This window comes from Kitasatospora sp. NPDC058444, from assembly GCF_042721415.1.
Taxonomy (GTDB): Bacteria; Actinomycetota; Actinomycetes; order Streptomycetales; family Streptomycetaceae; genus Kitasatospora.
In genome coordinates this window covers 1-56309 of record NZ_JBHXLL010000018.1, presented here as the reverse complement: position 1 = coordinate 56309, position 56309 = coordinate 1, and the positions used below count along the sequence as shown (strand labels likewise).

The window sequence follows — 56309 nt, the reverse complement described above, 5'->3', positions numbered from 1 at the left end:
CTGGTCGGGCCTGTACGCGGCGGCGACCAGGAGCGTCACCCAGGGCTCGATGATCGTCTTCGCCTGAATCCGCTGCCCTCCGCTGCCCTCCGCTGTCCTCCGCTGTCCTCCGGTCGTCCTCCGGTTGTCTATCGCAGCGGCCCCTCCGGCGGCCGCTGGCGCGGCATGGTGGGCCGGGTGCCCGGCGGCGGCAGCACCCGCACCTGGGCGCCCACCCCGGGCTCGCTGCGCCCGCCCCAGGCCCCGCCGGACTGGGTGGGCAGCTGGGTCATCGAGGCGCGGAACTCCAGCATCCACTCGGAGGTCTCGGAGCGGACCATGTCCGAGACGTCCTCGCAGAACCGGCGCAGCACGCCCAGGCAGCGCTCGGCGGCCTCGCCCGCGGTGCCCTCGGTCGGGCCGAGCACCTCGCGCACGCACTCCGACGCCCAGTCGAACTGGAAGGCCTCCAGACGGCGTTGCAGGGCCTGCCCGGTGGAGACGTCCCGCATCCAGCCGGAGGTGAGGCCGAAGACCCGGTCGGTGGCCAGGCAGGCGGCGGAGAGCGCGAAGCCGACGTAGCCCCAGCCGGTGCCGTGCGCGAAGGCGCCCGCCAGGCCGACCAGCGGGGCGGTCACCCCGCCCACCGCGAAGCCGGCCGCGCCGAACCGCAGCAGGCGGGCCCAGCGGCGCTTCCAGACCCGGTCCCGGCGGTACCACTCGATCGCCTCTACCGCCCGCTCCTCGGACCAGCGGTAGAGCTCCTCCAGCCGTTCGGCGGGCTCGCCCCAGTCCCCGAGCGGGAACTGGCGGGTGCTCAGATCGGTCCGCTGGCGGGTGGAGGCGCGTCGGACGACGGCGGCGACGGGCTGGTCCTCCTCACCGATCTCCTTGCCCCAGGCACTCTCCTCGGGCTGCATTTCCGGCTGGCTCACCTGTGGGGCTCCCTGTGGCGGGCGGACTGCTGGCTCTGTCGGCGCAACGGCTGACGCGGTGTCCGCCGGTGGTTCTCCAACAGCACTTCTTACCGCCAAATGGCTGACCGTGGGGGCGCTTCTCCGGTGATCGTTACCGGTTTCGGCCAACGGAACCCGAGGTGGGCGGGTTGCGGGGGGCGGCGAGATTTCACCCGTCCGAGCGAGGGTCCGGTGACCCGACGTCGTGACCCGACCACCCACCGCCGAACCGGCCCCCTCGGACTTGGAGGATCCTCCGGCGCGCCCGGCCCGCGGAGCCCTCCTCCTGGAGGATCAGACGGGACCGGAGAGCGGCCGGAACAGGCCACCGACTACGCTGCCAGGCGTGAAGGTCCTCGTCATCGGCGGCGGCGCCCGCGAACACGCCCTGTGCCGCTCCCTGTCCCAAGATCCCGCAGTGACCGAACTGCACTGTGCCCCGGGCAACGCCGGGATCGCGCAGGTCGCCACGGTCCACCCGGTCGACCAGCTGGACGGTGCGCAGGTCGCCGCGCTGGCCGGCCGGCTCGACGCCGACCTGGTCGTGGTCGGTCCGGAGGCCCCGCTGGTGGCCGGCGTCGCGGACGCCGTGCGCGCGGCCGGCGTCCCGGTGTTCGGCCCGTCCGCGGCGGCCGCCGAACTGGAGGGCTCGAAGGCCTTCGCCAAGGACGTGATGGCCGCGGCCGGCGTCCCCACCGCCCGTTCCTACGTCTGCACCACCGCCGCCGAGGCCGCCGAGGCGCTGGACGCCTTCGGTGCCCCGTACGTGGTCAAGGACGACGGCCTGGCCGCCGGCAAGGGCGTCGTGGTCACCTCCGACCGCGAGGCCGCGCTGGCGCACGCCGCCGGCTGCGAGCGCGTGGTCATCGAGGAGTACCTGGACGGCCCCGAGGTGTCGCTGTTCGCGATCACCGACGGCACCACCGTCGTCCCGCTCCAGCCCGCCCAGGACTTCAAGCGCGCCCTGGACGGCGACGAGGGCCCGAACACCGGCGGCATGGGCGCCTACTCGCCGCTGCCGTGGGCGCCCGCCGGGCTGGTCGAGGAGGTCCTGGAGACCGTCCTCCAGCCGACCGTGGACGAGCTGCGCCGCCGCGGCACCGAGTTCTCCGGCCTGCTGTACGCGGGCCTGGCGCTCACCTCGCGCGGCACCCGGGTGATCGAGTTCAACGCCCGCTTCGGCGACCCGGAGACCCAGGTCGTGCTGGCCCGGCTGCGCACCCCGCTGGCGGGCGTGCTGCTGGCCTCCGCCACCGGCACCCTGGACCAGCTGGAGCCGCTGCGCTGGGACGAGGGCGCGGCCGTCACCGTGGTCGTCGCCTCCGAGGGCTACCCGGCCGCCCCGCGCACCGGTGACCCGATCGAGGGCCTGGCCGAGGCGGAGGCGGACGGCACCGCGTTCGTGCTGCACGCCGGGACGAAGGCGGACGAGGACGGCCGGGTGCTGAGCGCCGGCGGCCGCGTCCTGTCGGTCACCGCGACCGGCGCCGACCTGGCCGAGGCGCGCGAGCTCGCGTACGCCGCGGTGGACCGGATCTCCCTCAAGGGCGGCCACCACCGCACCGACATCGCGCTGAAGGCGGCCACCGCCTGAGACCCGGCGCCCGCGCCGTCCGCGGCCCCCGTGCGAACCGTTCGCACGGGGGCCGCGGTGCGTGCGGAGGCGGGCGGCCCCACGCCGGCGGCCGGCCCCACGCCGACGGCCGGCCCCACGCCGACGGCCGGACCCGCACCGCCGGCGGGCGGAGCCAGCAGGGGCGAGCGGCACTCGAACACCTGAGCCCACCGGTCAACCCCAAGGGCGCAGCGTTCCCGGCGTTTCGGGGCCGGACCGGCCGCGCGGGCGGACACACCGTTCGGCCGACGGATTCCAGCCCATCGGGTGACAGCACCCGCATCCGGCTGACGCAACCGGCCGCGCGGCCTTATGGTGCGCTGGATCGCGGTGCGCGGAGCCCGCGCGCCGGGGTCGCCGCCGGGTAGCGGTGCTCCCACGGGGGGATGCTGGACGGCGTCCGGCCGGGCGGTCGTCGGGGTGCCGCACCGGACCGGTCGCCGGCGTCCGGGCGGCGTCACCGGAACGACCGGGCGGCGTCACCGGGACGAGTGGAAACCGGGGCGATCCGGAACACCCACCCGGACCGGGGCGTCGAAAATGTCAGTAGCGCCACGCAGCATGCACTACCGGGGATCGGACGCCTCCGCTTCCCGGTCGGAACTGATCGTTTCGAGTCGGCTCAGGGCCCGAAGCCGGGCGTTTGAGGGCTCCGAAGGGGGTGTCGCACCGTATGGCCGCAGTCGACATCGCGCGCGCTCACGCCCAGGCGGTCCTGCGGATCCGAGGCCTCGCCCGGGCCGCCGCCGCCGTGCCCGCCGCCCTGGCGGTGGTCCTGCTCGCGGGCCGGTTCACCGGCCGGATCGGCGCGCCCGGGGCCGCCGACGCGGCGGGCTGGGACGCCGCCCGCTGGGCGGTCTGCGCGGTCGCCGCGCTGACCCTGGCGGTGGCCGGGCTGACCGCCCGGGCCCTGCGCCGGACCGACCCGCCCCGGACCCCGGCCGTCCCGCTGGACCGCGCCGAGGCCCCCGAGCTGTACCGGCTGATCGGCGAGCTGGCGGAGCGGCTGGACGTGCCCGCGCCCTCCGCCGTCGCCCTCACCCCGGACTGCGACAGCTGGCTGGAGGACGTCCCGCCGGCCCGGCGGACGGCTCCGCTGCGCCCGGATCCCGGCGCGCCCGCCCCCGTCCTGGTGATCGGCTCGCCCTTCCTGTGGTGGATGCGGGCCGGCGAACTGCGGGCCCTGCTCGCCCCCGTGGTGGCCGGGACGGCCGCCTCCGCCGACCCGGAGATCGCCGCGGCCCGGCGCTTCCTGCGCAGCCTGGACGCCTGTCTGGACTCCGGCGGCGGCGTCGCCCCCGGCCTCGGCGGCGGCACCCTGGCCGTCCCGCCCCGGCCGCCCCGGCGCGGTCCGGCCGGGCTCGCCGACCGGGTCGTGCGCAGGGTCGTCCGCCGCCTGCTCGGCGCCTGCCGGGGCCACTCCGCCGAACTGGAGCGCTCGGTCGCGAGCTGGGCCTCCGAGCAGGCCAGGACGGTCGACTACGGCCTGCGGATCGCCGCCCAGGAGCAGGTCGGCCTGGCCTACGCGGGTTGGGACCGGCTGCTCACCCGGGTGGCGCTGCCCGCCTGGCGGCTCGGCCGCCACCCGGCCCACCTCAACGCCGGCGTGGTCTCGGCGCTCACCGAGCTGTCCCGGCGCGACCGGCTGGCCGACGGCTACGGCAGCCGGCTGGGCGACCGCCCCGCCTGCGACCTGCTGGAGGAGCCCGGCGCCGTCGACCGGGCGGTCTCCCGGCTCGCCGCCGAACTGTTCTTCGGCGACCCGGCGGCCGGCAGCTGGCACGAGCTGGAGTGGGCCGACTACCCGCGCGAGGTGGTGGACGCCGGCTGGCGCTCGGGCGCCGCCACCCTGCAGACCGCCCTGGACCGGCTCGCCCCGCAGTCCCGCCCCGGCGCCCCGACCCTCACCCGGCTGCTGGGCCGGCTCGCCGAGGGCGACGGGGAGCTGCTGGCCGCCGCGCTGGCCGCCCAGCTGGCCCGCACCACCACCCCGGCCCCGCTGCTCGACCCCGACCGCAGCGGCCGCGACCTGCTGGTCGACCACGTCACCGCGATGGTCTGCTGCGCCGCCGTGGACACCGCCGGCGGAGCCCCCGGCCTGGACTGGCTGGACGGCCCGGTGCTGCTGCTCGGCGGGGTGCGCCGCACCGACCTGGCCGGTCCGGTCGCCCAGGCCGTCGAGCAGGGCCAGGACGGACCGCTGCGCGCCTGGCTGGACGCCGCCGACGTCCGTCTGGAGAAACCCGTCCGCCTCTGACGTCCCAGGAGTCACAGGAGGGCGCACGCAACCCGCGCACGCGCCCCCAAAAGGACCGGCCGCCGGGCGTCTTCGCAGGCCGGAGGCCCCAGCCGGGAGGCGCGCGAGATTCCCCGCACCAATCGCTACCGGAGGGTGACGCAGCGCCAGCAGTCTGTGGTGTATTAGACCGCACGCACATCCGGGGGGCACGTGCCAACCGGGCGGAAGTGCACCTGGGAGGGGCGCGTGGGGACCGAACTCAACCGCCGCTGGGAGTCGGGGACGCACGCCTACAGCGTCTCCGACCCCTTCGGCCAGGGCCCGCTGCCCTGGCTGCGCAGCCCGGACCAGTACCTGGCCGGGGTGGAGGGCGCCGTGCCCTGGTACGTCTCGGTGGACGCGCCAGGCCAGCAGGCGCTGACGGCCGGGGTCCGCAGGAAGCCGTCGGTCGGCACCCCCCAGGGCGCCAACGACGTGGACCAGCAGATCAAGGGCTTCGCCTCGGCCGGGGTGGTCCGCCCCGGCGGCTCGGTGGACTTCCGGGTCACCGTGAACCCGCCCCGCGAGTTCACCGTGAACATCTTCCGGATCGGCCACTACGGCGGCGACGGCGCCCGCCACATGACCTCCAGCCCGCTGATCTCCGGCCTCGCCCAGCCCGCCCCGCTGGTGGTCGACCGGACGGTCTCCTGCCACCACTGGTGGCACTCCTGGCGGCAGCAGATCCCGGCCCACTGGAAGCCCGGCGCGTACGTCGCCGTGCTGACCACCGCGGACATGCTGCACCGCAGCCACATCCCCTTCACCGTCCGGGACTTCGACGACCGGGCGCGCACCGCCGAGCTGCTCCTGGTGCTCCCGGACGTGACCTGGCAGGCGTACAACCTGTTCCCCGAGGACGGCCGCACCGGCGCCAGCCTCTACCACGCCTGGGACGGCCGGGGCTGCCTGGTCGGCGAGCCGGAGGCGGCCGTCACCGTCTCCTTCGACCGCCCGCACGCCACCGCCGGACTGCCGCTGCACGTCGGCCACGCGTACGACTTCATCCGCTGGGCCGAGCGCTTCGGCTACGACCTCTCCTACGCCACCGCCACCGACCTGCACGCCGGCCTGGTGGATCCGTTCCGGCACCGGGCGCTGGTCTTCCCCGGCCACGACGAGTACTGGTCCGAGCCGATGCGCAGAGCCGTCGAGCGGGCCCGGGACGGCGGCACCTCGCTGGTGTTCCTCTCCGCCAACACCATGTACTGGCGGGTCGAGCTGACCGCCGCGGCCTCCGGCGAGCCCAACCGGCTGCTCAACTGCCGCAAGCGGCAGAAGGTCCGCCTGGGCAGCCCGGCGGCCGGGGCGGCCGGCGCGGCCAGCGCGCTGTGGCGGGACGCGGGGGAGCCCGAGCAGCACCTGCTCGGGGTGCAGTACTCGGGGCGGGTCGCCGCGCCCGTCCCGCTGGTCGCCCGGCACACCGCGCACTGGCTCTGGGACGGCACCGGCCTCCAGGAGGGCGACGAGCTGCCCGGGCTGGTCGCCGGCGAGGCCGACCGCTACTACCCGAAGGTGGCCCTGCCCGAGCACGTCGAGCGGGTGCTGCTGGCGCACTCGCCGTACCAGGACCCGGCCGGCCGCACCCGCTACCAGGAGACCTCGCTGTACCGGGCGCCCAGCGGCGCGTACGTCTTCGCGGCCGGCACCTTCGCCTGGTCGCCCGCGCTGGGGCGCCCGGGGCTGACCGACGAGCGGATCCAGCGGGCCACCGCCAACCTGCTGGACCGGCTCTGCAAGAACTGAGGTGCGGCGGCCGGAGAACCCGCGTTCGGCGGGCCGTGAAAGACTGCGGGGGCAGTGACCTCCCCTTTCGCCGTGCCCCACGCCCGCGAACGACCCCTGAGGACTGAACACCTTGAGCGGATTTGTCACCAAGCCCGAGCCGGTCCAGGTACCCGGCCTGGTCCACCTGCACACCGGCAAGGTGCGCGACCTCTACCGCAACGAGTCGGGCGAACTGGTCATGGTGGCCAGCGACCGGACGTCCGCCCACGACTGGGTGCTGCCGAACGAGATCCCGGACAAGGGCCGCATCCTCACCCAGCTGTCGCTGTGGTGGTTCGAGCGGATCGCCGACATCGTCCCCAACCACGTGATCTCCACCGAGGTCCCGGCCGGTGCCCCGGCCGACTGGAAGGGCCGCACGCTGGTCTGCCGCAGCCTGGAGATGGTCCCGGTCGAGGCGGTCGCCCGCGGCTACCTGGCCGGCTCCGGCCTGGCCGAGTACCAGGAGAGCCGCACGGTCTGCGGCATCGCGCTGCCGGAGGGCCTGGAGAACAGCTCCGAGCTGCCCGCCCCGATCTACACCCCGGCGCTCAAGGCCGAGGTCGGCGAGCACGACGAGAACGTCTCCTACGAGGAGACCGCCCGCCGGATCGGCGCCGACCTCGCCGCCCGGCTGCGCCGCACCACCCTGGACGTCTACGCCCGGGCCCGGGACATCGCCCGCGAGCGCGGCATCATCCTGGCCGACACCAAGTTCGAGTTCGGCCTGCTGGACGGCGAGCTGGTGATCGGCGACGAGGTGCTCACCCCGGACTCCTCCCGCTACTGGCCCGCCGACGCGTACGCCCCGGGCCGCTCGCAGTCGTCCTTCGACAAGCAGCTGATCCGCGACTGGCTGGTCTCCCCGGACTCCGGCTGGGACCGCCACAGCGAGCAGCCGCCGCCGGCGCTGCCGACCGAGATCGTCGAGCGGACCCGCGCCAAGTACATCGAGGTGTACGAGCGGCTGACCGGTACCACCTGGGCCTGAGCCCGGGACGACCGCCCGCGGGCACGGCCTCAGATCCAGCCGTGCTCGCGGGCGATCCGCACCGCCGCGTGGCGGTTCTCCGCGCCCAGCTTGGTGGCCGCCGAGGACAGGTAGTTGCGCACGGTGCCCGGCGAGAGCGAGGCCCGCTCGGCGATCCCGGCGATCGAGGTGCCGTCCGCGGCCAGCTCCAGGACGTCCGTCTCGCGCGGGGTCAGCGGGGTCTCCCCGGCGCTGATCGCGTCCGCCGCCAGCTCCGGGTCCACGTACCGGCCGCCGGAGCGCACGGTGCGGATGATGCCGGCCAGGTCCGCCGCCGAGACGGTCTTCGGCAGGAAGCCGCGCACCCCGACCTCCAGCGCCCGCTTCAGGTAGCCCGGGCGGCCGTGGCCGGTGACGATCATGCAGCGGCAGTCCGGCAGCAGCAGGCGCAGCCGGTCGGCCACCTCGATGCCGTCCCGGCCCGGCATCTGGAGGTCCAGCACCGCGACGTCCGGGCGGTGCGCCGCCGCCATCGCCAGCGCCTCCGTGCCGGAGCCGGCCTGGGCGACCACCTCGATGTCGTCCTCCAGCGAGAGCAGCGCGGCCAGCGCGCCCCGGATCAGGTGCTCGTCGTCGGCGAGCAGGACGCGGACGGGCGCGGCGTTCTCGGTCATCGGGCGGTCTTTCTTCCTCAGCGGGGCGAGCGGGGCAGCGGGACGGTGGCGAGCATCCGGAAGACGCCCGCCCCGGCGGGTGGCACGGTCAGTTCGCCGTCGTGGGCGGCGAGCCGCTCGCGCAGTCCGCGCAGCCCGGTGCCGCTGCCCTGGGACGGGAACGGGACGTCGGGCACCCCGTCATTCTCCAGCTCCAGCACGGCCCGTCCGTCCTCGGTCCGCAGCCTGATCAGGCAGCGGCCGGCCTCGCTGTGCCGCAGCACGTTGGTGGTGGCCTCGCGGATCACCCAGCCGAGCACCGACTGGACCGGGACCGGCAGCTCTTCGGCGTGCTCGCCGAGGTCGATCTCGCAGGCGACGTCGGCCGAGCGCAGCACCGCGCGGGCCCCGATCGCCTCGGCGTGGAGGTCGGTGGTGCGGTAGCCGCGGACGACGTCCCGGACCTCGCGCTGTGACTCCTGGGCGATCCGCTGTACCTCGGCCATCTGGTCGGCGGCCTCCTCGCGGCCCCGGCGGGCGAGCTGGACGGCGAGCTCGCTCTTCAGCGCGATGGTGGTGAGGTTGCGGCCCATCACGTCGTGCAGGTCGCGGGAGAAGCGCAGCCGTTCCTCGGCGACGGCCAGCCGGGACTGCGCCTCACGGGCCGCGTCCAGCTCCCAGACCACCGAGGTCAGCCAGGCGAAGCTGCGGCAGGTCCCGCCGAGGACGGGCAGCATGACCAGGGCGCCGATCAGCAGGCCGGCGGTGCCGGCGGCGCCGTACCCGGCCAGCACCATCGCCGGGGCCACCAGCAGGAGCCCGCCGAGGGCGGCCAGCGCCGACCGGGCGATCGACAGCCCGATGGACGCCGGACCGAAGGCGATGGCGAGCAGCAGCACCGAGACCGTGGGGGTGAACGCGGTTCCGCCGGCGCCGTCCGCCGCACCGGCGTCCGGCCCGAGCAGCAGGACGGCCCAGGAGCCGGCCACCGCGAAGGCGCCGTTGACGGCCAACCAGCGCAGGTGTTCGGTGGGCCGCTTCAGGTAGTGGTCGAGCGAGGTGCGGCAGGCCCGCAGGCCCAGAAGCGTCGAGGCGAGGGAGACCAGCAGGGAGATCCGGACGGCTCCGACGGAGCCCGGCAGGTCGGCCCGGGCCCCGGCCGAGAGCAGCGTGATCGGGAGCAGCAGCAGCGGCAGCGTGTAGAGCGACCAGCGGAAGTAGAGCTCGGTGCGCTGGGGTTTGCTCAGGCTCGTCCAGCTGCGAAGCGGTGACCGCATTCTCAATTCTTCCGCCCCCAGTTCGACCACGATCGTGCTTTCTGCCTTCATATCAGAGGTGAACCCGGGGACGGTCCTTCGGATTGCCGTTCGTTACTGACCCGTCAGGTTCAGCGGCGCGGCTCCCACCGGAAGTAGCGCACCGCGCCCCAGACCGCCAGGCCGAGCCAGATCGTCCCGGTGACCAGGTGCGAGCCGGCGGCGCCCCAGGAGCCGGCGAAGTCGGTCGCGGCGGCCGAGCCGTCGGTGCCGAACCAGCCGACGCGGATCAGCTGGAAGGCCGGGGTGGTCGGCAGCAGGCGGCAGATGTTCGCCAGCTGCTCGGGCATGACGTCCAGCGGGACGAACAGGCCGGAGCCGAACTGCATCACCAGCATGACCGGCAGGGTGGTGATGCCCGCGCTCTCCACGGTCTTGGTGAAGGCGCTGGACAGCGCGGCCAGGGAGATCATGGTGGCCAGCGCCAGCAGCAGGCCGACCAGCATCAGCAGCGGGTTGACCGGTACGGCCAGGTGCAGCGCGATGCTGCCGCCGATCCCGATCAGGGCGGCCATCAGCAGGGCGAGGGTGAGCGAGGGGACGGCGGTGCCGAGCAGGATCTCGATGTCCCGGGCCTCGCCGGTGCGCAGCCGCTTGAGGACCAGCTCACCGCGCCGACCGACGTACGCGGCGGTCAGGTTGTAGTACACGACGAAGGCCAGCACCATCCCGACCGAGCCGTAGACCAGCAGCGAGTCGACGTCCAGGCCGGGGTTGGACTCGGCCTGCTTCGACAGCGTGCTCTGGAGGACCACGACCAGGAACAGCGGCAGCACCAGGGCGGTGAACAGGGCCGTGCGGTTGCGCAGCAGCAGGGTGGCCTCGGCCCGGCCGAGGGCGAGCAGCCGGCGGACGGTGGTGCTCTGCGGACCAGTGGCGGCGGCGGTGGCGGTGGTGGTCATCGGGCGGATCCGATCAGGCGGCGGCGGGCGGGGCGGGAGGCGGCGGGAGCCTGCGGGGGGTTCTGGTGGGCGGCCTCGGAGGCGATCGCGAGGAAGGCCTCCTCCAGCGAGGCGCTGCGGGCGTCCAGGGCGCCGAGCGCGATCCCGTGGTGCCGGGCCCAGCCGAGCAGGTCGGTGAGGGTGTCCTGGAGCCCGAGGGTCTGCACGGTGACCTTGCGGCCGTCGAGGGAGAGCTCGGCCCCGGCCAGGACGGGCAGCGCGGCCCCGTCGAACTCGGGAAGCTCGAAGCTGATCCGGGCCGGCCGGCCGGCGATCACCTCGGCGACGGTGCCGGAGGTGACGACCCGGCCGCCGTGCATGATGGCCAGCCGGTCGGCGAGCTCCTCGGCCTCCTCCAGGTAGTGCGTGGTGAGCAGCACCGTGGTGCCCTGGGCGCGCAGCTCGCGGACCAGCTGCCAGACGGCGGCGCGCGCCTCGGGGTCGAGGCCGGTGCTGGGCTCGTCCAGGAAGAGCACCTCGGGGCGGCCGAGCAGGGCCATCGCGAGGTCCAGCCGGCGCTTCTCGCCGCCGGACAGCTGCTTGACCCGGACGTTCGCGCGGTGGCCGAGGCCGACCAGTTCCAGCGCCTCCGCCACCGGGCGGGCGCCGCTGGTCATTCCGGCCCAGACGCGGCCGGTCTCGGCGGCGGTGAGCTCGCCGGCGAAGCCGCCCTCCTGGAGCATGATGCCGATCCGCGGGCGGACGGCGGCGCGCTCCCTGAAGGGGTCCCGGCCGAGCACCCGGACGGTGCCGTCGCTGGGCGCGGCCAGGCCCTCGATGACCTCCATGGTGGAGGTCTTGCCGGCCCCGTTGGTGCCGAGCAGGGCGAACAGCTCGCCGCGGCGGACGGTCAGGTCGACGCCGCGCACGGCGTGGTACCCGGTGGTGCCCCCGCCGTAGTGGCGGTGCAGGTCGGTGACCTCGATCACGTCTTCGCTGGGGCGGGAGGCCCGGCTCGTTTCCATGCCTCAAGCCTCCCGGCGACCGGGCCGCGCGGGCAGTGCGCGCCGTCATGACATCGCGGTGCGGATGCACGGGTCGGCGATGACAAATGTCATGGGCCGATATGCCGAGGGGCCGATATGCGGGAGGCACCGACATGTCGGAGGGACGGACAAGCCGGAAGGACGGACAAGCCGGAAGGGGCGGCATGGCAGGGGAATGCCGAAGGGCCCCCTCTTCCGAGGGGGCCCTTCGTATCGGAGCGGACGACGAGATTCGAACTCGCGACCCTCACCTTGGCAAGGTGATGCTCTACCAACTGAGCCACGTCCGCAGGTCAAACTATTGAGTTGTGCTGTGCTCGCGCACTGCGAGCGGACGACGAGATTCGAACTCGCGACCCTCACCTTGGCAAGGTGATGCTCTACCAACTGAGCCACGTCCGCACGGTGCCTGGTGGGGCACCCGCCGCCTCTTCGGATCTCTCCGTTGCGGCGACGAGGAATACTCTACAGCATCTTTCGGGGTGGTCGCCCCACCCTTTCGGTCCGGGCGGGCGGGGCGACCTGGGAGCGGACTCCCGCGGGGCTCAGTTCGCCTCGGCGAACGCCTCGTACACATGCTTGGGGATGCGGCCGCGGGCCGGCAGCTCCATCCCGCGGGACAGGGCCCAGGCGCGGACGGCGGCCGGGTCCGGGGTCAGGGCGGTGCGGCGGAAGGACTTTCCGGTGCGGCTCTGGCGGCGGCCGGCGGCGACGAACGGAGCGAGGGCCTCCCGCAGCTTTTCCGCGTTGTCCACGGACAGGTCGATCTCGTACGACTTCCCGTCGACGCCGAAGTGGACGGTTTCCGCGGCGGCGCCGCCGTCCAGGTCGTCGGAGAGCGTGACAACTACACGCTGTGCCATGGGTGTCAATCCTCTCGGGCAATTCGGCCGCCGGTCCGAGGGGGTACCGGGGCCTGATGTGCACCAACTCGCGCAAGCGCGAACGGGCGGGCCGGGTGGCTCGCCTGATACGCAGCACTTGCCGCGACAGGTGGCCCTATTCTGCACCCGAAGGGGGCAGAAATCGAAGAGTCCGGCATTCTTTTCCGGATATTCACGTCTCTTCGCGGGACTCCTTGATACCGGCGTGCGGGACGGGCGGATCTGTCCCCAAGTGCCGTATTCGGGTGTTCTCCGGCCGGTGCCGTTCCGAGTGCCGAATCCGTGGAAACCGGGCGGCCCGGGCGGCGGGGGAGGGGCCCGGATCCCTTGCGGCGTAAGGGTCTCGGGTCTACGCGCGTCGCTATCCCCGGCCAGCAATCCTGCCCGAAACCACCGGTAGTCTGGAGTTCCCCCGCCTCACCGAAGACACCACCGGGAGTGCCAGTGGCACGCGTCGTAGTCGACGTCATGCTCAAGCCGGAGATCCTCGACCCCCAGGGACAGGCGGTGCAGCGTGCACTGCCCCGCCTCGGATTCACCGGGATCGCCGACGTCCGCCAGGGCAAGCGTTTCGAGCTGGATGTGGAGGGCCCGGTCGACGACGCGGCGCTCGCCCGTATCCGCGAAGCCGCCGAGACCTTTCTCGCCAACACCGTGATCGAGGACTTCACCGTCCGGGTCGAGGAGGAGGGCAAGTGACCACCCGCGTCGGCGTCGTCACTTTCCCCGGCTCCCTCGACGACCGCGACGCCCAGCGGGCGGTCCGCCTCGCAGGCGCCGAGCCGGTCGCCCTCTGGCACCGTGACAAGGATCTCCACCAGGTCGACGCCGTCGTCCTGCCCGGCGGATTCAGTTACGGCGACTATCTGCGCTGCGGTGCGATCTCGCGCTTCTCGCCGGTGATGGAGTCCGTCATCGAGCAGGCGAAGCTCGGAATGCCGGTGCTCGGTATCTGCAACGGCTTCCAGGTGCTCTGCGAATCGCACCTGCTGCCCGGTGCGCTCACCCGGAACGACTCGCTGCACTTCATCTGCCGTGACCAGAAGCTGCGGATCGAGAACGCCGGCACCGCCTGGACCCGGGATTACTCGGCGGGCCAGGAAATCGTCGTCCCGCTGAAGAACGGCGAGGGCCGCTTCGTCGCCGAGGAGCGGGTGCTGGACGAGCTGGAGGCGGAGGGCCGGGTCGTCGCCCGTTACCTGGACGTCAACCCGAACGGTTCGTACCGCGACATCGCCGGCATCACCAACGCCGCCGGCAATGTCGTCGGCCTGATGCCGCACCCGGAGCACGCCGTGGAGCCGCTCACCGGTCCGACCACCGAGGGCCTGGGCTTCTTCACTTCCGTCCTGAAGCAGCTGGTGAACGCCTGATGAGCCTCGACACCGTCAAGAACGCCGAGCAGACCCCGGACGCCGCCCAGCCCTGGGCCGAACTCGGCCTCAAGGAGGACGAGTACGCGCGCGTCCGGGAGATCCTCGGCCGCCGCCCGACCGGCGCCGAACTCGCCATGTACTCGGTCATGTGGTCGGAGCACTGTTCGTACAAGAGCAGCAAGGTCCACCTGAAGCAGTTCGGCGAGAAGAAGCCGGATTCGGACGCGATGCTCGTCGGCATCGGCGAGAACGCCGGCGTCGTCGACGTCGGCCAGGGTTACGCGGTCACCTTCAAGGTCGAGTCGCACAACCACCCCTCGTACATCGAGCCCTACCAGGGTGCGGCCACCGGCATCGGCGGCATCGTGCGCGACATCCTGGCGATGGGCGCCCGCCCGGTCGCCGTGATGGACCCGCTGCGCTTCGGTGCGGCCGACCACCCGGACACCCGGCGCGTGCTGCCCGGCATCGTCGCGGGCATCGGCGGCTACGGCAACTGCCTGGGCCTGCCGAACATCGGCGGCGAGGTCGTCTTCGACTCCTGCTACCAGGGCAACCCGCTGGTCAACGCGCTGTGCGTGGGCGTCATGAAGCACGAGGACATCCACCTCGCGCAGGCCTCCGGCGCCGGCAACAAGGTCATCCTGTACGGAGCCCGCACCGGCGGCGACGGCATCGGCGGCGTCTCGGTGCTCGCCTCCGAGACCTTCGACGACACCAAGCCGGCCAAGCGCCCGGCCGTCCAGGTCGGCGACCCGTTCCAGGAGAAGCTCCTGATCGAGTGCACCCTGGAGATCTTCCGGGAGAAGCTCGTCAAGGGCATCCAGGACCTCGGCGGCGCCGGTCTGTCCTGCGCCACCAGCGAGCTGGCCTCGGCCGGCTCCGGCGGCATGCGGATCGAGCTCGACACCGTGCACCTGCGCGACCACACGCTCTCGCCGGAGGAGATCCTCATGAGCGAGTCGCAGGAGCGCATGTGCGCGATCGTGGAGCCCGACAAGGTCGACCGCTTCCTGGAGATCTGCGAGAAGTGGGACGTCATCGCCAACGTCATCGGTGAGGTGACCGACGGCGAGCGCCTGGAGATCTTCTGGCACGGCGAGCTCGTGGTGGACGTCCCGCCGCGCACCGTCGCCCACGAGGGCCCGACCTACCAGCGCCCGTACGCCCGCCCGAGCTGGCAGGACGCGCTGCAGGCCGACGCCCCGACCGCCGAGCGGCTGGCCCGCCCGACCACCGGCGAGGGCCTCAAGGCCGACCTGCTGAAGGTCGCGAGCCACCCGAACCAGGCCTCCAAGTCCTGGATCACCGACCAGTACGACCGCTACGTGCTCGGCAACACCGTGCTCTCGCACGGCGAGGACTCGGGCATGATCCGGATCGACGACGAGACCAACCTCGGCGTCTCGGTCGCCACCGACGGCAACGGCCGCTTCGCCAAGCTGGACCCGTACACCGGTGCCCAGCTGGCCCTGGTCGAGGCGTACCGCAACGTCGCGGCCGGCGGTGCCAAGCCGCTCGCCGTCTCCGACTGCCTCAACTTCGGCTCCCCCGAGGACCCGGACGTGATGTGGCAGTTCGCCGAGGCCACCCGCGGCCTGGCCGACGCCTGCCTGGTGCTCGGCACCCCGGTCACCGGCGGAAACGTCTCGCTGTACAACCAGACCGGCGAGGTCGCCATCCACCCGACCCCGGTGGTCGCGGTGCTCGGCGTCATCGACGACGTCACCCGGCGCACCCCGGTCGCCTTCGCCGAGGAGGGGCAGCTGCTCTACCTGCTCGGCGACACGGCGGACGAGCTCGGCGGCTCGGCCTGGTCGCAGGCCGTCCACGACCACCTCGGCGGCCTGCCGCCCAAGGTGGACCTGGAGCGCGAGCGGCTGCTCGGCGAGATCCTGATCGCCGCCTCGCGCGACGGCATGATCGACGCCGCGCACGACCTGTCCGACGGCGGTCTCGGCCAGGCGCTGGTGGAGAGCTGCCTCAAGGGCGGCCACGGCGCGCGGGTCATCGTTCCCGAGGGCATGGACCCGTTCGTCTTCCTGTTCTCGGAGTCGGCCGGCCGCGCCGTCGTGGCGGTGCCGCGCAGCGAGGAGCTCCGGTTCAACGACATGTGCACCGCGCGTGGCCTGCCGGCCACCCGGATCGGTGTCGTGGACGGCGAAAGCGTGGATGTCCAGGGCCAGTTCAGCGTCTCGCTGGCGGAGCTGAAGGACGCCCACACCGGTGTCATCGAGGCCCTGCTGGGCTGACGCACGATTCAGGAGGGGCGGGCGGTTCTCTGGTGAACTACCCGCCCCTCGGCGTATGTTGACGCCCATGTCTGCCAAGTCCCGTACGTATCAGCCGCAAAAGGTGAGCGCCGCGCTGGTGGCGCAGAGCGAGGCGGTGCGCGACGTCGTGCACCGACTGACGGAGTCCGATCTGGAGCGGCCGACCCGGCTCGGCTCCTGGCGGGTGCGAGAGCTGGTGACCCACGTGAGCCTGGCGCTGAGCCAGCTGCTGCCCGTGCTGGACGCGCCGGAGGTGGACGGGCCGACGCTGCCGCTGGCCGAGTACGCGGCGCTGGCCGGGACGATGGCCGAGTTCGTCGACACCGTGACCACCGAGAAGGCGGCGAGCGGGTTCGCCGGCCCGGCCGCGGAGCTGGCCGCCACGTTCGACCAGTCGCTGGACGCCGTACGGGGCGTGCTCGACAAGCTGGCCGACGCGGAACCGGACCGGCGGGTCACCTTCCTGACCGGCCATCCGATGCTCCTGACCGACTACCTGGTCAGCCGGCTGGTCGAGACCGTGGTGCACGCCGACGACCTGGCCGACGCGCTCGGTCTGGACGCCTTCCCGCACGACCCGCAGGCCCTCGCCGCCGTCTCCCGGATGCTGGCCGACGCCCTCGCCGGGCAGGTGCCCGGCGGCGCCGTCGAGCTGCGGGTGCCGCCGTACGCGGTGGTCCAGGCCGTACCGGGGCCGAAGCACACCCGGGGCACCCCGCCCAACGTCGTGGAGACCGACCCGCTGACCTGGATCCGGCTGGCCACCGGCCGGGCCGACTGGGCGGCGGCGGTGGAGGCGGCCGAGGTGTCGGCCTCGGGCGAGCGCAGCGATCTGCGGGAGTACCTGCCGGTGCTGCGGTAGCACCCTGGGCGAAGCCGCCCGGCCGGGGTCTCGGTGCTGCTGTCCCGAGGTCCCGGCCGGCGGTGTCGCCGTCTGCGCCGGCGCGGTCCACGGGACGGCGCGGTGCTGCGGGGCGCCGTGGTGCTACGGGACGGACGGGCCGCCGATGTAGCCGCCCTGCGCCGAGTACGGCCAGGCGTTGGGCGTGCAGCCCTTGAGGCCGTAGATCTGCTGCATCATCGCGGGGGCGGGCTTGCCCTCGCCCGGGCAGCCCTCGTGCCCGTGGCCGATCCGGTGGCCCACCTCGTGGTTGACGATCAGCGCCCGGTACTCCTCCAGCGGTCCGCTGAACTGCGGTGAACCGGTGTTCCAGCGCTTGGAGTTGACGAGCACCTGGTTGCCGACGTTGCAGTTGACCTCGCCGTGGGTGTCCAGGCCGGAGGCGCCGCAGATCCGGTCCACGGTGGCCGGTGAGGCGATCTTCACGGCGAAGTCGTACGGGCCGTCGGTGACCAGCTGGAAGCCGTTCTTGCGGTCGCTGGTCCAGCCGCGCTTGTCGCCGAGGATGGCGTGGATCTGCGCGGCGGCGGTCGGGGCGTCGATGCCGATGCCGTCCTCGACCTCGACCCGGTAGCGGCGCACGTTGCCGCGCCCGACCGGGTTGGCGGTGGCCGGCGCGACGGTGAAGGTGCCCGCGCCCTTGGTGGGGCCGGGGTCCGGCGCGGCCGGTGTCGACGGCTGTGCGGGCGGCGGGGTGTCGGCCTTCGCGGGAGCCGGGGGCGGGGCCTGCTGCGGTGTCGGCGCCGCCGTGGCGGCCTGCTCGGCCGGCGGGGCGACCCTCGCCTGGGTGGTCGGGGCGGCGGCCGGGGTCCCCGAGGGGCGGTTCAGCATGACCGCCGTGGCGCCCAGCACCAGCACGGAGACCACCAGTGCCGTGAGCATGACAGGACCGGGTCCGCGGCGCGGTCGGCGGCGTCGGCGACCGCCCTTCCGGGGCGGTGCGGTGCGCCGGCCGACGGATCGGGCTGCGGACATGATCTTCACACTGTCAGGCGAACGGGTGAATGTCCACACGCCTCGGCGGCGACTCGGGGTGCCGCGGAGCGGGGCCCGTCCGGGACGGCGGTTGACCCCTGCGTCTCGGGTGGCAGACTTCAGGGCATGGCGATTCACAGGAATCTTCTCGACGGTCCCGAACCCACCCTCCTCCCGGAGGAGGAGCGGCCCTACCGGATGCTGGCGGAGGAGTCGGCCTCCCCCACCCAGGTCGCGGCCGAGTTCCCGGTCTTCTGCCTGGCCTGGGCCATGCTCGCCGACGACGCCTACGCGGCCGGCCGGTACGTCGAGTCGTACGCCTACGCCCGTACCGGCTACCACCGTGGCCTGGACGCGCTGCGGCGCAACGGATGGAAGGGCCACGGCCCGGTGCCGTGGGAGCACCGCGGCAACCGCGGCTTCCTGCGCTGCCTGGCGGCGCTCGCCCGGGCGGCCGGCGCGATCAAGGAGACCGAGGAGGAGACCCGCTGCTGGCAGTTCCTGAAGGACAGCAGCGCGGAGGCGTACGCGGAGCTCAAGCAGTAGACATCCCCCCCGACACACGGGTGCCCCCGGCGGTCTCCGCCGGGGGCACCCGTGTGTCACGCGCGGGGCGCGCGGCTCACGTCATGGGGCGCGGGCCTCACTTCAGGCGCTTGCCCGCCGAACGCAGCTGCTCGGCGGCCTCGACCACGCGGGCGGCCATGCCGGCCTCGGCCAGCTTGCCCCAGGTGCGCGGGTCGTAGGTGTTCTTCTTGCCGACCTCGCCGTCGACCTTCAGCACGCCGTCGTAGTTGGCGAACATGTGGCCGGCCACCGGGCGGGTGAAGGCGTACTGGGTGTCGGTGTCCAGGTTCATCTTCACGACGCCGTTCTCCAGCGCGGTGGCGATCTCCTCGGCGGTCGAGCCCGAGCCGCCGTGGAAGACGAAGTCGAACGGGTCGGTCTTGCCGTACTGCTTGCCGATCGCGTCCTGGAGCTCGCGCAGCAGCTCCGGCTTCAGCACGACGTTGCCCGGCTTGTACACGCCGTGCACGTTGCCGAAGGAGGCGGCCAGCAGGTAGCGGCCCTGCTCGCCCAGGCCCAGCGCCTCGGCGGTGCGCACGGCGTCGTTGACGGTGGTGTACAGCTCGTCGTTGATCTCGTGGGTGACGCCGTCCTCCTCGCCACCGGTCGGGGTGATCTCGACCTCGAGGATGATCTTGGCGGCGGCGGCCTGGGCCAGCAGCTCCTGGGCGATGGCCAGGTTGTCGGACAGGGTCTCGGCCGAGCCGTCCCACATGTGCGACTGGAACAGCGGGTTCTCGCCCCGGGCCACGCGCTCGGCGGAGACGGCCAGCAGCGGGCGGACGTAGCCGTCCAGCTTGTCCTTCGGGCAGTGGTCGGTGTGCAGCGCGACGGTGATGTCGTACTTGGCGGCGACGATGTGGGCGAACTCGGCGAGCGCGACGGCGCCGGTCACCATGTCCTTGTTGTGCTGGCCGCCCAGGAACTCCGCGCCACCGGTCGAGATCTGGATGATGCCGTCGCTCTCGGCCTCGGCGAAACCGCGCAGCGCGGCGTGCAGGGTCTGCGACGACGTGACGTTGATGGCCGGGTAGGCGAACTTGCCCGCCTTGGCCCGGTCCAGCATCTCGTTGTAGACCTCGGGAGTTGCGATGGGCATGCGATCCGCTCCTGTCGGGTTGCGGCGTACGGACGGTGCTGTCCGACGCTGTGTACGCCTTCGTGACGACTCCGTGCCGGCCCGCCGTCGCGCGGCGTTGCGGTTGGCTCTCCGGCACCAAGGTTCGCGGCGACCTCCGCGGTACGGCCATGAGGGTGGTGTACCGCCGCGGACCGGACGCCTGTGCCATCTTCCCAGACTCGTGCCCGCAGGTCAGCAGGAGCCCGCCATGCGGACCGTCGCACGGCACGGGCGCACGGCGGTCGCGGGCGGCTCCGGCGGGGGCCGGGAGCGGCCCCCGCCGGGCACCGCCGGCACGGGTACGCCCGCTTCGCCGGCAAGGTGCGCCCGCTATCCTGCGCCCGTGGACTACAACCAGCTGGCCGTCAACCTGCTCGACGCCAAATCCCTGATCTCGTCCCTCGGCGCCATCGGGCTGATCGCGATCATCTTCGCGGAGACCGGCCTGCTGGTCGGCTTCTTCTTCCCGGGCGACTCGCTGCTGATCCTCGCGGGCGTCGCCGCCTCGAACGCCGCCTCCTCGGTGCTCGGCGACGGCGCCAAGCTGCCGATCGGCGTCCTGCTGATCGGCGCCCCGATCGCGGCGATCGCCGGCGCCCAGCTCGGGCACCTGATCGGCGCCAAGGTCGGGCCGAAGATGTTCGACAAGCCCGATTCGAAGATCTTCCGCCGCGAGTACGTGGTGAAGGCGGAGGAGTACTTCAACAAGTTCGGCTCCGGCAAGGCCGTGGTGCTGGCCCGCTTCATGCCGATCGTCCGCACCTTCCTGAACCCGGTCGCCGGCACCCTGGAGATGCCCGCCCGGACGTTCTTCCTCTGGAACGTGGTCGGCGGCGTGCTGTGGACCGAGTCCATGCTGCTGATCGGCTACTTCTTCGGTGACGCGCTCGCCCCGGTGATCGACAAGTACCTGATCCCGGCGATCCTGCTGATCGTCCTGCTGTCGATCTCGCCGATCCTGGTCGAGGTCATGCGCGAGCGGAAGAAGAAGAAGGCCGGCGGCGCCGAGGCCGTCGACGAGGTCCAGACCGGCAGCGGCCGGCACCGTCGGGGCTGAGCGCCTGAGCGCCTGAGCGCCTGAGCGCCTGAGCGCCTGAGCGCCTGAGCGCCTGAGCGTTTGAGCGCCCGGCGCACGCGGACACGGCGAGGGCCGGTGCTGTTTCACGTGAAACAGCACCGGCCCTCGGTCGTTCGTCGTGCCGGACGGGATCCGTACCGGACGGGATCAGAGACCCAGGTCGTCCAGGGTGTACGCGGTCACGTACTCCAGGCCCTGGGCCTCGACGGCGGCCGCGCCGCCGCGCTCCACGATCACCGCGACGCCGACCACCTCGGCGCCCGCCTCGCGCAGCGCCTCCACGGCGGTCAGCACCGAGCCGCCGGTGGTGGAGGTGTCCTCGACGGCCAGCACCCGGCGGCCCTTGACCTCCGGGCCCTCGATCCGGCGCTGGAGGCCGTGCGCCTTGCCCGTCTTGCGGACGACGAAGGCGTCCAGCTGCTGCCCGCGCGCGGCGGCGGCGTGCAGCATCGAGGCGGCCACCGGGTCGGCACCCAGGGTCAGACCGCCGACGGCGTCGTAGTCCAGGTGCGAGGTCGCGTCCAGCATCACCCGGCCGACCAGCGGGGCGGCCACGCCGTCCAGCGTGATCCGGCGCAGGTCGACGTAGTAGTCGGCCTCCTTGCCGGAGGAGAGGGTGACCTTGCCGTGCACGACGGCCTTGTCCTTGATCTGTGCCAGCAGGGCGTCGCGGTCGTTGCTCATGAGCGTTCAGTCTAGGGCCTGGAGCTCCCGGCGGCGCCCCGGGCTCAGCGCCGGCGCAGCGCCCTGACCAGCACCACGGCACCACCCAGCAGCGCCACCGAGCCGCCGATCACCCACGGCACCGCGCTGCGGCCGTCGATGCCCGGCACCACGATCCCGCCGGCCTCGCCGCCCCAGCGGGACGCCGCCCGGGCCCGCGCGCTGCGGGCGGGCAGCGCCGGGGCGTACGGACCGCGCGGCGGGGCGTGGTCCACCTCCTCGGCGGACCGGCCGACGATGCTGCGGCGCACCGGGCCGCTCAGCACCGGCTCCTCCTCGTACGCGAAGAGCGGCTCGGCGGGGAGCTCCTCGGCGACGCCGTCCTGCTCGGCGGAGCCGTCCGCGGCCTCGCCGTCGACGTCGTCCTCCTCGTCCTCGTCGTCGGCGGAGCCGATGGGCAGGCCGAAGCGCTCGGCGTCGGCGTCGGAGAAGGCGATCAGGTCGGAGAGGTCGTCGTCCAGGTCGTCGCCGGGCTGGTCCTGGCGGTCCTCGATGAAGACCACACCGGCGTCGGCCCCGGTCCCGGCGTCGGCGGGCTCGGCCGACTCGGCGTCCGCCTCCTGGTCCTGCTCCGCCTCCTGGTCCTGGGGCTGCTCGCCCTCCGGGGTGACCAGCGCGGTGGCGAACCGTTCCAGCAGCCGGCGGCCGGTGGCGTCGAGGGTCTCCTCGTCGAACTCGGTCAGCCGGCCGGTGGCGCTGAGGTCACCGGTGAAGCGGATCACCGCGGTGCCGTCCTCGGCGCCGTCCGCGACGCTGACCCGGACGGTGGCGGTCACCTCGCCCCTGCCCCGGGCCTCCTCGCCCTCGGCGAGCACGGTCAGCACGCCCTCCCGGCCCTCGATCAGCGACAGCACGCCCTTGTACGTGATCGTGGAGCCGCCGATCCGCAGCTTCAGCCGGCCGCCGATCTCCTCGGCCGCACCGGCCCCGACCGCGGCCGGCTCGGTGCTCAGCCCCGGCACACTCCGCGCCAGCAGGGCCGGATCCTGCAAGGCCTGCCGAACCGGCTCGGCGGACATCGGGACGACAACCTCATGCTCCATGTCACGGAGCCTACCGACTGGGCCCTGTTCGGTCCCTACCCACCACCACCAGATTTTCCCCACCCCGCCTGTTCCCTTGGCCGTCGCACCATCGCCGCGGCACCCGCCCGGGCGTCCCGCCGCGCGGGCGGGTGGGGCCCGCGGGGTGGCGGGCCTTCAGGGGCCGCCGCCTCGACGGGGGTGGCTCTCGGCGGGGCCGGGGTGGGTGTGGGCGGCCGGGCGCCTGCGGGTGGGGCCCGCGGGGTGGGCCCGCCGGGTTCCCCGGCTCGGCGAGGTGGCTCAGCGGGGCCCGAGCAGGGTGAGGGCGGCCGGGGGGCGGGTGGGGCGGAGGGCGGTGAGGCGGGCGGTGGTGGCGTGGAGCGTGTCGGGGGTGAGGGCGCGGGGCGGTGGGGCGTCGGGGGCGAGGGTGAGCGGGGGCCGGACGGCGGCCGCGAGGAGGAAGTTCTGGGCGTCGTCCGGCGCTCCGGGGCGGCAGCCGGCGGTGGCGCTGCCCGGGACGGCGTACGGGGCGGTCTGCAGGCCCGCCGTCCGCAGGCCGGACTCGATCTGCCAGAGGCCGTCCAGGTCGCTTCCGGCGCGGACCGCGATCCGGCCGCCGGGGGAGAGCAGCCGGGTGGCGAGGCCGTAGAACTCCTGGGAGTGGAACTTGACCGGCCCGCCGTCGGCCGGTGCCGGGAGGTCGGCGAGCACCACGTCGTACGGCCCGTCCCCGCCGGGGGCGCCCGCGCCGCGCAGCCAGGCCATCGGGTCGGCCGCGGTGGTGCGGACCCTGGGGTCGTCCAGTGAGCGGCCGCCGAGGCCGGAGAGCCCGGGGTCGGTGCGGGCGAGCCGGGGGAGGGCGGGGTCGGCGTCGACCAGTCGGACGGTGCGGACGCCCCGGTGCCGCAGCACCTCCCGCAGGGCGAGCCCGTCGCCGCCGCCGAGCAGCAGGACGCGGGCGTCCGGGCCGGCCGCCATGGCGGGGTGGACGAGGCCCTCGCTGCCCCGGTACTCGTCGGGTCCGCAGACCGCGAGCCGGCCGTCCAGGTAGAGCCGGAGGGGGCCTTCGGCGGGGCCGGTGAGCACGATCTCCTGGGACCGGCTGCGGGTGGCGTAGCGGACCTGGTCGCCGTACAGGGCGTGCCGGGCGGCGCGTTCGACGGCGTCGGAGCCGGCCGCGGCCGTCGCGAGCAGGGCGAGGACGAGCAGGCAGCCGCCCCAGAGCAGCCGTCGTATCCGGGGGGCGGGTTCCTCGCGGAACAGCCAGAGCACCACGGCCGCTCCGGCGACGGCGTTGACGGCGCCGGTGAGCAGGGCGCCGTCGCCCGGTCCGAGGGCGGGCAGGATCAGGAACGGGAAGGCGAGGCCGCCGATGAGCGCGCCCACGTAGTCGGCGGCGAACAGGTCGGCGACGGCGCGTCCGGCGTCGTCGCGCCGGATCCGCTGGATGAGGGTCATCAGCAGGGGGATCTCGGCGCCGATCAGGATGCCGATCAGGCAGGTGAGCCCGACCATGGCGGCCTGGTAGCGGCCGATCCAGGCCCAGCAGGAGTAGAGCGCGAGGACGGAGAGCCCGCCGGTGAGCGCGAGCGCGCACTCGACCAGGGCGAAGGCGGTGGCGGGCCGGCTGGTGAGCCGTTTGGCGAGCAGTGACCCGAGGCCCATCGCGAACACCATGACGGAGAGCACGACGGAGGTCTGGGTGACGGTGTCCCCGAGCAGGTAGTCGCCGAGCGCCACGAGTTCGAGTTCGTAGACGAGTCCGCAGGCCGCGCAGACGAACGCGGCCAGCAGGACGGTCAAGCGGGCGAGCCGGGGGCGGGATCGCAGCCGGGATCGACGGCGGGCGGGCAGGAGTGGGGCGAGGCTTCGCCCGGGCCGGGGTGGGGCGCCGTCGTCGAGGTCCACTCGCGGGCATACGGGCGGACCGGCCGGATGGTTGATCACGAACAAACGCTAGGGGACGTGCGGTACGGATGGCTGCGCCCATCCGGCGGACAGTTGACGACGTCGGATTGACGAACCGTTCCTGCGTACGATTCGTAGGCCTTGTGCCGGGCGGCCTACGGCCGGATCGGTGTTCCGCTCCGGGCTTCCGGCGGTCATGCCCCGGCCGCCCCGGCCACCCCGGCGATCTCGGCGATCTCGGGCACCACCAGCGAGGAGCGGGTGCACACCAGCTGCCCCTCCTGCGGGTAGGCGTGCCAGGTGCGCCAGAGCAGCCGGTCCGGGCCGCCCTGGGTGACCAGCGCGGTGAAGGCGCTCGGGTCGCCCGGGAAGACCCCGGCGAGGCCCCGCGGGTGCCCCTCGACCAGGGCCAGCAGCTCCTGGGCGCGGGCCGCGAAGTCGTGCGGCGGGAGCGCCTCGATCCGGGCCGCGAACTCGTACTCCCAGCCGCCGACCTGCTTGGCCACCCGGGCCGGCAGCGGGGTGCGGCGGCCCGGCAGGCAGGCGACGGTCTCCAGGCACTGGCCGGGGCCCGCGTCGATCAGCACCTGGTGGGAGGCGCCCAGCAGGCGCAGCTGGAGGGTGCCGGACGGGCCCGGGCGGCCGCCACCGCCGAGTCTCAGGTCGCGGACGGCGAGAGCGGGCAGCGGGTCGCCGCCGAGGCACCAGGCGAGGTCACCGGCGCGGGTGTCCGTGTAGGAGGTCTGCAGTGTGGTGAGCATGCTCGGCTCCGCGTTTCAGCTCCGTGCGCGCCCGCCGAGCAGCAGCGAGTAGGCCTAGGCGATGGCGAGGCTGTTCGTGGCTGTGCGGCCCTGGGCGCGGCCGACCGTGGAAGGAAGGATTCCGGCTGGAGATTCAGCAGCAGAGAAGCACGAATACGCCGGGTCCGCCGGTGATTTACCCAACTTTGTCAAGCATTCACCGTTTCGAGCACACCTGCTTCCCGGGTCTGATCGAGCCCATGTGCGAGTCTGCACAGCGCGCGCCCCTGTCACCGGATCGTGCGCCGTGTGCGCCGGGTGTGCGCCGTCCGGGTGCAGGACACACCGCCGCCCTCCAGGCGCGGGGCATGGAGGGCGGCGCGGGAGTGCCTCGACGGTCGGAAGGATCGCCGCTGTGGCGGCAAACAAGCAAGCCGATCAAGGAAGTTGATGATCCATCAGAACTGGCGTCGGATCACGGACATCCCTGTTCGAAGGGCGTGAAAGGGGGCGTGCGGCCTCTCACAGGCGCCGTAGACGGGCGACGGCCTCCTGGAGGACCTCGTCCTTTTTGCAGAAAGTGAAGCGGACCAGGCTACGGCCGGCCTCCGCGTCGTCGTAGAACACCGCGTTCGGGATGGCGACGACGCCGCAACGGCCGGGCAGGGCACGGCAGAACTCGATGCCGTCCTTCTCGCCGAGCGGTGTGATGTCGGTGGTGACGAAGTACGTGCCCTCGGGGGTGAAGGCCCGGAAGCCGGCCGCGGCGAGGCCGTCGAGCAGCAGGTCGCGCTTGCGCAGCAGGTCGGCGCGGAGGGTGTCGAAGTACGTGTCGGGCAGCCGCAGGGCCTCGGCGACGGCGTACTGGAAGGGGCCGGCGCTGACGTAGGTGAGGTACTGCTTCGCGGTGCGCACGGCCGCGACCAGCTCCGGGCTCGCGGTGACCCAGCCGACCTTCCAGCCGGTGAAGGAGAAGGTCTTGCCGGCCGAGGAGATGGTGACGGTGCGGTCGCGCATGCCGGGCAGGGCCGCGACGGGGTGGTGGACGGCGCCGAACACCAGGTGCTCGTAGACCTCGTCGGTGACGACCAGCAGGTCGTGTTCGAGGGCGAGTTCGGCGATCCCGGCGAGCTCCTCGGCGGTGAGGACGGTGCCGGTCGGGTTGTGCGGGGTGTTGATCAGCAGCAGCCGGGTGCGCGGGGTGATCAGCGAGCGCAGTTCGTCCAGGTCGGGGCGGAAGGCCGGGGCCCGCAGGGTGAGCGGGATCCGGGTGGCGCCGGCCATCGCGATGCAGGCGGCGTAGGAGTCGTAGAAGGGTTCGAGGGCGATCACCTCGTCCCCGGGCTCCAGCAGGGCCAGCAGGGTGGCGGCGATGGCCTCGGTGGCGCCGGCGGTGACCAGCACCTCGGTGTCCGGGTCGTACGTCAGGCCGTGGAAGCGCTGCTGGTGCTCGGCGATCGCCTGCCGCAGCTCGGGGATGCCGGGGCCGGGCGGGTACTGGTTGCCCCGGCCCTCGCGCAGGGCCCGTACGGCCGCCTCGCGGACCTCCTCGGGCCCGTCGGTGTCCGGGAATCCCTGGCCGAGGTTGATCGAGCCGGTGGCCGTGGCCAGGGCCGACATCTCGGCGAAGATCGTCGTTCCCATCCCGGCCAGTCGGCGGTTCAGCAGTGGCCTGGTACCCATCGGTGGCTCCTCACGGCTCGTCGTCAGGGCCATCCTGGGACAGCCGGGAGCCGGGGACAAGGACGGCCCGCCACCGGCGCGGAGGCGGTGGCGGGCCGGACCGGAGTACCGGGAACGGGATCAGGCCTCGTCGGTGCCCTTGTCGCCCTCGCCGTCCTCGCCCTCGATCTCGTTCTGGAGGCCGAGGCGCTCGACGATCCACTGCTCGAAGCCGACCGCGGCCTGGGTCCAGTTGGCGGTGGTGGTGACGAAGTACTCCAGGTTGACGCCGGTGCCGACGATCATCTGGGCCTCGCCGATCAGGCGGACCACGCCGTCCTCGTGGGTGTGGGTGTAGACCTTGGGCCAGAGGGTCTCGCGGTTCCACTCGTCGATCAGGTCGAGGATCTCGCCCTTCTTCTCCAGCGGGTACGCGCGGTCGTAGAAGGCGCGCACCGCGAAGAGCTCCTTCTGGTCGCCGCGGAACATGTAGTAGACGCGGAAGCCCTCCCAGGGGGCGGTGAGGTCGCCCTCCTCGTCCACGACGTGCTTGAGCTGCATCTGGTCCAGCAGCTGGGTGACCAGGTTCTGGTCCGGGACGACGATCGGCGGCGGGCCGGCCGGCCGCCCGCCCTGGCCGCCGGGCTGGCCGCCCTGGGGAACGCCGAAGGACGGGATGGACGACGGGTCGATGCTCATGGGGGTCCTCTTCCTCAGTGCACGTGGTGGCCGGCAATGAGAGGCCGCCCTTTCCACCTCCCATCCTGCCTCATTCGGGGCTCCGCTCACAGGGGCGGCCGAGGGGGCGTCGATCTTCGTCCGGCGTTCTTCCCGCCCTCGTCCGGCGCCTCCGGCGGGGGGTGGAACGGGCGGCGGTCACGGAGGGTGTGCGGGGGCGGTGACCGGGACGGGAGCCGGGGCGGCGACCGGGTGGGGCGCGGACCTCCGGAGGGGCGCGCGTGAGCCACGTCACGCGCCCGGCGCGCTGGTTCGCCTGCCGTCCCGGCCGGAAGCGGTTAGCGTGCGACGGAACTCGCTTCGATCAAATCCCGGTCAGGCAGGGCGAGTTGAACAGTCCTGAGGTGGACTGTCCGGAATTGAGGGGGGAGCAGGAGTGGGTGGAGCGGCGACGGGGGACGGCGCGACGCTCGGGGCGCTGCTGCGGAACATCCGGCTGGACCAGGGGATGACGCAGGAGCAGCTGGGCGAGGCGACCGGGCTGAGCGTGCGGTCGATCCGGGACCTGGAGCGGGAGGTGTCCTGTCCGCGGGTGTCCACGCTCAGGCTGCTGACCCAGGCCTGGAACCTGCCGGACGCCCAGGTGGCCGAGCTGCACCGGCTGGCGCGCAGCCGGCGGGACCGGACGCGGCGGCTGCTGCGACAGGCGGCGGCGGAGTGAGGGCGCCGGAATGGGGGCGTTGGAGTGACGGCGGCGGTGGAGTGAGGGCGCTGGAGTGACGGCGCGCGGAACGGGCCGCCCCCTGCCGCCGGAGCGGAGGGAACGGCCCGTGCGCCGGACGCCCGGCGGTGCTACTTCTCCAGCGGCCCCCGGCCGCGGACGGTGAGCCGGTCGCCCGACTCGTCCCGCTCCACCAGGACCGTGTCCCCGTCGTGCACCGCGCCGGACAGGATCGCCCGGGCCAGCTGGTCGCCGATCGCGGACTGCACCAGCCGGCGCAGCGGGCGGGCGCCGTACGCCGGGTCGTAGCCGGTGAGCGACAGCCAGTCGCGGGCGGCCTCGGAGACCTCCAGGGTGAGCCGCCGCTCCCGCAGCCGCTCGCCCAGCCGGGCCACCTGGAGGTCGACGATCCGGCTCAGCTCGCCGGTGCCCAGCGGCTCGAAGACCACGATGTCGTCCAGCCGGTTGAGGAACTCCGGCTTGAACGCGGCCCGGACGGCGCCCAGCACCAGCTCCCGCTTCTCCGCCTCCGGGGTGACCGGGTCGACCAGGTACTGGCTGCCCAGGTTGGAGGTGAGGATCAGGATGGCGTTGCGGAAGTCCACCGTGCGGCCCTGGCCGTCGGTGAGCCGTCCGTCGTCCAGCACCTGGAGCAGGACGTCGAAGACCTCCGGGTGCGCCTTCTCCACTTCGTCCAGCAGCACCACGCTGTACGGGCGGCGGCGGACGGCCTCGGTGAGCTGGCCGCCCTCCTCGTAGCCGACGTACCCGGGCGGGGCGCCGACCAGGCGGGAGACCGAGTGCTTCTCGCCGTACTCGCTCATGTCGATCCGGACCATCGCCCGCTCGTCGTCGAACAGGAAGTCGGCCAGGGCCTTGGCGAGTTCGGTCTTGCCGACACCGGTCGGGCCGAGGAAGAGGAAGGAGCCGGTCGGGCGGTCCGGGTCGGCGATGCCGGAGCGGGTGCGCCGCACCGCGTCCGAGACGGCCTGCACGGCCTCCTTCTGGCCGATCAGGCGTCGGCCCAACTCCTCCTCCATGCGCAGGAGTTTGGCGCTTTCGCCCTCCAGCAGCCGACCGGCCGGGATGCCCGTCCAGGAGGCGACCACGTCCGCCACGTCGTCGGGGCCGACCTCCTCCTTGACCATCGGGGCGGAGGCGGACCCGGGCTCGGTGTCCGCAGTGGCGGCGCGCTCCTGGGCGTCGGTGAGCTCCTTCTCGGCGGCCGGGATCTCGGCGTACATCAGCTTGGACGCCCGCTCGAAGTCCCCGTCGCGCTGGGCGCGTTCGAGCGCGCCGCGCAGGTCGTCCAGCCGCTCCTTGAGCTCGCCGACCCGGTTGAGGCTCTTCTTCTCCTGCTCCCAGCGCGCCGTCAGCACGCTCAACTGCTCGTTCTTGTCGGCGAGGTCGCGCCGCAGTCTGGCCAGCCGGTCCACCGAGGCCGGGTCGGACTCCTTCTCCAGGGCCAGTTCCTCCATCCGCAACCGGTCCACGGAGCGCTGGAGTTCGTCGATCTCGACCGGGGAGGAGTCGATCTCCATCCGCAGCCGGGAGGCCGCCTCGTCGACCAGGTCGATCGCCTTGTCGGGCAGGAAGCGGGAGGTGATGTAGCGGTTGGACAGGGTGGCCGCGGCGACCAGGGCGGCGTCCGAGATCTGCACCTTGTGGTGCGCCTCGTACCGGCCCTTGAGGCCGCGCAGGATGGCGATCGAGTCCTCCACGCTGGGCTCGCCGACCAGCACCTGCTGGAAGCGGCGCTCCAGGGCCGGGTCCTTCTCGATCCGCTCGCGGTACTCGTCCAGCGTGGTGGCGCCGACCATCCGCAGCTCGCCGCGGGCCAGCATCGGCTTGAGCATGTTGCCCGCGTCCATCGCGGAGTCGCCGCCGGCGCCCGCGCCGACCATGGTGTGCAGCTCGTCGATGAAGGTGACGACCTGGCCGTCGGAGGCCTTGATGTCGTTCAGGACGGCCTTCAGCCGCTCCTCGAACTCGCCGCGGAACTTGGCGCCCGCGACCATCGCGCCGAGGTCCAGCGCGACCAGCCGCTTGCCGCGCAGCGACTCCGGTACGTCACCGGCCACGATGCGCTGGGCCAGGCCCTCGACCACGGCGGTCTTGCCGACGCCGGGCTCGCCGATCAGCACCGGGTTGTTCTTGGTCCGGCGGGAGAGCACCTGGACCACCCGGCGGATCTCGTGGTCGCGGCCGATCACCGGGTCGAGCTTGCCGTCCCGGGCGGCCTGGGTGAGGTCGGTGCCGTACTTCTCCAGCGCCTTGTAGGTGCCCTCCGGGTCCGGTGAGGTGACCCGGCCGCTGCCCCGGACGTCCTTGAACGCGGCGAGCAGCGCCTTCGGGGTGGCGCCCTGGTGCACCAGCAGCTCGGCCACCTGGCCGCCCTCGGCCGCCAGGCCGACCATCAGGTGCTCGGTGGAGACGTACTGGTCGTCCAGGTCGTTCGCGCGCTTGCCGGCCTCGGTGAGCACCGCGATGGTGTCCCGGGCGAGCTGGGGCGCGGCGACCGTCGTGCCCATCGCGCTGGGCAGCGCGGCCGCCTGGCGGCGCGCCTCGGCGTCGACCCGGGCGACGTCCGCGCCGACCGCCTCCAGCAGGGGCCGGGCGATGCCCTCGGGCTGCTCCAGCAGGGCGATCAGGATGTGCACCGGCCTGACGTCCGGGTTGCCGGCCGTGCCCGCCTGCCGGATCGCGGCGGACAGGGCGTCCTGCGTCTTGGTGGTGAACTTGCTGGCGTCCACTGCTGGGGGGCCTCCCTCGTCGTCCTTCACTGCTGCTGCGTACTGCTGCGTGCCGTCGCGCACGGCTGTCTGCCGTGCGGCGCGCACCGGTGTCCGGCGTCGCGCTGCTACGTACAGCATGCACTAAGTTGAGTCTATTCCGCTCAACCTTTGTCCGATCGGCTTCCGCCTCGACTTCTCGGTGAACGTTTGCCGGACTGCCGGGTCAGCCCCAGCAGCTCCCGGGCCGGACCGCCCGGCCGCTGCCCGGCCGGCCAGACCGCGCGCAGCGGCCGCCGCAGGTCCAGCTCCGCCACCAGCGGCACCTCGACCAGCCGCCGGGTGGCCAGCTCCTCCACCACCGCCAGCTCGCTCAGGCAGACCGGCCCGGCCCCGGTCATCGCCGCGGCCTTCAGCGCGGTGGACGAGCCCAGCTCCATCCGGGGCCGCGCCACGCCCCCGTACGGCCGCAGGGCCATCTCCAGCACCTCCCGGGTGCCCGAGCCGGGCTCGCGCAGCGCCAGCGGGGTGGCCGCCAGCTCGGCCCCGGTCAGCGGGGCGCGGCGGCGCGCCCACGGATGCCCGGGCGCCACCACGACCACCAGCCGGTCGGCCGCCACCACCGCGCCGGCCAGCCCGGGCGGGGTGGACGGGCCCTCGACGAAGCCGAGGTCGGCGTCCCCGGCCAGGACGTGCCCGGCGACCTCCGCCGAGTTCGCCGTCCGCAGCGTCACCGCCGTCCCCGGGCTGGTTTCGGCCAGGCCCAGCAGCCAGCCGGGCATCAGGTACTCGGCGACGGTCAGGCTGGCCACCACCCGCAGCTTGGCGTCCCGCCGCTCGCGCAGCGCGTCGATCCCGGCGTCCAGCGCCTGCGCCGCCTCCACCACCTGCCGCGCCCACTCGACCACCAGCCGGCCCGCCTCGGTCGGCCGGCTGCCCCGGGGCGAGCGGTCCAGCAGCGGGACGCCGATCTGCCGTTCCATGCCCTTGATCCGGGCGCTGGCGGTCGGCTGGCTGACGCCCAGCTCCGCCGCCGCCCGTCCGACGCTGCCCAGCCGGGCCACCGCGAGCAGCAGTTCCAGGGCGCCGAGTTCGGGGACGTGCGGGGAGAGGGCCATAGATTCAGGCTATGCCCCCATAGGAGCCCCGGCGCTACCGGCCTCCGGGCCTTCGGGCGACGGTGGGGACATGTCCACTCTGGCCGGTATCCGCCCCCTCGCCCGCCCCGCCGTCCGCCGCCGGCCCGACCTCGCCCAGCTCGGCCCCAACTGGTACGCCGCCGTGATGGGCACCGCGATCCTGGCGAACGGCGCCGCCGTGCTGCCGGTGCGGCCGCCCGGGCTGACCGGCTTCGGCGCGGCGATGTGGGCGCTCGCGCTGGCCGCCCTGCTGGTGCTGGCCGGGGCCCGGCTGGTCCACCTGACCCGGCACCGCGAGGCGGCCCGCGCCCAGCTGCTGGACAACCCGGCCACCGCGGTCTTCTACGGCTGCCCGCCGATGGCACTGCTGGCGGTCGGGCTGGGCACCCTGCTGCTCGGCTCCCGGGTCATCGGCACCGGCCCGGCGGTCGCCCTGGACGCGGTGCTGTGGAGCCTCGGCACCCTGTACGCGCTGGCCGTGGCCGGCGGCATCCCGTACCTGATGATCACCCGGCACCGGATCTCCGCCCTGGAGGCCAACCCGACCTGGCTGCTGCCGGTGGTCGCCCCGCTGGTCGCCTCCGCCTGCGGCCCGGCGCTCGTCCCGCACCTGCCGGCCGGGACGGCCCAGCAGGCCATGCTGTACGGCTGCTGGGCGCTGTTCGGGGTCGGCCTGCTGGCCACCCTGGTGCTGCTGCCGGTCGTGTTCACCGGGCTGTTCCACAGCAAGCTGCCCGCCCTGGCGCTCACCCCCTCGCTGTTCCTGGTGCTCGGCCCGCTCGGCCAGTCCGTCACCGCCGTCCACCAACTCGCCGACGCCGCCCGGCCGGTGCTGCCCGCGCTGGCGCCCGCCATGGTCGACCTCGCCGAGCTGTACGGCGTGGCGGTGATCGGCGTCGCCATGCTCTGGCTGGCCGTCGCGCTCGCCGCCAACCTGCGCGCCCGGCGGGCCGGGATGCCGTTCGCGATGACCTGGTGGGCGTACACCTTCCCGGTCGGCACCTGCGTCACCGGAGCCTCCGCGCTCGCCCGGCACACCGGCTTCGGGGGCTTCAGCGGCCTGGCCGTCGGCCTGTACCTGCTGCTGGCCGTCGCCTGGGTGCTCGCCGCGGGCGGTACCGCCGCCGGGCTGGCGCGGGGCCGGCTGCTGGCCCGCTGAGGCGGCTGTCGGCCCGCCGAGCCGGCGCCGCCCCCGCGCAGCTCAGGAGCACGCCGTCGGTGCAGGAACGTGCACGGCCGGGCGACGGCGGTGCCGGGTGGCGCCCGGTGGGGCCGACACCCCTCGCCCGCCTCGGTTCTCACCGGAATCCACCCCACCGTTTGGACCGTCGCACCGGCACCGGGATGCAGGTAGCTGCAATTGCGGGAACCTGCACTCGGGCGGCACTTGTCCACCGGCCGTCACGCTGTGAGGGTGGAGACACGCCAAGTCGTCCAGGCAACCGCAGCCTGATGGTGGCGACTCGCTCTTCGATGCTGACCGCAGGTGCGACAACCCGCGCCGGTGGGACGGGGGGGAAGAGCGCCGGACCGGGTCCATGTGTGGTGATGGCCCCGGACCGGACCCGTCGAGGCGTTGCTGCTCCGCCTCGACGGGAGCGCCCTGGCTGGCGTACCGATGGCGGCCCCCGGACGACCCGGCGTGCGACGGCACCCGGGCCCGGGGGTCCGCCGTCCCACCCGGTACCGTGACCGCCTGATCCATGATCACGCCGTACCGGACCACCGGAACCGTGAGCCCGCCGGGCCCACCGGTGCAGTGGCGGGTGCGGCCCGTGCGGCGGGGAGCACGGGCAGACCGGGTCAGATCAGGGGAGAGGCGTCCGGCAGGGAGAGTGCGACGTGACGGCGGAACCGGCGGTCACACCGCACCACGGGCCCGTGGGCGAGGAGCCCGACGAGGCCGCCCGACAGCTCTACCTGGCCATCATCGCCGAGGGCGGCCGCGTCCCCACCGGCGAGGTCGCGGACGCGGACCGGGGAGCGCTCCGGCAACTCATCGACATCGGCCTGCTGATGGTCAACCGGATGGACCGCTGCTACACCGCGGTCAGCCCGCGCTCGGTCAGCGACCGCCTCGGCGCCGAACTGCGCAGCGAGGCCACCCGGTTGCTGGTCCGCGCGGAGAACCTCCCCGGCGCCCTGGACGGCCTCACCCGGGCCTACGACGCGATGCCCCGCCCGACCGACCGGGCCGGCGGCGCCGTCCACGTCGAGGGCCACGTCCACATCCGCCAGCGGATCTCCCAACTGGTCTCCGACTGCCGCTCCGAGGTCCTCACCGCACAGCCCGGCCACCGGCCCGCCGACACCCTCCAGGTCGCCCTCCTCCAGGACGTCCAACTGCTCCAGCGCGGCTGCTCGCTGCGCACCATCTACCAGCCGGTCGCCCTCGCCGACCCGCCCGCCCTCGCCTACGCCGAGGAGGTCATCCGGCACGGCTCGCTCATCCGGGTGCTCGACGAGCCCTTCCAGCGGCTGATCGTCTTCGACCGCTCCGTCGCCGTGATCTCCGCCAACGACGACAACAGCACCGCCGCCTTCATCACCGACCCGGCCACCATCACCTACCTGGTCGGCACCTTCGAACGCGACTGGGCGCGCGCCGACACCGCCGGGGCCGCCCTCGGCCAGGCACCCGCCCGCACGATCCCCGACCGGGTCGGCCGGCTGCTCGCCCGGGGCCTCACCCAGCGCGCCGTCGCCACCCGCCTGGGCCTGAGCGAACGCACCGTCGCCGCCCACATCTCCCGGCTGCGCGACCGCTACGGCGCGCAGACCCTCTTCCAGCTCGGCTGGCTGATGCGAGGGGCCCGCGATGACCGATGAGCCGGGTCCGGCGGAGCGGGCCCTCTACCTCGCCGCCGTCCGGGCCGGCGGCCGACTGCTCCCCGAGGGCCTCGCCCCCGTCGACCGCCCCGCCCTGGCCGCCCTCGTCGCCCGCGGCCTGCTCGCCCCCACCGCCACCGGGTGGACCGCCGCCAGCCCGCGCGCGCTCGGCGACCGGATCGGCGTCGAACTGCGCACCCGCGCCCTGCGCCTGCTGCAGCACGCCGAGCGGCTCCCGGACACCCTCGGACCACTCGCCCTCGCCTACGACGAGGCCCGCCACCCGGTCGGCGGCCCGCCGGCCGTCGGCCGCTCGGCCGTCGCGCCGTGCGGCAGCGGCTTCGGGGCGGCCGATCCGGGGGCGGCTGATCCGGGGGCGGCCGATCCGGGGGCCGGCACCGTCGACGGCGTCGCCGAGGTCCGCCGGCGGGTCGGCGAACTCGTCTCGGAGTGCCGGGAGGAGGTCCTGGCGGCCCAGCCCGGGCCGCGGCCGCTCGAAGGACTCCGGATGGCCCTCGCCCAGGACCTCTCGCTGCTCCGCCGCGGCTGCTCGCTGCGCACCGTCTACCAGCCGGTCACCCTCACCGACCCCGCCGTGCGGAGCCAGGTCGCCCTGCGCACCGGGCAGGGCGCCCAGGTGAGGGTCCTCGCCGAGCCGTACGAGCGGGTGCTGGTCTTCGACCGCGCGGTGGCCGTCATCCCCGCCGCCGAGGACCTCAGCCGGGCCGTCTTCCTCACCGACCCCACCACCGTCGCCTACCTCGCCGCCCGGTTCGAACGCGACTGGGCCCGCGCCACCCCCGCCGCCCGGCACGTCGACCCGCTGCCCACCGCCACCGTCCGGATCGGCCGGCTGCTCGCCCGGGGCCTCACCCAACGGGCCGTCGCCACCCGCCTGGGCGTCAGCGAACGCACCGTCGCCGCCCACATCTCCCGGCTGCGCGACCGCTACGGAGCCCAGACCCTCTTCCACCTCGGCTGGCGGCTCCGCGGCGAGCACCATGACTGAAACCCCCGCCGCCGGGGCGGCCGAGGTCGGCGCGAAGGGCGGGCGGTGCTCCGGTGGTCAGTGGAACTCTGGTCGCTGGTCCCATGGTTGGCGGATGGTGCGTACCGCCCGCTCGCGGAGGCCCAGCGGCGGGACCGCCCTGACGGAGGTCCAACCGGTGCGATGCCCCACGACCGGATCGGCCGAGTTCTCGGCCGGGGGCTCACGCAGCGGGCGATCGCCGGCCGGTCGTACCGCCCGGCTGCGTGAGCCGTACGACGCGCGGGCGCCGTTCCGGCGGGGTCGGTGGATACGGGGGTTCCGGACGGGGGAGTCCGGTGGCCGGCCGCCGCTCAGCCGGTGGCGGCGCCGGTCGGCCAGTAGCCGGGGAGGGCGGACTGCTGCCGGGGGACGTTGAACTGCTCGCCGGGCGCGGTCCAGAAGCCCTCGCGCAGGGAGAGCGCCATGCCGGCCCAGTCCAGCGCGGTCTCGACCGTGTGGTTGAGGGCCTCCTGCGACCAGGTGTCGTCGAAGACCAGCGGCAGGACGGGGGCGACCTGCTCGATGGTGGCGATCAGCGGGTTGTGGGTGATGGCCTCGTCGACCAGCAGGACGATCGGCTTCCGCAGCGCCGACGCCCAGCCGAGCTCCAGGCTCACACCGGCCGAGAGCGGGGCCCCGACGTAGGCGAACACGAGGTCGGCGGACTGGAGGGCGCGGAAGTCGGAGGGGACGCGGGGCTCCGGCGCTCGGCCGGAGATGGTCCAGGCGTCGCTGTGGTGCGCGCTGTACACGGCGGCACCGCTGCGGAGGAGGGTGGTGCGGAGCGTGGTCAGCCGCGTCCGGCTGGCGAGCGTCACCACACTGTCGGCCGGCCCGGTCAGTCGCATCAGCGGGGCGGCCAGGAACACACGTGCACGCCGACCCTCAGGGGCCTGGCTGTCGTGGTGACGCAGGTAGGGCTCGGTCATGTCGACTCCGGGGAAAGGCCGACCGGGGGAGTGTGTGTCGGCGATGCGTTGGATGTGGGCTGCTCTGTGGACTGATGCCGCTGATGAACGGTTTAGTTTTTGACGGTACATTGGCAAGGTGTGGCGCCCTGCCGGACCATTGCGAGCGAACTGATCGTCCATCGCGGGGCCGCGTCGCGTCCAGGGTTGGCCTGTGTCATCTGGATGACTGGCAGGGAGATGACGCAGGCTCCGGCGGCGGCAACGGCGGGCTGCCTCCCCCTCGCGCAGCGCTATGTGAGCCGTTATCCTGCATCCTGCTCGATGCTTCCAATGGCGGTTTCTCAAAGAGAGTGAGGGCGTGACCGACATGCGCCGATTTGTCCGCAAGATAGTGCTTTCGCTGGCCGTCGCCGCTACGGTGCTCGGTGTCGGCTCGCTCGCGAATGTCGCCGGCTCGAACGACGCGATTAACGTCAACGCCGCCGTGAGCGTTGTCGACGACATCTCCTGGCAGTGAGCGGCGCTCGGTTGATGAGCCGTTAGGGGAAATGGCTGCTTGACGGCGGCCCGGCCAACCTGCCCGGTGCGGGCGGGTGGGTCAGTCGGCGGTCCCCTGCGGCTCTCGGCCGAGTACGTATCCGAGTTGGAACAGCGAGTCGACCTTGTAGTCGTCTCGCATTTCGGCTATATGTCTCGCCAGTGTCCGCTCGCTGATTCCCAGGCGTCGCGCGATGACCCGGTGATTGGTGCCTTCCAGCATCTGGTCGATGATCGTCTGGCGCAGGCGGGAGACCACCTGACGCGGCACCGTGCGGTCGCCCTCGAACTCCAGGGCCCGGCTCCAGTACCGCTCGAACACCTCATTGGCGAGATAGTCGACGACGGCGGGGTCGTAGATGAACGCGGCGAGGCTCATGTCGTCGTCGATGGGGATCACGGCCACGCGACGGTCCATCACGATGAGCCGCGTGTAGGGCTCGTCGAGCGTCCGGTACTGGCCACCGGCCCGGGCCAGGGTGGCCACGTAGTCCCTGGTCGGCTGGTGGTAGCGGGTGCTGGCGTGGTAGATCGTCCGCATCCTCGTGCCGCTGCTGAGCGTATTCAGATCGTAGGCGATCATCTTGGCGAGAAGGTCCGGCTGACGCGGGCCGCCGGGTTGCAGGGCCAGGGCTTCCTCGAAACCGGAATCCCTGAACTGCTCCAATCGCTGCCGGATTAGCGCCTTCCCGCGGACATGCTCTATCGATCCCCCGGACTGTTTAGGGCTGTGGAATTCCCGGGCGAGCTCCTGCAACTCGGAGGGGAGCGATACGGCGCGCGACAGGAATTCCAGAGCCTGGCGCTGCCAGGAATGGCTGAGACTTGTCGACAGCTGCGTGGGATCGGCGGCCACGAAAACAGTCGGATCATCGCTGTCGGGTACCAGAAGACCGATCCTGACCAGCTCGTCCCGCGCGGAATCGTGCTGACCGCCCTCGGCGTCCGACGGCAGGTCGCCGTCTCCTCGGACGACTGCGAGATATAGCTCCTTTGCCTCTGCCGAGAGGACGGTCGAGCCGGCGGCAAGGGGATGCTCTCGTCCACTCATTCGCGACTCCTTGCCGTTACCGTGCTACCTGCGTTCCATCAGCGGCGGCGCTGAACGAGTTTTAGCATGCCAGATCCGGTGAGCCCCCCGGAGAGGTATCGCGACCGCACTCTCTCACCACACGGCAGCCGCCGGCACCCCCCGGAGGAGGGGGCCGGCGGCCGGTGGGTGCCTTCGGTCAGCGCTTGGGGCGCCAGACCACGAGGGCGCTGGACTGCGGGGTGGGGGGCTGGTACGGGACGAGGTCGCGGCGGTAGGAGGCGTGGACGGCGGCCTCGCGCTGCTGGAGCGCGGTGGCCGCGCCCTCCAGGGAGTCGACCAGTTCCGCGACGCGGGACCGCAGGGCGGTGACCTGGTTCTCCAGTTCGATGATCCGCTTGATGCCCGCCAGATTGATGCCCTCGTCCTGGGAGAGCCGCTGGACCTCGCGCAGCTGCTGGATGTCGCGCGCGGAGTAGCGGCGGCCCCGACCGGCGGTGCGGTCGGGGCAGACCAGGCCGAGGCGGTCGTACTGGCGCAGGGTCTGCGGGTGCAGGCCGGACAGTTCGGCGGCCACGGAGATGACGTACACCGGGGTGTCCTCGGTGAGGACGTACGTCGGCGGGGCCGCGGCGGCCCGGCGGGTGCGGCGGGCGCCGGCACCGGGCAGGCCCTCGCCGAGGCCGGGGCCGATCGGGGTGTCGGGGTCGATCGGATTCATCGGGGACATCTGGTCGTCACGCTCCCTTCGCCGCCCGGAAGAGAGCGGCGCGCGGATCGTCGGAGGCGGTGGCCTCGCGGTACTGCTCCAGGGCGTCCAGCGCGTCGCCGGTGACGTGCTGGGGCACCACGACCTCGACGGTGACGAGGAGGTCGCCGCGGGTGCCGTCCTTGCGGGTGGCGCCCTTGCCGCGGGCGCGCATGGTGAGGCCGTTGGCGCTGCCCGGGGGCAGCTTGAGCTTCACGGCCGGGCCGTTCAGCGTGGGCACCTCGATGGTGGCGCCCAGCGCGGCTTCGGGGAAGGCGACCGGGACGGTGACGGTGAGGTTGTCGCCCTTGCGGCCGAAGACCGGGTGCGGGTCGACGTGCACGGTGACGTAGAGGTCGCCGGGCTGTCCGCCGCGCTCGCCCTGGGCACCCTTGCCCTTCAGCCGGATGCGCTGGTCGGCCTGGACGCCGGCCGGGATCCGGACCTGCATGGTGCGGGCCGAGCTGGCCCGGCCGCTGCCGTGGCAGTCGGGGCACGGGTCGTCGACGATCATGCCCCGGCCGCGGCAGTCCTTGCACGGCTCGGAGAGCGCGAAGGCGCCCTGGCCGCGGCTGACGGTGCCGGCGCCGACGCAGGTCGGACAGACCCGCGGGGTGGTGCCGGACTTGGCGCCGGTGCCGTTGCAGCCGCGGCACGGGGCCTGGCTGGTCATCCGCAGCGGGACGGTCGCGCCGTCCACCGCCTCCTCGAAGGAGAGCGTCACCTCGGTCTCGACGTCGGCGCCGCGCCGGGGCTGGGCCTGCCGGGTGCCGCCGCGGTTGAAGAGGCCGCCGAAGACGTCGCCGAGGCCGCCGCCGGCCTGGCTGCCGCCCTGGCTGCCGCTGAAGAGGTCGCCGAAGTCGAAGCTGTAGCTGCCGTTGCCGCCCGGGCCGCCGGCCCGGAAGCCGCCGTTGGCGAAGAGGCTGCGGGCCTCGTCGTACTCCTTGCGGCGCTTCTCGTCGGAGAGGACGTCGTACGCCTCGGAGATGTCCTTGAACCGCTCCTCGGCCTTGGAATCACCCTTGTTGGCGTCGGGGTGGAACTCGCGCGCGAGCTTGCGGTAGGTCTTCTTGATCTCGGTGGCGGTGGCGTCCTTGGGCACGCCGAGGACCTTGTAGTAGTCCTTCTCCACGTAGTCCTTACCGCTCATGCGTCCACCTCGCTGCGCTCGGTAGCCGCCGAGCGGTACACGCGCCCCTCAACGGTTCTCCCCCAGCCTTCGGCAGGGGGGACCCCCATGCTGCGCTCGCTCACGGCTTCCGCCACCTCCCGAGTCCATCGTCACTGTGCTGTCAACAGCAACTGCCAGAAGAGCCGTTGACAGCGCGCTGCGGAGCCGGCCGCCGTACTGGCCGGCGTACGACTCCGCAGCGCACTGGTTGTCAGCTGTCACAGGTTGTCAGCTGTCCGAGCCACCGTCGGACTTGTCCGCGTCGGCGGACTTCGCCTCGGCGTCCGAGGACGCCTGGCTGCCGGGCTGGGGCTCGGCGACGGCCACCATCGCCGGGCGGATGATCCGCTCGCCGATGCGGTAGCCGGGCTGGAGGATCTGCACGCAGGTGTCCTCGGTGACGTCCGAGGAGTAGCTGTGCATCAGCGCCTCGTGCATGGTCGGGTCGAAGGGCTCGCCCTCCTTGCCGAACTGCTGCAGGCCCAGCTTGGCGACGACCGTCTCCAGCGACTCGGCGACGGACTTGAAGCCGCCCGTGACCTCGCCGTGCTCGCGGGCGCGGCCGATGTCGTCCAGGACCGGGATCAGCGACTCCAGGATGTTGGAGACGGCGATCTCGCGGACGGTCAGCCGGTCGCGCTCGACCCGCTTGCGGTAGTTCTGGTACTCGGCCTGGAGGCGCTGGAGGTCACCGGTGCGCTCGGCGAGCTCGCGCTTGGCGGCGGCGAGATCGTCCGAACCGGAGTCCCCGGAGCCGGCCGCGGCGGCCTCCTCGGCAGCCTTGATCACGGCCTCTTCGGCGGCGGAGTCGTCGCCGGGCTTGCCGCCCTGCGGCTTGTCCGTCATGCCGCACCGCCCTTGGGCTTCTCGTCGTCCACGATCTCGGCGTCGACGACGTCGTCGTCCTTGGCCTGGGCGGAGTCACCGGAGGGGGCGGCACCGGCGGCGTCGGCGTTGGCGTACAGCGCCTGGCCGAGCTTCTGCGCGGTGGTGGAGACCTTCTCGGAGGCCTCGCGGATCTTCGCGATGTCCTCGCCCTTCAGGGCCTCCTTGAGCTCGCCGATGGCGGTCTCGACCTCGGTCTTGACGTCGCCCGGCAGCTTGTCGGCGTTGTCGGCGATGAACTTCTCGGTCGAGTAGACGAGCTGCTCGGAGGAGTTGCGCGTCTCCACGGCCTCGCGGCGCTTGTGGTCGTCCTCGGCGTACTGCTCGGCCTCGCGGCGCATGCGGTCGACCTCGTCCTTCGGCAGCGAGGAGCCGCCGGTGACGGTCATCTTCTGCTCCTTGCCGGTGCCGAGGTCCTTGGCACCGACGTGCATGATGCCGTTGGCGTCGATGTCGAAGGTGACCTCGATCTGCGGCAGGCCGCGCGGCGCCGGCGGCAGGCCGGTCAGCTCGAACATGCCGAGCTTCTTGTTGTACGCGGCGATCTCGCGCTCGCCCTGGTAGACCTGGATCTGCACGGACGGCTGGTTGTCCTCGGCCGTGGTGAAGATCTCGGAGCGCTTGGTCGGGATCGTGGTGTTGCGCTCGATCAGCTTGGTCATGATGCCGCCCTTGGTCTCGATGCCGAGGGACAGCGGGGTGACGTCCAGCAGCAGGACGTCCTTGACCTCGCCCTTGAGGACACCGGCCTGGAGCGCGGCGCCGATGGCGACGACCTCGTCCGGGTTGACGCCCTTGTTGGCGTCCTGGCCGCCGGTCAGCTCCTTGACGAGCTCGGCGACGGCCGGCATGCGGGTCGAGCCGCCGACCAGGACGACGTGGTCGATCTCGGAGAGCGAGATGCCGGCGTCCTTGATGACGTTGTGGAACGGGACCTTGCAGCGCTCGAGCAGGTCCGCGGTCAGCTGCTGGAACTGGGCGCGGGTGAGCTTCTCGTCCAGGTGCAGCGGGCCCTCGGCGGAGGCCGTGATGTACGGCAGGTTGATCGAGGTCTCGGAGGACGAGGACAGCTCGATCTTCGCCTTCTCGGAGGCCTCGCGCAGACGCTGCAGGGCCATCTTGTCCTTGGACAGGTCGACGCCGTGGCCGGCCTGGAAGACCTTGACCAGGTGGTCGACGACGCGCTGGTCCCAGTCGTCACCACCGAGGTGGTTGTCACCGTTGGTGGCCTTCACCTCGACGACCCCGTCGCCGATCTCCAGCAGGGAGACGTCGAAGGTGCCGCCGCCGAGGTCGAAGACCAGGATGGTCTGGTCGTCCTTGTCCAGGCCGTACGCGAGGGCGGCCGCGGTCGGCTCGTTGACGATGCGCAGGACGTTGAGGCCCGCGATCTCACCGGCCTCCTTGGTGGCCTGGCGCTCGGAGTCGTTGAAGTACGCCGGGACGGTGATGACGGCGTCGGTGACGGTCTCGCCCAGGTACGCCTCGGCGTCCCGCTTCAGCTTCTGCAGCACGAAGGCCGAGATCTGCTGGGGGTTGAAGTCCTTGCCATCGATGTTGATCTTCCACCCGGTGCCCATGTGGCGCTTGACCGAGCGGATGGTGCGGTCCACGTTGGTGACCGCCTGGCGCTTGGCCACCTCGCCGACCAGGACCTCGCCGTTCTTCGCGAAGGCGACGACGGACGGCGTGGTCCGCGCACCCTCGGCGTTCGTGATGACGGTGGGCTCGCCACCCTCCAGAACGCTGACGACCGAGTTCGTCGTACCGAGGTCGATGCCGACCGCGCGTGCCATCGTAGATACCTCCACGGAAGAGTTGAGCTTTACGGGCTCAAGGATGCACGACGGGACGGGCGGCGTCAACAGGTATGAGTTCGAGCCGCTCAACTTTGCTGAGCGGGTCGCCCGACTCCGCCGGGCCGGCCGCCGTGCGCGCCCCGGGTGTGCCCCGCGCCACGCCGTGGCGGGGGTGTGCCCACGTGACTGCCGCCATAGCTTGGGAATCTTCTGGAGAACTGTTGTCCACCGGTAATGTCCGGGCCGTCGGCCCGGCAAGTTACCGACCAGTACACTCAGTTCCCTAGACCCTTAGAACCGCAGAGCCTGCTCAACCGCAAAGCCGCAGGAGACGGAGAGCCGATGCAGCTAGCAGCGATCGTCATCTCGCTGGTCACATTCGTGATCGGCACCGCGCTCGCCGCCCGTGCGGCGCTGTACATCTACAAGGTGGTCCGCACCGGTGCGCCGGACTCCACCCGCTTCGGGCAGCCCGCCCAGCGGGTGAAGACCGTCGCGACCGAGTTCGTCGGCCACACCAGGATGAACCGCTGGGGGATCGTCGGCGTCGCCCACTGGTTCGTCGCGGTCGGCTTCTTCAGCCTCGTGCTGACCATCGTCAACGCCTTCGGCCAGCTCTTCGACGCCGACTTCGCGCTGCCGATCATCGGCCACTGGATGATCTGGCAGCTCTTCGTCGAGCTGGTCGGCACCCTGACCACGCTGGGCATCCTGGTCCTGATCGTGATCCGGCTGATGAGCCTGCCGTCCAGGTCCGGCCGCAAGTCCCGGTTCGCCGGCTCGATCGCCTGGCAGGCCTTCTACGTCGAGTACACGATCCTCGGCATCGGCATCTGCATCCTGATGCTGCGCGCCCTGGAGGGCGCCCTCAACGGCGTCGACTCCTACGGGCCGGAGCACCTGGTCTCGTACCCGCTGGTCTCCGCGTTCAGCGGCCTGTCGCACGGCACGCTGGAGAACCTGATCTACCTGTTCGCGATGCTGAAGATCTGCATCTCGTTCGCGTGGGCGACCACCATCGGCCTCAACCCCTCGATGGGCGTGGCCTGGCACCGCTTCCTCGGCTTCTTCAACATCTACTTCAAGCGCGAGGAGGACGGCGGCACCGCGCTCGGCGCCCTCCGTCCGATGACCAGCGACGGCCAGCCGATCGACTTCGAGGACCCGGCCGAGGACGCCGTGTTCGGCGTCTCCCAGGTCGAGCACTTCTCCTGGAAGGGCATCCTCGACTTCTCCACCTGCACCGAGTGCGGCCGCTGCCAGTCGCAGTGCCCGGCCTGGAACACCGGCAAGCCGCTCTCGCCGAAGCTGCTGATCATGAGCCTGCGCGAGCACGCCTACGGCAAGGCGCCCTACCTGCTGGCCGGCGGCGGCAAGGACATGGAGGGCGAGGAGAAGGCCACCTCCGAGCAGCTCAAGGACGTCCCGGCGGCCGCCCTGGCCGAGGCCGAGCGCCCGCTGATCGGCACCGCCGAGGAGAACGGCGTCATCGACCCGGACGTGCTGTGGTCCTGCACCACCTGTGGCGCCTGCGTCGAGCAGTGCCCGGTGGACATCGAGCACATCGACCACATCGTCGACATGCGCCGCTACCAGGTGATGATCGAGTCCTCGTTCCCGACCGAGGCCGGGACGATGCTCAAGAACCTGGAGAACAAGGGCAACCCGTGGGGCATGGCCACCAAGGCCCGCCTCGACTGGGTGAAGGAGCTCAAGAAGGAGACCGGCATCGAGGTGCCGGTGATCGGCGAGGACATCGACCCCGCCGAGGTCGAGTACCTCTACTGGGTCGGCTGCGCCGGCGCCCTGGAGGACCGCGCCAAGAAGACCACCAAGGCCTTCGCGGAGCTGCTGCACACCGCGGGCGTGAAGTTCGCGATCCTCGGCAAGGAGGAGTCCTGCACCGGTGACTCCGCCCGCCGCCTGGGCAACGAGTTCCTGTTCCAGATGCTCGGCGCGCAGAACGTGGAGACGCTGAACGCGGCCCTGGAGGACGCCCCGGTCAAGCGGATCGTGGCCACCTGCCCGCACTGCTTCAACACCATCGCCAACGAGTACCCGCAGCTGGGCGGCCACTTCGAGGTCATCCACCACACCCAGCTGCTCCAGCACCTCATCGACGAGGGCAAGCTCGTCCCGGTCCACCCGGTCGAGGGCCTGATCACCTACCACGACCCCTGCTACCTGGGCCGCCACAACAAGGTCTACACGCCGCCGCGCGCGATCATGGACAAGGTCCCCGGCCTGCGCCAGCAGGAGATGCACCGCCACAAGGAGCGCGGCTTCTGCTGCGGCGCCGGCGGTGCCCGGATGTGGATGGAGGAGCGCATCGGCAAGCGGATCAACACCGAGCGCGTGGACGAGGCGCTGTCGCTCAACCCCGACATCGTCTCCACCGCCTGCCCGTTCTGCCTGGTGATGCTCTCCGACTCGGTCAACGGCAAGAAGAACGAGGGCGCGGCCAAGGAGCACCTGAAGGTGGTCGACGTGGCCCAGCTGCTGCTCGACTCGGTGAAGGCCCTCCCGCCGGCCGAGAGCGAGGAGCAGCCCGCGACGGTCGACGCGTAACGACCGCAGCAGAGCCCGCTGTTCGACAGTTCTGCTACAACTGCCCGGCCCGGTGGACGCCGTGAACGCGCCCGCCGGGCCGGGCTTTCGGTTGGCCCCGGCGGCCCGCGCCGGTACGGCGGGGGTACGGGGAGTGACGGCAATCGCACAGGCGCCGGACGGGCATTCGGTCGGAAGCAAATACAGTAGGCCCGGACCGGCTTCGTGCCGGTCGACCCGTTCCGGACGGAAGCCCCGGGCGGGTGGCGACCCGCGCCGGCCGGACGGCCGGGTCCAGACCGACCACGAGGTGTCGGCCCGCCGGGCCGGGCCGCAGAGACACAAGGGGAACAGCGCAGACCATGACCGAGGCGATCATGCTGGTCGGTGGTAAGGGCACGCGACTGCGTCCGCTGACCACCCACACCCCCAAGCCGATGCTGCCGGTGGCAGGCGTCCCGTTCATCGCGCACCAGTTGGCGCGCGCGGCCGCCGCCGGCGTCACCCGCGTCGTGCTGGCCACGTCGTACCTGGCCGAGGTGTTCGAGGACCACTTCCAGGACGGCACCCCGTACGGCATCGAACTGGTCTACCTGACCGAGCGCGAGCCGCTGGGCACCGGCGGGGCCATCCGCAACGCCGCCTCCGGCCTGACCTGCGGCCCGGACGAACCGGTCCTGGTCTTCAACGGCGACATCCTCTCCGGCGTCGACATCGCCGCCCTGCGCGACGGCCACGTGGCCGCCGGGGCCGACGTCACCCTGCACCTCACCCGGGTCGAGGACCCGCGCGCCTTCGGCCTCGTCCCGACCGACGAGGACGGGCGGGTGCTGGAGTTCCTGGAGAAGCCGGAGACCCCCGAGCAGATCGTCACCGACCAGATCAACGCCGGCTGCTACGTCTTCACCCGGTCCGTGATCGACCGCATCCCGGCCGGCCGCGAGGTCTCCGTCGAGCGCGAGACCTTCCCCGAACTGCTGGCCACCGGCGCGCTGCTGCGCGGCGTCGTCGACACCTCGTACTGGCTGGACCTGGGCACCCCGGCGGCCTTCGTCCGCGGCTCGGCCGACCTGGTGCTCGGCAAGGTCGACTCCCCGGCCGTCCCCGGCCCGACCGGCGACGCCCTGCTGCTGCCCGGCGCCACCGTCCACCCGGGCGCGGTGCTCAGCGGCGGCACCGTGGTCTCCGAGGACGCGGTGGTCGAGGCCGGCGCGATCGTCGAGGGCAGCGTGATCCTGCCGGGCGCGGTGATCGGCCCGGACACCCTGGTCAAGGACTCGATCGTGGGCGCCTTCGCCACCGTCGGCGACCGCTCGGCGCTGGACGGCGCGGTGATCGGCGACGGCGCGATCGTGGAGTCGGACAACGAGCTGCCGAACGGCATCCGGATCGCCTGCGGCACCCTGCTGCCGGTCGGCGCCGTTCGCACCACGGCCGGCCCGGGCGGCTGCCCGGCGGGCACCAGCGCGGCGGCGGCGGTGCACGGGCCGTCGGTCGGCGCGCAGCGGTAGCGCTTCCGCGGGGGCGCGGGCTCCTGGGTTGTCGGGTTCCTGGACTCCTGGGGGCCGGTTCGGGCGGGTTTGCGGCCCCGTTCGTCTCAGCCTCGCTGCAAACCGGCCCCGGTCCCGTCCGGGGCCGACGCGGGCCGGGCCGGGCGGGTACCTTCGGACCGTGGCTGGTAATCGATACGACAGCGGTCAGGGTGCGGACCGTCCGCACGGCGGGTGGTCGGCGCCTCCGCCGCCGTCGGTGCCCGGGGGGCACGGGGGGACGGACGGGCCGGAGTACTTCACGGCCCCGCACGCGGCGGCGCCCGGCGGGCCCGGCGGTACGCCCGGCACGCCCGGCGGCCCGGGGTACCCGGCGGGGGACGGGTACGACCCGTACGCGGCGGACCGGCCCGGCACCACCCGGGCCTTCCCGACCGGCGACCCGTACGCGGCCGGCGGCCCGTACGGACCCGCTCAGGGGTACGGCCCGGACCACGGCTACGGCCCGGACCAGGGGTACGCACCCGACCAGGGGTACGGCCCCGACCAGGGGTACGACGGGTACGACCAGCAGCCGTACGGCCAGGACAACGTCGCCGTCTACCGGGCCGGCGGCCAGTCCGCCCCGCACGTCGCCGGGCCCCGGCCGCACTGGCGCGAGCTGTTCACCGGGCTGTTCCGCTCCCCGACCGCGATCTTCGACCGCACCCGCGACCACCAGGTCTGGCTGCCCGCCCTCACCGTCTCGCTGCTGTACGGCGCGCTCGCGGTGCTCGGCATCGGGCTGACCCACGACGACATCGTCAACTCGACCTTCACCGTGGCGCTGACCGGCATCCTCGCCGCCGCCGTCGGCTTCACCGTGACCGGCGCGCTCTTCGGCGGGGTCACCTACGCGCTGGCCCGCCAGCTCGGCGGCGACGGCCCGTGGAAGGCGACCGTCGGCCTGGCCGCGCTGATCGGCTGGCTCACCGACGCGCCCCGGCTGCTGCTCGACCTGGTGCTGCCCTCCGGCAGCGCCGTCGTCCAGGTCGTCGGCTGGGCCACCTGGATGCTCTGCGCGTACCTGCTGACCAGCATGGTCCGGCGGCTGCACGACCTGCCCTGGGGCAAGGCCGCGGCGGCCGCGGCGATACAGCTGGTCGCGCTGCTGGTGCTGATCAAGCTGCCGACGCTGGGCTGAGGCGCTTCCACGCGCGAAGGGCTGAAGCGCTTCCACGCGCGAAGGGCAGAATGGGGGCGGGTCACGGCCGAGCGCCGGGCCCGCCCACCCTCGTCGTCCCACCTTCACCGGAGCCAGGCATGACCCTCCCCACCACCCACGTCAGCTTCCCGGCCGGGGCGGTGACCGGCGAGTCCCCGGTGCTCGCGGTGCACCCGCTGGCCGACGGCCGGTACGCCGTCGTCACCGAGGCGACCCCGTTCCACCCGCTCGACCACACCTGGCCCGACCAGCCGGCCGACCTCGGCACCCTGACCGTGGACGGCACCGAACTGGCCGTCGTCGACTGCCTGACCGGCGCCGTCGGCCCCGAGGGCGGGGACCTGCTGGTCGGCGCCGACATCCCGGTCCGGCGCGGCGACGAGGAGTGGTCCTGGCTGGTCCTGCACGTCCTCGACGGCGACCCCGGCGACATCGTCGGCCGCACCGCCGCGCTCGCCGTCGACGCCGACCGCCGGGGCGCCCTCAGCGCCTCGCACAGCGGCTGCCACCTGCTCGCCCTCGCCCTGAACGCCGCGCTGGCCCCGCGCTGGCGCAAGGACCCGGGCCGCTCGGACGCCTTCGGCCACCCGGACTTCGACAGCCTCGCCATGGCGAGCTCGGTGATGGACACCGCGGCCAGCACCGACACCTACCGGCTCGGCAAGTCGCTGAAGAAGAAGGGCTTCACGGTGGACGCCACCGAGGAGTTCCCGGCCCTCGCCGACGCCCTGCCGGCCCTCACCGAGGCCGTCAACGCCCGGCTGGCCGCCTGGGTCGCCGCGGACGCCCCGGTCCGCATCGAGGTGCCCGGCCCCGAGCTCACCGCCCGCCGCCAGTGGAACTGCGAGCTGCCCGAGGGCGGCGCGCAGATCTTCTGCGGCGGCACCCACCTGCACCACCTCGGCGAACTGGCCGAGCTGCGCACCGAGCTGCGGCTGTCCGAGGACGGCACCGAGCTGGTCGCCGTCACCAGCCCGAAGCGGGCCTGAGAACGCCGCGGGCGGCCACCCCTCGTTCCTTCCTCAGGAGTCCTCGGAAGTCCTCGGAAGGGGGTGGCCGCCCGTCGTGCGTGCGCTCTGCGGAGCCCTCGGGCTCAGACGTCGGTGCGGTGGAAGTTCAGGAACGAGCGCGACGGCGTCGGGCCGCGCTGGCCCTGGTAGCGCGAGCCGTAGCGCGCGGAGCCGTACGGGTGCTCCGAGGGCGAGGAGAGCCGGAACAGGCACAGCTGCCCGATCTTCATGCCCGGGTACAGCTTGATCGGCAGCGTCGCGACGTTCGACAGCTCCAGGGTCACGTGGCCGCTGAAGCCGGGGTCGATGAAGCCCGCCGTGGAGTGGGTGAGCAGGCCCAGCCGGCCCAGGCTCGACTTGCCCTCCAGCCGGGACGCGACGTCGTCCGGCAGCGTGATGACCTCGTACGTCGAGGCCAGCACGAACTCGCCGGGGTGCAGGATGAACGCCTCGTCGCCCTCCGGCTCGACCAGCCGGGTCAGGTCCGGCTGCTCCTCGGAGGGGTCGATGTGCGGGTACTTGTGGTTCTCGAACACGCGGAAGAAGCGGTCGAGGCGCACGTCGATACTCGACGGCTGGATCATCGCCGGGTCGTAGGGGTCGATGACGACCCGGCCCAGGTCGATTTCGGTCCGGATGTCCTTGTCAGAGAGCAGCACGCTTCGAGGTTACGTGCAAGAAAGGGCCCCGGACGAATCCGTCCGGGGCCCACCTGCCCTTTCGCCGGCCGTCAGGCCAGGAACTCCGCGGCCTCCAGCCGCATCGCCCGCGCCAGTTGCGGCTCCGACAGCTCCCGCACGTCGGCCAGCACCGAACTCCGCATCCGTCCGCACTGCGGACAGCGGATCAACCGCCCGGGGCCGAGCCGGCCCGGACCGAGGTTCTGCATCGGGAACGTGGTGGTGCTGAACAGGTGCCCCTCGGCACAACGAACGACGGCGCGCTGCTCCATCGATCCCCTTCCCATCCCTAACCCAGTACTCACCCGTACTCACGCGCCCCAGCGGCCGAGCCCCGGGACAGCGTCACATTAGGGGATGTTCCGGACATTCCTCGCCCTGGCTCGCCGCCTCGGCCCCCACCCACCGGAGCACTCGTACGCGGCCCACACAGTACGCCTCCACACCCGCCCCACCACGCTCCGCCACGTCCACCGACCCCCCGTGCAACCACCGTCGCGAATGGGGTACAGTGACACTGGATCGAGCGGTCTCTGACGGCTCATCAGGCGGGCGTAGTTTAATGGTAGAACATGAGCTTCCCAAGCTTAGAGCGCGAGTTCGATTCTCGTCGCCCGCTCCACTACCGAAAGCCGCAGGTCATATGACCTGCGGCTTTTGCGTTGTCCGGGGCGGGGTGGTCAGTGGGGGCGGGTCCAGGTGGGGGTCCAGGGGGTTGAGGTGGTGGGGGCGACGGTGGTGGGGGCGAGGTGGGCGCGGAGGGTGGGGAGGGCGGGGTGGGGGTTGTCGCGGTGCCAGAGGAGGGAGTGGGGGTAGACGGGCGTCGGGTCGGTCACCGGGATGCGGCGCAGGCCGTGGCCGGCGGGCCAGACGAGGCGGGTCCGCTCGCCCATGAAGGTGGCCAGGGCCGGGGTGTCGGCGATGGTGTCGAGGAGCACGTCGGAGCCGAAGTTGGGGCCGGTGGCCTCGATGGTGAGGCCGAACTCGGCGACCAGGTCGGCGTAGTAGGCGCCCCACTCGGTGCCGGGGGTGATGCCGGGCATCCAGATCCGGTGGCCGGCCAGGTCGGCGAGGGTCACCGACCTGGCGTGCGCCAGGGCGTGGTCGGGGCCGGTGAGGAGTTCGAGGGGTTCGTCGAGCACCCGGACGGACTCGATGTCCTCGGGCAGGGGCCGGCCGGGGGCGGCGACGGCGCGGAAGGACGCGTCGATCGTTCCGGAGCGGACGGCCGCGACGGCGGTGTCGATGTCGACCAGCATCAGCACGTCGAGGTCGATGTCGGGGTGGGCGCGGTGGAAGCCGCGCATCAGGCCCGAGGCCGCGCCGCGTGAGTTGAGCACGTCGACCCGCAGCGGGCGGCGGTCGGCGCGTACGGACGCGACCGCGCGCTCGGCGGCGCGCAGCAGCTCGCGGGCGTGGGGGAGGAACGCCTGTCCGTCGATGGTGAGTTCGGCGCCGCGCGGGGTGCGGGTGAACAGCCGTACGCCGAGGTCGCGCTCCAGTGCCGAGACGCGCTTGGAGACGGCCTGCTGGGTGACGGCCAGGTCGACGGCGGCCTTCTGGAACTGACCGGCGTCCGCGATGGCGGCGAAGGTGCGCACTGCTTCGAGGTCCACGCCGGCCCACCCTAGTGAACAACCGGAGGTTGTGCGGAATGGGTGGATCGGTTGTTTGACCCGTGGCCGTGCCTCCCGGTTGGCTCTCACCGGTCAACTCCGGTTTGTTCGGCCGGGACCGGGTCGTCGAGGGGAGCACACCGGGCATGAGGGGCGGGAAGCGGCTGGGCCGGCGGTTCGGTTGGCTGTGGGCGGCGTACGCGGTGAGCGCGTACGGCTCCGGGCTGGGGTTCGGGGCACTGCCGCTGATCGCCGTACTGGTGCTGCACGCCGGGCCCGCCGAGGTGTCCGCGCTGGCCGCGGTGGGGCCCGCGGTGGGGGCGCTGGTGGCGGTGCCGCTCGCGCCGTGGGTGGAGTTCCGGCGCAAGCGCCCGGTCATGATCGCGACGGACCTGATCCGGTTCGCCGCCATGGCGACGATCCCGGTCGCCTACGCCGTCGGCCGGCTCGGCTTCGTCCACCTGCTCGTGGTCTCGATCGTGATCGCCGCGGCCAAGATCGCGTTCGGCGCGGCCAGTGGGGCGCACCTCAAGGCGCTGGTGCGGCCGGAGGACCTGCTCGTGGCCAACGCGCGGTTCGAGTCCACGAATTGGAGCTCCATCGCGGTCGGGCCGCCGCTGGGCGGGGCGGCGATCGGCTGGTTCGGGCCGGTCACCACCGTGGTGGCCGACGCGCTCAGCTACCTGCTCTCCGCGCTGGGCATCACCGCGATCGGCGGCCGGGAGGAGGCGCCGGCCCGGGCCGGACTTCCGCAGGCCCGGGCCGGCGCGGTGTTCGACGGCTGGCGGCACATCCTGGGCGACCCCGGTCTGCGGGCGCTCTACCTCAACAACATGCTCGTCGCCGGTCTGATCATGGCCACCGAGCCGGTGCTCGCCGTGCTCCTGTTGCGCCAACTCCACTTCGCCCCTTGGCAGTACGGTCTCGCCTTCGCCGCTCCCTGCCTCGGCGGGCTGATCGGCTCCCGGCTGGCGCGGCGGGTCGTGGAGCGCCACGGCCGGGACCGGGTCCTCCGGACCGTCGGCACCCTGCGCGCCGTCTGGCTGATCGGCCTGGTCTTCGTCCGCCCGGGCGTGGTCGGCCTCGTCACCGTGATGGCCGTCGAGCTGGCGATCATCGTCAACATGAGCCTGTTCAACCCGGTGCTCGCCACCTACCGGCTCGAACGCACGCCCGAGCACCTCGTGGCCCGCACCCTGTCGGCCTGGTCGATCGGGCAGCAGGCGTCCATCGCCGTCTGCACCGCGCTCGGCGGGCTGCTCGCCGACGTCACCGGCCCGCGCACCGCCCTCACGGTCGCGGGACTGCTCCTCCTCGCCACCCCGCTGCTGCTTCCCCGGCCGGGCCGGACGCGGCCGGACGCCGTGCCGGACGTCGTGCGGGACGACGTGCCGGGCACACCGCCGGTACGGAGGACGCCCGCATGAGCACCGCGCCGGCACTCGGCCGGGGACGGGGACGGGGGCCGCGAGGCCCTGCTCGGCGGTTCGTCGAAGTGGCCGAGATCGATCTGGTTGCCGGGTGTGTCCAGCTGGTATCCGGCGGGTGGCGGGCGGCGGGTGGTGTGCGGGCGGCGGAGACAGCCGACGGCCGCAGGTCGGTCGACCTGCGGCCGTCGTGCCCCGTCCGGGTGCGCCGGGTGCACCGGAGGCGGCGGTGGATCAGCGGCGGGTGGCGAGGTCCTCCAGGGCGGGGACCAGGGCGGCCGGGGTGGGCCGGGCGGCGTTCTCGGCCTGCAGGCGGCGGGCGGCGTCGCGCAGTTCGGCGTCGCCGAGGAGGCGGGTGAGCAGCTCGGTGTCGACGGCGTCGGAGGCGGAGCGCAGGGCGGCGCCGGTGGCGGTGATGGCGTCGGCGTTGAGGAAGTGGTCCGCGCCCTGGGGAAGCAGCAGTTGGGGCAGGCCGGCCTGGAGGGCGGTCAGCATGGTGCCCGAGCCGCCGTGGTGGATCAGCGTGTCGGCACGGCTGAGCAGTTCGTTGAGCGGGACCCAGGGCAGGGCGCGGACGTTGGCGGGCAGGGTGCCGAGCGGGGCGAGGTCGGCGCCGCCGACCGCGAGCAGGAAGTCGGCGTCGACCTCGGCGGCCGCCTCGACCAGGCGGACCACCGCTCGGACGCCGTCGAGCTCGGCGAGCACGGTGCCGAGGGTGACGACCGCGCGCGGGCGGTCGGGCTTGCGGAGGAACTCGGCCGGGACGATGCCGCCGCCGTTGTACGGGACGTAGCGCAGCGCCAGGCCGTCCGGGTCGCCGCCGAGCGGGCCGAGGTTGAGCACCGCGGTGGTGTCCGGGCCGGTCAGGCCGCGCTCCTCGTACAGGTCGGACACGTGCGAGGCCACCTGCGCGACCATGGGACCGCCCGGGCTGGCGCCGAAGTTCTGCACCACCGACGGGATCTTGAGCTGGGCGGCGACCAGCGGGGCGGCGGACTGGAAGGAGTCGTGGACGATCAGGTCGGCGCCCCAGTGGGTGGCGACCGCGAGCAGTCCGTCCACGTCGGGACGGGTGGCGAACGCGAACATCGCGGCCGCCATGTCGAAGATCTCTTCGTGGGTCTTGTCCTGGTTGACGTACTCGACCTTGCCGCCGAGGCGCTCCTCGACGATCTCGCGCAGGCTCCGGCCGTCACCGATCTCGACGACCGGGAAGCCGGCGGACCGGATCAGGTCGACCGGCTGTCCGATGGCGAACAGGACCTCGTGCCCGACGGCGCGCAGCGCCTGGGCGGTGGGCACCATCGGGTAGAGGTGACCGGCCGCGGCGGGGCCGGTGAAGAGTATGCGCATGGTGATCTCCTTGCGGATGTCGCTAACAGGGCAGTCTCACCTTTGAAGTTGACGTTCAGTCAATTTGATGTGAATCACCATGCGCGGTAATCGGCCTTTCTGGAGCGGGCCTTGTCCCGCGGGCGGTTTTGTGCTCCGCACGCCGGCGGCCCGGGTCGGTGCGACCCCCGTCCGCACCGTCCGCGCGCCCCCGTCCACGCCGTCCCGGTGGTCGGTCAGGCGGCGGAGAGGAAGTCCCGGACGGTGCCGGTGAACGCCTCGGTCTCCTCGGCGATCACGATGTGGCCGGTGTCGAACTCGGCGTAGGTGCTGCCGGGCAGGGCGGCGTGCAGCCGACGGGCGTTCTCCACCGGGACGGTGGCGTCCTGGGTGCAGCCGATCACCAGCGCGGGGGCCTGGACGCGCGGGAGCAGCGGGCCGAGGTCCAGTCCGAGGTTGAGGGCGATGTGCCGCAGGGTGCCCGGAGTCGGCCGCATGTAGGCGGTGTTGGACTGGACGGCGGCGCGCCCGATCCGGTCGAGGAAGCCCGGGCTGAAGGCGGTGAGGGTGGCGTAGCCGCCGAACGCGGTGGGGTGGTCGGCGAGCGAGAGCCAGGTGGCCATGGAGAGCCGCAGGTACTCGTCCTGTTCGGCGCTGATCCAGCCGGCGGCGGCGATCAGCCGGTGGACCCGATCGGGGTGCAGGGCGGCGGTCGCGGTGGCGACGACGGCGCCGAGCGAGAAGCCGAGGACGTCGGCGGGGCCGCGGCCGGCGTCCTCGATCACGGCGGCGACCTGGCCGGCCAGGGCTTCCAGGGTGAGCGGCGCGCCGTCGTCCTCGGCGGCCTCGCTGCCGGACAGGTCGGGGAGCAGCACGGTGTAGCGGTCGGTGAAGGAGCCGAGCAGGTCGTCCCACATGGCCGAACCGGGGCCGGTGCCGTGCACCAGGACGAGGGTGTCGGGGCCGTCGCCGACGACGCGGTAGGGGATGCGGGCGGTGCCGGCGGTGATGGCGGGCATGGCGGGTCCTTTCGAAAAGGGGTCGGACGGCGGGTCGGAAGGCGCGCTGCGGGCGGCCCGACGGCGGGTCAGAAGGCGCGCTGCGGGCGGCCGGGCGGCGGTTGCGGTCCGGCCGGCCGGCATGGAAAGTAAACTACACGGTGCAGATCAGTGGTTCAACTACACCGTGCAGTGCATTTCGAAGGTGTGGGAACGGTGAGGGACGGAACCGGGAGGGGAACTGCCCGTACCCGCCCGCCGTCCAAGCAGTGACGGAATGCCTGCCCGGGTTGAACACCGGGAGGAGTACGGAGGGGCCCTGTGCAGTCAGGTGGTGCCGAACTGAACGTCGGACGCCCGGGTGGCGGCCCCGGAGGCGCGCGGGCCGCGCGGGACCGGCGGTCGGGGACCGGCCCCGGGTCGGAGCCGGGGGTGACGGCCGATCAACTCGACGCCGCCGAACGCTGCGAGACGCTGCTCCAGGACACCCTGGACGCCGTCCGGCCGGCGCCGGTCTGGCAGGGGGCGCCCGCACGGGCGGGGGCGCGGCTGCCGCTTCCGGGGCGCGAGTCGGAGCTGCTCTGGTACGTCACCCGGGGCCGGGACCTGCTCACCGTCGTCTCGCTGCCCCGGCGGGCGGTGCTGGCGGACGCGGTGGAGCGGCACTGGCGGCGGCGCGGCTGGACGATCACCTCGCTGAACGCCGGCCGGGAGTGTCCGGGTGTCGCCGCGAGCACCCCGGACGGCTACCGGCTGGCGCTGCGCTTCGGCGAGTCGGGCGAGGTCGGGCTGACCGCGAGTTCGCCCGGTGTGGCCCGCTCGGAGCGGGGCCCGGTGCTGTCCGGGAGCGTCGACCACTGCGCGCCGCCGCTGCCGTACGTCTGCTGTCCGTACTGGAGCGCCCTGGCGTAGGAGCCGGAGCGCGCCGGAACGAGCCGGGGAAAACCGGACGCTCTGCCGGAAGGGACCGGGGGAGGCGTGGGGGGGGGGGCCCCCCCCCCCCCCCCCCCCCCCCCCCGCCCCCCCCCCCCCCGGGGGGGGGGCCCCCCCCCCCCCCCCGCGGCCCCCGCCCGCCGGGCCCGCGCCGGCGGCGGCGCGGCCCGCG

Annotated in this window: 48 protein-coding genes, 3 tRNA genes and 1 pseudogene (1 of these 52 running past the window's edge); 23 read left to right on the top strand and 29 right to left on the bottom strand. The window is 73.0% G+C overall.

The genetic code is table 11. The features are described 5' to 3' along the window. Positions 1–67: the 3' end of a hypothetical protein gene (locus ACFWP2_RS20155; RefSeq protein ID WP_380453140.1), read on the top strand. It extends 581 nt beyond the left edge of the window; 67 of the gene's 648 nt are visible here — the last part of the coding sequence; the start codon falls outside the window, past its left edge; its stop codon occupies positions 65–67. 61 nt (positions 68–128) lie between these two features. Here the strand turns inward: ACFWP2_RS20155 and ACFWP2_RS20150 are convergent, their stop codons facing one another. Beyond that, positions 129–914, bottom strand: coding sequence for an SLATT domain-containing protein (locus tag ACFWP2_RS20150; protein ID WP_380453138.1), 786 nt, complete (start codon positions 912–914; stop codon positions 129–131). A gap of 367 nt (positions 915–1281) precedes the next feature. On the opposite strand from ACFWP2_RS20150, the gene purD reads away from it, so the two are divergent. The 4 genes from purD (at position 1282) to ACFWP2_RS20130 (ending at position 7586) form a co-directional block, all read left to right on the top strand. After that, positions 1282–2529, top strand: coding sequence for a phosphoribosylamine--glycine ligase (gene purD / locus ACFWP2_RS20145; RefSeq protein WP_380453136.1), 1248 nt, complete (start codon positions 1282–1284; stop codon positions 2527–2529). 694 nt (positions 2530–3223) lie between these two features. Further along, positions 3224–4807, top strand: coding sequence for a hypothetical protein (locus ACFWP2_RS20140; RefSeq protein WP_380453134.1), 1584 nt, complete (start codon positions 3224–3226; stop codon positions 4805–4807). Positions 4808–5035: 228 nt separating this feature from the next. Continuing rightward, positions 5036–6574 (top strand): N,N-dimethylformamidase beta subunit family domain-containing protein, encoded by a 1539-nt coding sequence (locus tag ACFWP2_RS20135; RefSeq protein ID WP_380453132.1) that lies wholly within the window; start codon positions 5036–5038, stop codon positions 6572–6574. A 112-nt stretch (positions 6575–6686) separates the two neighbouring features. Further along, on the top strand, positions 6687–7586 hold the full coding sequence (locus ACFWP2_RS20130; protein WP_380453130.1) for a phosphoribosylaminoimidazolesuccinocarboxamide synthase: 900 nt from the start codon (positions 6687–6689) through the stop codon (positions 7584–7586). Between the two features lie 29 nt (positions 7587–7615). Here the strand turns inward: ACFWP2_RS20130 and ACFWP2_RS20125 are convergent, their stop codons facing one another. The 7 genes from ACFWP2_RS20125 to ACFWP2_RS20095 all read right to left on the bottom strand — a co-directional run bounded on the left by ACFWP2_RS20125 (position 7616) and on the right by ACFWP2_RS20095 (position 12324). Next, a complete protein-coding gene (locus tag ACFWP2_RS20125; protein WP_380453128.1) occupies positions 7616–8239 on the bottom strand; it encodes a response regulator in 624 nt (207 codons plus the stop codon). 17 nt (positions 8240–8256) lie between these two features. Continuing rightward, complete coding sequence (locus tag ACFWP2_RS20120; RefSeq protein WP_380453126.1) at positions 8257–9495, bottom strand: sensor histidine kinase; 1239 nt, start codon at positions 9493–9495, stop codon at positions 8257–8259. Positions 9496–9605: 110 nt separating this feature from the next. Continuing rightward, a complete protein-coding gene (locus tag ACFWP2_RS20115; RefSeq protein ID WP_380453124.1) occupies positions 9606–10436 on the bottom strand; it encodes an ABC transporter permease in 831 nt (276 codons plus the stop codon). Continuing rightward, complete coding sequence (locus ACFWP2_RS20110) at positions 10433–11440, bottom strand: ABC transporter ATP-binding protein (RefSeq protein ID WP_380453122.1); 1008 nt, start codon at positions 11438–11440, stop codon at positions 10433–10435. Before ACFWP2_RS20110 ends, ACFWP2_RS20115 begins: the two co-directional genes overlap by 4 nt. 238 nt (positions 11441–11678) lie before the next feature. Next, positions 11679–11751 (bottom strand) — tRNA-Gly (locus tag ACFWP2_RS20105). Between the two features lie 39 nt (positions 11752–11790). Next, positions 11791–11863: transfer RNA gene (locus tag ACFWP2_RS20100), tRNA-Gly, on the bottom strand. A 143-nt stretch (positions 11864–12006) separates the two neighbouring features. Further along, positions 12007–12324, bottom strand: coding sequence for an Lsr2 family protein (locus ACFWP2_RS20095; RefSeq protein ID WP_030056585.1), 318 nt, complete (start codon positions 12322–12324; stop codon positions 12007–12009). Positions 12325–12789: 465 nt separating this feature from the next. Here ACFWP2_RS20095 and purS point away from each other — a divergent pair, with 465 nt between their 5' ends. From purS to ACFWP2_RS20075, 4 genes are all read left to right on the top strand, one after another. Beyond that, positions 12790–13044 (top strand): phosphoribosylformylglycinamidine synthase subunit PurS, encoded by a 255-nt coding sequence (gene purS, locus ACFWP2_RS20090; protein ID WP_049654013.1) that lies wholly within the window; start codon positions 12790–12792, stop codon positions 13042–13044. Further along, on the top strand, positions 13041–13718 hold the full coding sequence (purQ, locus tag ACFWP2_RS20085; protein WP_380453120.1) for a phosphoribosylformylglycinamidine synthase subunit PurQ: 678 nt from the start codon (positions 13041–13043) through the stop codon (positions 13716–13718). The genes purS and purQ overlap by 4 nt, the downstream gene beginning before the upstream one ends. Further along, the gene (purL, locus tag ACFWP2_RS20080; RefSeq protein WP_380453118.1) at positions 13718–15973 is read left to right on the top strand and encodes a phosphoribosylformylglycinamidine synthase subunit PurL; all 2256 of its coding nucleotides are present in this window, start codon (positions 13718–13720) and stop codon (positions 15971–15973) included. The genes purQ and purL overlap by 1 nt, the downstream gene beginning before the upstream one ends. Positions 15974–16040: 67 nt before the next feature. Beyond that, on the top strand, positions 16041–16856 hold the full coding sequence (locus ACFWP2_RS20075; protein WP_380453116.1) for a sterol carrier family protein: 816 nt from the start codon (positions 16041–16043) through the stop codon (positions 16854–16856). Between the two features lie 123 nt (positions 16857–16979). On the opposite strand, the gene ACFWP2_RS20070 is transcribed toward ACFWP2_RS20075, so the two are convergent. Beyond that, on the bottom strand, positions 16980–17777 hold the full coding sequence (locus ACFWP2_RS20070) for a DUF3152 domain-containing protein (protein ID WP_380453114.1): 798 nt from the start codon (positions 17775–17777) through the stop codon (positions 16980–16982). Between the two features lie 219 nt (positions 17778–17996). On the opposite strand from ACFWP2_RS20070, the gene ACFWP2_RS20065 reads away from it, so the two are divergent. Continuing rightward, positions 17997–18416, top strand: coding sequence for a DUF3151 domain-containing protein (locus tag ACFWP2_RS20065; RefSeq protein ID WP_359897720.1), 420 nt, complete (start codon positions 17997–17999; stop codon positions 18414–18416). Between the two features lie 97 nt (positions 18417–18513). Here ACFWP2_RS20065 and fbaA read toward each other — a convergent pair whose 3' ends face one another. Further along, entirely contained in the window at positions 18514–19536 is a 1023-nt protein-coding gene (gene fbaA / locus ACFWP2_RS20060; protein ID WP_380453111.1) for a class II fructose-bisphosphate aldolase, read from the bottom strand. 364 nt (positions 19537–19900) lie between these two features. Between fbaA and ACFWP2_RS20055 the strand changes: the two genes are divergently transcribed. Continuing rightward, entirely contained in the window at positions 19901–20614 is a 714-nt protein-coding gene (locus ACFWP2_RS20055; RefSeq protein WP_380453109.1) for a DedA family protein, read from the top strand. A gap of 168 nt (positions 20615–20782) precedes the next feature. On the opposite strand, the gene pyrE is transcribed toward ACFWP2_RS20055, so the two are convergent. The 6 genes from pyrE to ACFWP2_RS20025 all read right to left on the bottom strand — a co-directional run bounded on the left by pyrE (position 20783) and on the right by ACFWP2_RS20025 (position 27389). Further along, entirely contained in the window at positions 20783–21319 is a 537-nt protein-coding gene (gene pyrE, locus ACFWP2_RS20050; RefSeq protein WP_359897723.1) for an orotate phosphoribosyltransferase, read from the bottom strand. A gap of 44 nt (positions 21320–21363) precedes the next feature. Next, positions 21364–22401: a hypothetical protein gene (locus ACFWP2_RS20045; RefSeq protein ID WP_380453106.1), complete on the bottom strand. Its 1038-nt coding sequence runs from the start codon at positions 22399–22401 to the stop codon at positions 21364–21366. 279 nt (positions 22402–22680) lie between these two features. Then, entirely contained in the window at positions 22681–24234 is a 1554-nt protein-coding gene (locus tag ACFWP2_RS20040; protein WP_380453303.1) for a polyamine aminopropyltransferase, read from the bottom strand. A gap of 248 nt (positions 24235–24482) precedes the next feature. After that, on the bottom strand, positions 24483–25049 hold the full coding sequence (locus ACFWP2_RS20035) for a DUF2617 family protein (RefSeq protein ID WP_380453104.1): 567 nt from the start codon (positions 25047–25049) through the stop codon (positions 24483–24485). Between the two features lie 501 nt (positions 25050–25550). Further along, positions 25551–26711, bottom strand: a complete 1161-nt coding sequence (locus tag ACFWP2_RS20030) for a pyridoxal phosphate-dependent aminotransferase (protein WP_380453102.1) — start codon at positions 26709–26711, stop codon at positions 25551–25553. A 120-nt stretch (positions 26712–26831) separates the two neighbouring features. Then, a complete protein-coding gene (locus tag ACFWP2_RS20025; protein ID WP_380453100.1) occupies positions 26832–27389 on the bottom strand; it encodes a YbjN domain-containing protein in 558 nt (185 codons plus the stop codon). Positions 27390–27804: 415 nt separating this feature from the next. On the opposite strand from ACFWP2_RS20025, the gene ACFWP2_RS20020 reads away from it, so the two are divergent. Further along, positions 27805–28089: a helix-turn-helix domain-containing protein gene (locus ACFWP2_RS20020; protein ID WP_380453098.1), complete on the top strand. Its 285-nt coding sequence runs from the start codon at positions 27805–27807 to the stop codon at positions 28087–28089. Positions 28090–28220: 131 nt separating this feature from the next. Here ACFWP2_RS20020 and clpB read toward each other — a convergent pair whose 3' ends face one another. Continuing rightward, positions 28221–30842, bottom strand: a complete 2622-nt coding sequence (gene clpB / locus ACFWP2_RS20015; RefSeq protein ID WP_380453096.1) for an ATP-dependent chaperone ClpB — start codon at positions 30840–30842, stop codon at positions 28221–28223. A gap of 143 nt (positions 30843–30985) precedes the next feature. Further along, positions 30986–31939: a LysR family transcriptional regulator gene (locus ACFWP2_RS20010; RefSeq protein WP_380453094.1), complete on the bottom strand. Its 954-nt coding sequence runs from the start codon at positions 31937–31939 to the stop codon at positions 30986–30988. Between the two features lie 70 nt (positions 31940–32009). On the opposite strand from ACFWP2_RS20010, the gene ACFWP2_RS20005 reads away from it, so the two are divergent. From ACFWP2_RS20005 to ACFWP2_RS19995, 3 genes are all read left to right on the top strand, one after another. Further along, positions 32010–33119 carry a TDT family transporter gene (locus tag ACFWP2_RS20005; protein ID WP_380453091.1) on the top strand — a complete coding sequence of 370 codons (1110 nt, stop codon included), beginning with the start codon at positions 32010–32012 and terminating at the stop codon, positions 33117–33119. A 683-nt stretch (positions 33120–33802) separates the two neighbouring features. Next, a complete protein-coding gene (locus ACFWP2_RS20000; protein ID WP_380453089.1) occupies positions 33803–34789 on the top strand; it encodes a LuxR C-terminal-related transcriptional regulator in 987 nt (328 codons plus the stop codon). Next, entirely contained in the window at positions 34779–35798 is a 1020-nt protein-coding gene (locus ACFWP2_RS19995) for a helix-turn-helix domain-containing protein (RefSeq protein ID WP_380453087.1), read from the top strand. The genes ACFWP2_RS20000 and ACFWP2_RS19995 overlap by 11 nt, the downstream gene beginning before the upstream one ends. Before the next feature lie 332 nt (positions 35799–36130). On the opposite strand, the gene ACFWP2_RS19990 is transcribed toward ACFWP2_RS19995, so the two are convergent. Then, the gene (locus tag ACFWP2_RS19990) at positions 36131–36748 is read right to left on the bottom strand and encodes a hypothetical protein (RefSeq protein ID WP_380453085.1); all 618 of its coding nucleotides are present in this window, start codon (positions 36746–36748) and stop codon (positions 36131–36133) included. Positions 36749–37088: 340 nt separating this feature from the next. Here ACFWP2_RS19990 and ACFWP2_RS19985 point away from each other — a divergent pair, with 340 nt between their 5' ends. Continuing rightward, positions 37089–37247: a hypothetical protein gene (locus tag ACFWP2_RS19985; protein WP_380453083.1), complete on the top strand. Its 159-nt coding sequence runs from the start codon at positions 37089–37091 to the stop codon at positions 37245–37247. 81 nt (positions 37248–37328) lie between these two features. Here the strand turns inward: ACFWP2_RS19985 and ACFWP2_RS19980 are convergent, their stop codons facing one another. The 5 genes from ACFWP2_RS19980 to dnaK form a co-directional block, all read right to left on the bottom strand. Continuing rightward, entirely contained in the window at positions 37329–38318 is a 990-nt protein-coding gene (locus ACFWP2_RS19980) for a hypothetical protein (protein WP_380453081.1), read from the bottom strand. A 178-nt stretch (positions 38319–38496) separates the two neighbouring features. Further along, complete coding sequence (locus ACFWP2_RS19975) at positions 38497–39027, bottom strand: heat shock protein transcriptional repressor HspR (protein WP_380453079.1); 531 nt, start codon at positions 39025–39027, stop codon at positions 38497–38499. A gap of 7 nt (positions 39028–39034) precedes the next feature. Next, positions 39035–40195: a molecular chaperone DnaJ gene (gene dnaJ / locus ACFWP2_RS19970; protein ID WP_380453077.1), complete on the bottom strand. Its 1161-nt coding sequence runs from the start codon at positions 40193–40195 to the stop codon at positions 39035–39037. Between the two features lie 249 nt (positions 40196–40444). Next, the gene (gene grpE / locus ACFWP2_RS19965; protein ID WP_380453075.1) at positions 40445–41062 is read right to left on the bottom strand and encodes a nucleotide exchange factor GrpE; all 618 of its coding nucleotides are present in this window, start codon (positions 41060–41062) and stop codon (positions 40445–40447) included. Then, a complete protein-coding gene (gene dnaK, locus ACFWP2_RS19960) occupies positions 41059–42897 on the bottom strand; it encodes a molecular chaperone DnaK (protein WP_380453073.1) in 1839 nt (612 codons plus the stop codon). Before dnaK ends, grpE begins: the two co-directional genes overlap by 4 nt. Before the next feature lie 345 nt (positions 42898–43242). Here dnaK and ACFWP2_RS19955 point away from each other — a divergent pair, with 345 nt between their 5' ends. From ACFWP2_RS19955 to ACFWP2_RS19940, 4 genes and pseudogenes are all read left to right on the top strand, one after another. Next, complete coding sequence (locus ACFWP2_RS19955) at positions 43243–45468, top strand: (Fe-S)-binding protein (protein ID WP_380453070.1); 2226 nt, start codon at positions 43243–43245, stop codon at positions 45466–45468. 341 nt (positions 45469–45809) lie between these two features. Next, positions 45810–46874: pseudogene (locus ACFWP2_RS19950) on the top strand (sugar phosphate nucleotidyltransferase); the annotation flags it as partial. A gap of 244 nt (positions 46875–47118) precedes the next feature. Further along, entirely contained in the window at positions 47119–48120 is a 1002-nt protein-coding gene (locus ACFWP2_RS19945; protein ID WP_380453068.1) for a Yip1 family protein, read from the top strand. Positions 48121–48239: 119 nt separating this feature from the next. Then, positions 48240–49130: a metal-dependent hydrolase gene (locus ACFWP2_RS19940; RefSeq protein WP_380453066.1), complete on the top strand. Its 891-nt coding sequence runs from the start codon at positions 48240–48242 to the stop codon at positions 49128–49130. A gap of 104 nt (positions 49131–49234) precedes the next feature. On the opposite strand, the gene dcd is transcribed toward ACFWP2_RS19940, so the two are convergent. Both dcd and ACFWP2_RS19930 read right to left on the bottom strand, forming a co-directional pair. Beyond that, entirely contained in the window at positions 49235–49810 is a 576-nt protein-coding gene (dcd, locus tag ACFWP2_RS19935) for a dCTP deaminase (protein WP_380453064.1), read from the bottom strand. A 71-nt stretch (positions 49811–49881) separates the two neighbouring features. Then, positions 49882–50103: a hypothetical protein gene (locus ACFWP2_RS19930; protein ID WP_074001850.1), complete on the bottom strand. Its 222-nt coding sequence runs from the start codon at positions 50101–50103 to the stop codon at positions 49882–49884. A 276-nt stretch (positions 50104–50379) separates the two neighbouring features. Between ACFWP2_RS19930 and ACFWP2_RS19925 the strand changes: the two genes are divergently transcribed. Then, positions 50380–50453: transfer RNA gene (locus ACFWP2_RS19925), tRNA-Gly, on the top strand. Positions 50454–50511: 58 nt separating this feature from the next. Here ACFWP2_RS19925 and ACFWP2_RS19920 read toward each other — a convergent pair. Beyond that, positions 50512–51447, bottom strand: coding sequence for a LysR family transcriptional regulator (locus ACFWP2_RS19920; RefSeq protein ID WP_380453062.1), 936 nt, complete (start codon positions 51445–51447; stop codon positions 50512–50514). A gap of 146 nt (positions 51448–51593) precedes the next feature. Between ACFWP2_RS19920 and ACFWP2_RS19915 the strand changes: the two genes are divergently transcribed. Then, the gene (locus tag ACFWP2_RS19915; protein ID WP_380453060.1) at positions 51594–52874 is read left to right on the top strand and encodes an MFS transporter; all 1281 of its coding nucleotides are present in this window, start codon (positions 51594–51596) and stop codon (positions 52872–52874) included. Positions 52875–53108: 234 nt separating this feature from the next. On the opposite strand, the gene ACFWP2_RS19910 is transcribed toward ACFWP2_RS19915, so the two are convergent. Both ACFWP2_RS19910 and ACFWP2_RS19905 read right to left on the bottom strand, forming a co-directional pair. Beyond that, positions 53109–54227, bottom strand: coding sequence for a glycosyltransferase (locus ACFWP2_RS19910; RefSeq protein ID WP_380453058.1), 1119 nt, complete (start codon positions 54225–54227; stop codon positions 53109–53111). Positions 54228–54442: 215 nt separating this feature from the next. Beyond that, positions 54443–55225 carry an alpha/beta fold hydrolase gene (locus tag ACFWP2_RS19905; RefSeq protein ID WP_380453056.1) on the bottom strand — a complete coding sequence of 261 codons (783 nt, stop codon included), beginning with the start codon at positions 55223–55225 and terminating at the stop codon, positions 54443–54445. Positions 55226–55636: 411 nt separating this feature from the next. Here ACFWP2_RS19905 and ACFWP2_RS19900 point away from each other — a divergent pair, with 411 nt between their 5' ends. Continuing rightward, entirely contained in the window at positions 55637–56116 is a 480-nt protein-coding gene (locus ACFWP2_RS19900; RefSeq protein WP_380453054.1) for a hypothetical protein, read from the top strand. The last annotated feature ends 193 nt before the right edge of the window (positions 56117–56309 follow it).

Coding starts and splice junctions, on each gene's coding strand:
- ACFWP2_RS19930 (WP_074001850.1), bottom strand. CDS start 50,103: ATGGAGCAGCGCGCCGTCGTTCGTTGTGCCGAGGGGCACCTGTTCAGC.
- ACFWP2_RS20120 (WP_380453126.1), bottom strand. CDS start 9,495: ATGCGGTCACCGCTTCGCAGCTGGACGAGCCTGAGCAAACCCCAGCGC.
- grpE (WP_380453075.1), bottom strand. CDS start 41,062: ATGACGGACAAGCCGCAGGGCGGCAAGCCCGGCGACGACTCCGCCGCC.
- purL (WP_380453118.1), top strand. CDS start 13,718: ATGAGCCTCGACACCGTCAAGAACGCCGAGCAGACCCCGGACGCCGCC.
- ACFWP2_RS20005 (WP_380453091.1), top strand. CDS start 32,010: ATGTCCACTCTGGCCGGTATCCGCCCCCTCGCCCGCCCCGCCGTCCGC.
- ACFWP2_RS20140 (WP_380453134.1), top strand. CDS start 3,224: ATGGCCGCAGTCGACATCGCGCGCGCTCACGCCCAGGCGGTCCTGCGG.
- ACFWP2_RS20095 (WP_030056585.1), bottom strand. CDS start 12,324: ATGGCACAGCGTGTAGTTGTCACGCTCTCCGACGACCTGGACGGCGGC.
- ACFWP2_RS19905 (WP_380453056.1), bottom strand. CDS start 55,225: ATGCCCGCCATCACCGCCGGCACCGCCCGCATCCCCTACCGCGTCGTC.
- ACFWP2_RS19940 (WP_380453066.1), top strand. CDS start 48,240: ATGACCCTCCCCACCACCCACGTCAGCTTCCCGGCCGGGGCGGTGACC.
- ACFWP2_RS20075 (WP_380453116.1), top strand. CDS start 16,041: ATGTCTGCCAAGTCCCGTACGTATCAGCCGCAAAAGGTGAGCGCCGCG.
- ACFWP2_RS20115 (WP_380453124.1), bottom strand. CDS start 10,436: ATGACCACCACCGCCACCGCCGCCGCCACTGGTCCGCAGAGCACCACC.
- ACFWP2_RS20035 (WP_380453104.1), bottom strand. CDS start 25,049: ATGCTCACCACACTGCAGACCTCCTACACGGACACCCGCGCCGGTGAC.
- ACFWP2_RS19910 (WP_380453058.1), bottom strand. CDS start 54,227: ATGCGCATACTCTTCACCGGCCCCGCCGCGGCCGGTCACCTCTACCCG.
- ACFWP2_RS20110 (WP_380453122.1), bottom strand. CDS start 11,440: ATGGAAACGAGCCGGGCCTCCCGCCCCAGCGAAGACGTGATCGAGGTC.
- pyrE (WP_359897723.1), bottom strand. CDS start 21,319: ATGAGCAACGACCGCGACGCCCTGCTGGCACAGATCAAGGACAAGGCC.
- ACFWP2_RS20010 (WP_380453094.1), bottom strand. CDS start 31,939: ATGGCCCTCTCCCCGCACGTCCCCGAACTCGGCGCCCTGGAACTGCTG.
- ACFWP2_RS19975 (WP_380453079.1), bottom strand. CDS start 39,027: ATGTCCCCGATGAATCCGATCGACCCCGACACCCCGATCGGCCCCGGC.
- ACFWP2_RS20065 (WP_359897720.1), top strand. CDS start 17,997: ATGGCGATTCACAGGAATCTTCTCGACGGTCCCGAACCCACCCTCCTC.
- fbaA (WP_380453111.1), bottom strand. CDS start 19,536: ATGCCCATCGCAACTCCCGAGGTCTACAACGAGATGCTGGACCGGGCC.
- ACFWP2_RS20125 (WP_380453128.1), bottom strand. CDS start 8,239: ATGACCGAGAACGCCGCGCCCGTCCGCGTCCTGCTCGCCGACGACGAG.
- ACFWP2_RS19915 (WP_380453060.1), top strand. CDS start 51,594: ATGAGGGGCGGGAAGCGGCTGGGCCGGCGGTTCGGTTGGCTGTGGGCG.
- ACFWP2_RS20030 (WP_380453102.1), bottom strand. CDS start 26,711: ATGGGTACCAGGCCACTGCTGAACCGCCGACTGGCCGGGATGGGAACG.
- ACFWP2_RS20045 (WP_380453106.1), bottom strand. CDS start 22,401: ATGGAGCATGAGGTTGTCGTCCCGATGTCCGCCGAGCCGGTTCGGCAG.
- dnaK (WP_380453073.1), bottom strand. CDS start 42,897: ATGGCACGCGCGGTCGGCATCGACCTCGGTACGACGAACTCGGTCGTC.
- ACFWP2_RS20070 (WP_380453114.1), bottom strand. CDS start 17,777: ATGCTCACGGCACTGGTGGTCTCCGTGCTGGTGCTGGGCGCCACGGCG.
- ACFWP2_RS19955 (WP_380453070.1), top strand. CDS start 43,243: ATGCAGCTAGCAGCGATCGTCATCTCGCTGGTCACATTCGTGATCGGC.
- ACFWP2_RS19995 (WP_380453087.1), top strand. CDS start 34,779: ATGACCGATGAGCCGGGTCCGGCGGAGCGGGCCCTCTACCTCGCCGCC.
- ACFWP2_RS20025 (WP_380453100.1), bottom strand. CDS start 27,389: ATGAGCATCGACCCGTCGTCCATCCCGTCCTTCGGCGTTCCCCAGGGC.
- dnaJ (WP_380453077.1), bottom strand. CDS start 40,195: ATGAGCGGTAAGGACTACGTGGAGAAGGACTACTACAAGGTCCTCGGC.
- ACFWP2_RS19980 (WP_380453081.1), bottom strand. CDS start 38,318: ATGAGTGGACGAGAGCATCCCCTTGCCGCCGGCTCGACCGTCCTCTCG.
- ACFWP2_RS19990 (WP_380453085.1), bottom strand. CDS start 36,748: ATGACCGAGCCCTACCTGCGTCACCACGACAGCCAGGCCCCTGAGGGT.